The sequence below is a fragment of the Leptobacterium flavescens genome (assembly GCF_010671605.1).
GTDB lineage: Bacteria > Bacteroidota > Bacteroidia > Flavobacteriales > Flavobacteriaceae > Leptobacterium > Leptobacterium flavescens.
On record NZ_JAABOO010000003.1, the window covers coordinates 172,207 to 229,877 of the forward strand.

51 protein-coding genes (2 of these 51 only partly in view) are annotated in these 57,671 nt (G+C 42.0%); 23 read left to right on the forward strand and 28 right to left on the reverse strand.

Going from position 1 to position 57,671, the window contains the following annotated elements; all coding sequences use genetic code 11:
• Nucleotides 1-209, forward strand: the final stretch of a protein-coding gene (locus GWK08_RS13000) for a serine hydrolase domain-containing protein (protein ID WP_163607658.1). The gene continues 1,474 nt to the left of window position 1, outside the view; only the last 209 of its 1,683 coding nucleotides appear in the window; its start codon lies beyond the left edge, outside the window; its stop codon occupies nucleotides 207-209.
• 358 nt (nucleotides 210-567) lie between these two features.
• Complete coding sequence (locus tag GWK08_RS13005) at nucleotides 568-1,389, forward strand: hypothetical protein (protein WP_163607659.1); 822 nt, start codon at nucleotides 568-570, stop codon at nucleotides 1,387-1,389.
• 151 nt (nucleotides 1,390-1,540) lie between these two features.
• Here the strand turns inward: GWK08_RS13005 and GWK08_RS13010 are convergent, their stop codons facing one another.
• The 5 genes from GWK08_RS13010 to GWK08_RS13030 form a co-directional block, all read right to left on the reverse strand.
• Nucleotides 1,541-4,813, reverse strand: a complete 3,273-nt coding sequence (locus GWK08_RS13010; protein ID WP_163607660.1) for a VPS10 domain-containing protein — start codon at nucleotides 4,811-4,813, stop codon at nucleotides 1,541-1,543.
• 65 nt (nucleotides 4,814-4,878) lie between these two features.
• Nucleotides 4,879-5,757 carry a LamG domain-containing protein gene (locus tag GWK08_RS13015; protein ID WP_163607661.1) on the reverse strand — a complete coding sequence of 293 codons (879 nt, stop codon included), beginning with the start codon at nucleotides 5,755-5,757 and terminating at the stop codon, nucleotides 4,879-4,881.
• Nucleotides 5,758-6,441: 684 nt separating this feature from the next.
• On the reverse strand, nucleotides 6,442-7,377 hold the full coding sequence (locus GWK08_RS13020) for a DUF4097 family beta strand repeat-containing protein (RefSeq protein ID WP_163607662.1): 936 nt from the start codon (nucleotides 7,375-7,377) through the stop codon (nucleotides 6,442-6,444).
• 4 nt (nucleotides 7,378-7,381) lie between these two features.
• Complete coding sequence (locus GWK08_RS13025) at nucleotides 7,382-7,996, reverse strand: HEAT repeat domain-containing protein (protein WP_163607663.1); 615 nt, start codon at nucleotides 7,994-7,996, stop codon at nucleotides 7,382-7,384.
• The gene (locus GWK08_RS13030; protein ID WP_163607664.1) at nucleotides 7,993-8,529 is read right to left on the reverse strand and encodes an RNA polymerase sigma factor; all 537 of its coding nucleotides are present in this window, start codon (nucleotides 8,527-8,529) and stop codon (nucleotides 7,993-7,995) included. The genes GWK08_RS13025 and GWK08_RS13030 overlap by 4 nt, the downstream gene beginning before the upstream one ends.
• Nucleotides 8,530-8,998: 469 nt before the next feature.
• Here GWK08_RS13030 and GWK08_RS13035 point away from each other — a divergent pair, with 469 nt between their 5' ends.
• From GWK08_RS13035 to GWK08_RS13055, 5 genes are all read left to right on the forward strand, one after another.
• A complete protein-coding gene (locus GWK08_RS13035; protein ID WP_163607665.1) occupies nucleotides 8,999-10,132 on the forward strand; it encodes an AraC family transcriptional regulator in 1,134 nt (377 codons plus the stop codon).
• Between the two features lie 95 nt (nucleotides 10,133-10,227).
• Nucleotides 10,228-10,818: a YceI family protein gene (locus tag GWK08_RS13040; RefSeq protein WP_163607666.1), complete on the forward strand. Its 591-nt coding sequence runs from the start codon at nucleotides 10,228-10,230 to the stop codon at nucleotides 10,816-10,818.
• 125 nt (nucleotides 10,819-10,943) lie between these two features.
• Nucleotides 10,944-11,522 carry a Crp/Fnr family transcriptional regulator gene (locus GWK08_RS13045; protein ID WP_163607667.1) on the forward strand — a complete coding sequence of 193 codons (579 nt, stop codon included), beginning with the start codon at nucleotides 10,944-10,946 and terminating at the stop codon, nucleotides 11,520-11,522.
• A gap of 64 nt (nucleotides 11,523-11,586) precedes the next feature.
• Nucleotides 11,587-12,243, forward strand: a complete 657-nt coding sequence (locus GWK08_RS13050) for an HD domain-containing protein (RefSeq protein ID WP_163607668.1) — start codon at nucleotides 11,587-11,589, stop codon at nucleotides 12,241-12,243.
• Nucleotides 12,228-13,691 carry a 2OG-Fe(II) oxygenase gene (locus GWK08_RS13055; RefSeq protein WP_163607669.1) on the forward strand — a complete coding sequence of 488 codons (1,464 nt, stop codon included), beginning with the start codon at nucleotides 12,228-12,230 and terminating at the stop codon, nucleotides 13,689-13,691. Before GWK08_RS13050 ends, GWK08_RS13055 begins: the two co-directional genes overlap by 16 nt.
• Before the next feature lie 11 nt (nucleotides 13,692-13,702).
• On the opposite strand, the gene GWK08_RS13060 is transcribed toward GWK08_RS13055, so the two are convergent.
• Together GWK08_RS13060 and GWK08_RS13065 are read right to left on the reverse strand one after the other, a co-directional pair.
• Nucleotides 13,703-15,646 (reverse strand): alpha-amylase family protein, encoded by a 1,944-nt coding sequence (locus GWK08_RS13060; RefSeq protein ID WP_163607670.1) that lies wholly within the window; start codon nucleotides 15,644-15,646, stop codon nucleotides 13,703-13,705.
• Nucleotides 15,647-15,649: 3 nt separating this feature from the next.
• Complete coding sequence (locus GWK08_RS13065) at nucleotides 15,650-16,597, reverse strand: carbohydrate kinase family protein (RefSeq protein ID WP_163607671.1); 948 nt, start codon at nucleotides 16,595-16,597, stop codon at nucleotides 15,650-15,652.
• A gap of 336 nt (nucleotides 16,598-16,933) precedes the next feature.
• Here GWK08_RS13065 and GWK08_RS13070 point away from each other — a divergent pair, with 336 nt between their 5' ends.
• The 5 genes from GWK08_RS13070 to GWK08_RS13090 all read left to right on the forward strand — a co-directional run bounded on the left by GWK08_RS13070 (nucleotide 16,934) and on the right by GWK08_RS13090 (nucleotide 21,594).
• Entirely contained in the window at nucleotides 16,934-17,665 is a 732-nt protein-coding gene (locus tag GWK08_RS13070; protein WP_163608258.1) for a metallophosphoesterase family protein, read from the forward strand.
• Nucleotides 17,666-18,068: 403 nt separating this feature from the next.
• A complete protein-coding gene (locus GWK08_RS13075; protein ID WP_163607672.1) occupies nucleotides 18,069-18,629 on the forward strand; it encodes a TVP38/TMEM64 family protein in 561 nt (186 codons plus the stop codon).
• 5 nt (nucleotides 18,630-18,634) lie between these two features.
• Nucleotides 18,635-19,174 (forward strand): class I SAM-dependent methyltransferase, encoded by a 540-nt coding sequence (locus tag GWK08_RS13080; RefSeq protein WP_163607673.1) that lies wholly within the window; start codon nucleotides 18,635-18,637, stop codon nucleotides 19,172-19,174.
• A 113-nt stretch (nucleotides 19,175-19,287) separates the two neighbouring features.
• Nucleotides 19,288-20,427, forward strand: coding sequence for an SPFH domain-containing protein (locus GWK08_RS13085; RefSeq protein WP_163607674.1), 1,140 nt, complete (start codon nucleotides 19,288-19,290; stop codon nucleotides 20,425-20,427).
• A 78-nt stretch (nucleotides 20,428-20,505) separates the two neighbouring features.
• A complete protein-coding gene (locus GWK08_RS13090) occupies nucleotides 20,506-21,594 on the forward strand; it encodes a DNA helicase PriA (RefSeq protein ID WP_163607675.1) in 1,089 nt (362 codons plus the stop codon).
• A gap of 2 nt (nucleotides 21,595-21,596) precedes the next feature.
• Here GWK08_RS13090 and GWK08_RS13095 read toward each other — a convergent pair whose 3' ends face one another.
• Nucleotides 21,597-21,968 (reverse strand): carboxypeptidase-like regulatory domain-containing protein, encoded by a 372-nt coding sequence (locus tag GWK08_RS13095; protein ID WP_204336068.1) that lies wholly within the window; start codon nucleotides 21,966-21,968, stop codon nucleotides 21,597-21,599.
• Nucleotides 21,969-22,140: 172 nt separating this feature from the next.
• Between GWK08_RS13095 and GWK08_RS13100 the strand changes: the two genes are divergently transcribed.
• Together GWK08_RS13100 and GWK08_RS13105 are read left to right on the forward strand one after the other, a co-directional pair.
• Entirely contained in the window at nucleotides 22,141-22,656 is a 516-nt protein-coding gene (locus GWK08_RS13100) for an RNA polymerase sigma factor (protein WP_163607677.1), read from the forward strand.
• Between the two features lie 12 nt (nucleotides 22,657-22,668).
• A complete protein-coding gene (locus tag GWK08_RS13105; protein WP_163607678.1) occupies nucleotides 22,669-23,349 on the forward strand; it encodes a hypothetical protein in 681 nt (226 codons plus the stop codon).
• Here the strand turns inward: GWK08_RS13105 and GWK08_RS13110 are convergent.
• The 5 genes from GWK08_RS13110 to GWK08_RS13130 all read right to left on the reverse strand — a co-directional run bounded on the left by GWK08_RS13110 (nucleotide 23,346) and on the right by GWK08_RS13130 (nucleotide 28,569).
• The gene (locus GWK08_RS13110; protein WP_163607679.1) at nucleotides 23,346-23,612 is read right to left on the reverse strand and encodes a hypothetical protein; all 267 of its coding nucleotides are present in this window, start codon (nucleotides 23,610-23,612) and stop codon (nucleotides 23,346-23,348) included. The two genes, GWK08_RS13105 and GWK08_RS13110, sit on opposite strands and share 4 nt — an antisense overlap.
• Before the next feature lie 77 nt (nucleotides 23,613-23,689).
• Nucleotides 23,690-24,220, reverse strand: a complete 531-nt coding sequence (locus GWK08_RS13115; protein WP_163607680.1) for a hypothetical protein — start codon at nucleotides 24,218-24,220, stop codon at nucleotides 23,690-23,692.
• Nucleotides 24,221-24,336: 116 nt separating this feature from the next.
• Complete coding sequence (locus tag GWK08_RS13120) at nucleotides 24,337-25,734, reverse strand: RtcB family protein (RefSeq protein WP_163607681.1); 1,398 nt, start codon at nucleotides 25,732-25,734, stop codon at nucleotides 24,337-24,339.
• A 10-nt stretch (nucleotides 25,735-25,744) separates the two neighbouring features.
• Entirely contained in the window at nucleotides 25,745-27,031 is a 1,287-nt protein-coding gene (locus GWK08_RS13125) for a PcfJ domain-containing protein (RefSeq protein WP_163607682.1), read from the reverse strand.
• Between the two features lie 152 nt (nucleotides 27,032-27,183).
• Nucleotides 27,184-28,569: a PcfJ domain-containing protein gene (locus GWK08_RS13130; RefSeq protein ID WP_163607683.1), complete on the reverse strand. Its 1,386-nt coding sequence runs from the start codon at nucleotides 28,567-28,569 to the stop codon at nucleotides 27,184-27,186.
• A gap of 591 nt (nucleotides 28,570-29,160) precedes the next feature.
• Between GWK08_RS13130 and GWK08_RS13135 the strand changes: the two genes are divergently transcribed.
• On the forward strand, nucleotides 29,161-29,769 hold the full coding sequence (locus GWK08_RS13135; protein WP_163607684.1) for a hypothetical protein: 609 nt from the start codon (nucleotides 29,161-29,163) through the stop codon (nucleotides 29,767-29,769).
• Here GWK08_RS13135 and GWK08_RS13140 read toward each other — a convergent pair.
• Genes GWK08_RS13140 through GWK08_RS13150 form a run of 3 tightly spaced genes read right to left on the reverse strand, consistent with a single transcriptional unit; the run spans nucleotide 29,766 to nucleotide 33,791 of the window.
• Nucleotides 29,766-32,312: a TonB-dependent receptor domain-containing protein gene (locus GWK08_RS13140; protein ID WP_163607685.1), complete on the reverse strand. Its 2,547-nt coding sequence runs from the start codon at nucleotides 32,310-32,312 to the stop codon at nucleotides 29,766-29,768. The two genes, GWK08_RS13135 and GWK08_RS13140, sit on opposite strands and share 4 nt — an antisense overlap.
• Nucleotides 32,313-32,315: 3 nt before the next feature.
• Nucleotides 32,316-33,224, reverse strand: coding sequence for a FecR family protein (locus GWK08_RS13145; protein ID WP_163607686.1), 909 nt, complete (start codon nucleotides 33,222-33,224; stop codon nucleotides 32,316-32,318).
• 51 nt (nucleotides 33,225-33,275) lie between these two features.
• Nucleotides 33,276-33,791: an RNA polymerase sigma factor gene (locus tag GWK08_RS13150; RefSeq protein ID WP_163607687.1), complete on the reverse strand. Its 516-nt coding sequence runs from the start codon at nucleotides 33,789-33,791 to the stop codon at nucleotides 33,276-33,278.
• Between the two features lie 115 nt (nucleotides 33,792-33,906).
• Between GWK08_RS13150 and GWK08_RS13155 the strand changes: the two genes are divergently transcribed.
• Both GWK08_RS13155 and GWK08_RS13160 read left to right on the forward strand, forming a co-directional pair.
• Entirely contained in the window at nucleotides 33,907-34,908 is a 1,002-nt protein-coding gene (locus GWK08_RS13155; RefSeq protein WP_163607688.1) for a hypothetical protein, read from the forward strand.
• A gap of 100 nt (nucleotides 34,909-35,008) precedes the next feature.
• Nucleotides 35,009-35,443, forward strand: a complete 435-nt coding sequence (locus GWK08_RS13160) for a DUF6438 domain-containing protein (RefSeq protein ID WP_163607689.1) — start codon at nucleotides 35,009-35,011, stop codon at nucleotides 35,441-35,443.
• A gap of 141 nt (nucleotides 35,444-35,584) precedes the next feature.
• Here GWK08_RS13160 and GWK08_RS13165 read toward each other — a convergent pair whose 3' ends face one another.
• Nucleotides 35,585-36,895, reverse strand: coding sequence for a M20/M25/M40 family metallo-hydrolase (locus GWK08_RS13165; protein ID WP_163607690.1), 1,311 nt, complete (start codon nucleotides 36,893-36,895; stop codon nucleotides 35,585-35,587).
• Between the two features lie 180 nt (nucleotides 36,896-37,075).
• Here GWK08_RS13165 and GWK08_RS13170 point away from each other — a divergent pair, with 180 nt between their 5' ends.
• A complete protein-coding gene (locus GWK08_RS13170; RefSeq protein WP_163607691.1) occupies nucleotides 37,076-37,960 on the forward strand; it encodes a DUF302 domain-containing protein in 885 nt (294 codons plus the stop codon).
• Between the two features lie 128 nt (nucleotides 37,961-38,088).
• On the opposite strand, the gene amaB is transcribed toward GWK08_RS13170, so the two are convergent.
• From amaB to GWK08_RS13185, 3 genes are all read right to left on the reverse strand, one after another.
• Nucleotides 38,089-39,642, reverse strand: a complete 1,554-nt coding sequence (gene amaB, locus GWK08_RS13175) for an L-piperidine-6-carboxylate dehydrogenase (RefSeq protein ID WP_163607692.1) — start codon at nucleotides 39,640-39,642, stop codon at nucleotides 38,089-38,091.
• A gap of 111 nt (nucleotides 39,643-39,753) precedes the next feature.
• Nucleotides 39,754-40,290, reverse strand: a complete 537-nt coding sequence (locus GWK08_RS13180; protein ID WP_163607693.1) for a 3-hydroxyanthranilate 3,4-dioxygenase — start codon at nucleotides 40,288-40,290, stop codon at nucleotides 39,754-39,756.
• A gap of 79 nt (nucleotides 40,291-40,369) precedes the next feature.
• Nucleotides 40,370-40,855 (reverse strand): CAP domain-containing protein, encoded by a 486-nt coding sequence (locus GWK08_RS13185; protein WP_163607694.1) that lies wholly within the window; start codon nucleotides 40,853-40,855, stop codon nucleotides 40,370-40,372.
• A gap of 190 nt (nucleotides 40,856-41,045) precedes the next feature.
• On the opposite strand from GWK08_RS13185, the gene GWK08_RS13190 reads away from it, so the two are divergent.
• Together GWK08_RS13190 and GWK08_RS13195 are read left to right on the forward strand one after the other, a co-directional pair.
• Nucleotides 41,046-46,565, forward strand: a complete 5,520-nt coding sequence (locus tag GWK08_RS13190) for an alpha-2-macroglobulin family protein (RefSeq protein WP_163607695.1) — start codon at nucleotides 41,046-41,048, stop codon at nucleotides 46,563-46,565.
• A 317-nt stretch (nucleotides 46,566-46,882) separates the two neighbouring features.
• Nucleotides 46,883-47,200 (forward strand): antibiotic biosynthesis monooxygenase family protein, encoded by a 318-nt coding sequence (locus GWK08_RS13195; protein ID WP_163607696.1) that lies wholly within the window; start codon nucleotides 46,883-46,885, stop codon nucleotides 47,198-47,200.
• On the opposite strand, the gene GWK08_RS13200 is transcribed toward GWK08_RS13195, so the two are convergent.
• The gene (locus GWK08_RS13200; RefSeq protein ID WP_163607697.1) at nucleotides 47,187-48,200 is read right to left on the reverse strand and encodes a hypothetical protein; all 1,014 of its coding nucleotides are present in this window, start codon (nucleotides 48,198-48,200) and stop codon (nucleotides 47,187-47,189) included. The two genes, GWK08_RS13195 and GWK08_RS13200, sit on opposite strands and share 14 nt — an antisense overlap.
• A 153-nt stretch (nucleotides 48,201-48,353) precedes the next feature.
• On the opposite strand from GWK08_RS13200, the gene glpK reads away from it, so the two are divergent.
• Together glpK and GWK08_RS13210 are read left to right on the forward strand one after the other, a co-directional pair.
• Entirely contained in the window at nucleotides 48,354-49,844 is a 1,491-nt protein-coding gene (gene glpK, locus GWK08_RS13205; protein WP_163607698.1) for a glycerol kinase GlpK, read from the forward strand.
• Nucleotides 49,831-51,495: a glycerol-3-phosphate dehydrogenase/oxidase gene (locus GWK08_RS13210; RefSeq protein WP_163607699.1), complete on the forward strand. Its 1,665-nt coding sequence runs from the start codon at nucleotides 49,831-49,833 to the stop codon at nucleotides 51,493-51,495. The genes glpK and GWK08_RS13210 overlap by 14 nt, the downstream gene beginning before the upstream one ends.
• On the opposite strand, the gene GWK08_RS13215 is transcribed toward GWK08_RS13210, so the two are convergent.
• From GWK08_RS13215 to GWK08_RS13230, 4 genes are all read right to left on the reverse strand, one after another.
• Nucleotides 51,492-52,916, reverse strand: coding sequence for an alpha/beta fold hydrolase (locus tag GWK08_RS13215; RefSeq protein ID WP_163607700.1), 1,425 nt, complete (start codon nucleotides 52,914-52,916; stop codon nucleotides 51,492-51,494). The two genes, GWK08_RS13210 and GWK08_RS13215, sit on opposite strands and share 4 nt — an antisense overlap.
• A 60-nt stretch (nucleotides 52,917-52,976) precedes the next feature.
• Nucleotides 52,977-53,420 (reverse strand): DUF6265 family protein, encoded by a 444-nt coding sequence (locus GWK08_RS13220; RefSeq protein ID WP_163607701.1) that lies wholly within the window; start codon nucleotides 53,418-53,420, stop codon nucleotides 52,977-52,979.
• 73 nt (nucleotides 53,421-53,493) lie between these two features.
• Nucleotides 53,494-54,303 (reverse strand): helix-turn-helix domain-containing protein, encoded by an 810-nt coding sequence (locus tag GWK08_RS13225; protein WP_163607702.1) that lies wholly within the window; start codon nucleotides 54,301-54,303, stop codon nucleotides 53,494-53,496.
• On the reverse strand, nucleotides 54,303-55,301 hold the full coding sequence (locus GWK08_RS13230; RefSeq protein ID WP_163607703.1) for an NAD(P)H-dependent glycerol-3-phosphate dehydrogenase: 999 nt from the start codon (nucleotides 55,299-55,301) through the stop codon (nucleotides 54,303-54,305). Before GWK08_RS13230 ends, GWK08_RS13225 begins: the two co-directional genes overlap by 1 nt.
• A 128-nt stretch (nucleotides 55,302-55,429) precedes the next feature.
• On the opposite strand from GWK08_RS13230, the gene GWK08_RS13235 reads away from it, so the two are divergent.
• Nucleotides 55,430-56,365 carry a nicotinic acid mononucleotide adenyltransferase gene (locus GWK08_RS13235; RefSeq protein ID WP_163607704.1) on the forward strand — a complete coding sequence of 312 codons (936 nt, stop codon included), beginning with the start codon at nucleotides 55,430-55,432 and terminating at the stop codon, nucleotides 56,363-56,365.
• Between the two features lie 71 nt (nucleotides 56,366-56,436).
• Here GWK08_RS13235 and nadD read toward each other — a convergent pair whose 3' ends face one another.
• The 3 genes in view from nadD to GWK08_RS13250 are tightly spaced (each overlapping or abutting the next) and all read right to left on the reverse strand, a layout consistent with a single transcriptional unit that may run on beyond the window.
• The gene (nadD, locus tag GWK08_RS13240) at nucleotides 56,437-57,021 is read right to left on the reverse strand and encodes a nicotinate (nicotinamide) nucleotide adenylyltransferase (protein ID WP_163607705.1); all 585 of its coding nucleotides are present in this window, start codon (nucleotides 57,019-57,021) and stop codon (nucleotides 56,437-56,439) included.
• The gene (gene gmk, locus GWK08_RS13245; RefSeq protein WP_163607706.1) at nucleotides 57,018-57,608 is read right to left on the reverse strand and encodes a guanylate kinase; all 591 of its coding nucleotides are present in this window, start codon (nucleotides 57,606-57,608) and stop codon (nucleotides 57,018-57,020) included. Before gmk ends, nadD begins: the two co-directional genes overlap by 4 nt.
• Nucleotides 57,608-57,671, reverse strand: the 3' portion of a protein-coding gene (locus GWK08_RS13250; protein ID WP_163607707.1) for a YicC/YloC family endoribonuclease. 809 nt of this gene lie beyond the right edge of the window; the window shows 64 of its 873 coding nt (coding positions 810-873); its start codon lies beyond the right edge, outside the window; its stop codon occupies nucleotides 57,608-57,610. The genes gmk and GWK08_RS13250 overlap by 1 nt, the downstream gene beginning before the upstream one ends.

Below are 57,671 nucleotides of genomic sequence, written 5' to 3' on the forward strand. Positions count from 1 at the left end.
CGTACTCTCTTGTTGTGGAAAATGGGAAACTTATTATTAAGCACATTCGGTTAAGTGATATTGAACTAAAACCCATTAAAAAAGACCTTTTTATAAGCGATCACAATAAATACCGGCAAATCGAATTTGTAAGAGATAAAGCAAATAGAGTTACAGGATTTAAAGTCTATAACTTCAGGGTAAGAGGGCTTTGGTTTAAGAAGATGTAGATGGCTAATCGCCAGTATTAAGTACAAAGTATTGAGTAGTGAGTATAGAGAAGAGCGTCACTCTGTCTGCCGGCAGGTAGGTTCGAGCATCTCGACTGCGCTCGATACAGGCTCGTCGAGAAGTACGATTTACGATTTTAGATTTACGATTGTTGAATGTTAGATTCTCAATGTTCAATTTTCAAATCAACTCATCTCCAAATTATCAATTCCAACAACTAACAACTGGCAACCAACAACTGACAGCTAACCAGCATAACAAACACTTTATCTGCTAAAATCCTCACAACAAGGAAGATAATTGGATAAATCTTAAAAATGACCTAAATTATAGGAGCTAATCCAATATTTTTCAATCATGCTTAAAACCGGCAAACCAATTTTCCTGTTGTTACTCCTTTTTTGCCTGAATTTTAATTATTCTCAGAATGTGGAAGGAGTATATCTGGCGTTCTATGAACGTGGAGATGATCTGACCAAGGCCAAGCAAAGTGAGCTGCGAACCAAGTTTAAAAAGAAAGACGCAAGGTATGTCTATAGTTTTTTAAAGGTAGAGAATATGCTTTACAATATCCGGGATCAGGAAGTAAAAGTGCGTTTTAATTATTACAAGGAGGACGGGAGTTTATTCGGATCTCCGGAAAAAACATATAAGATCCCTAAAGACTGGAAGCGCGTTGACCTGTGGACAGGCTGGGGTTATGCCACGACCAACAGATGGCAGGCCGGAAGGTATACGGTGAAGGCCATGGTAGAAGGCAGGCAAATTGCCCAGGGTATGTTCTATATAGATAATACCAGTGAAAGCGGATACATAAGTAAGGTGAACCGGGTTCGTTTTTTTGAAGGTGGAGAAAAAGTCCCGGAAACAAAGAATTATGCAACCGCATTTTCAAAAAGCACTTCCAGATCTATTTATACGGAAGTGAATTTTCCGAATGCCTATTACAATGTCAAGGACTGGAAAACCGATATTACCCTTCGTTATTACAAACCTGATGGCTCTCTTTTCGGTTCTCCTAAAATTAACCGTGTAATCCCTAAAACCTGGAAGTCTGCAAATGTATGGAGAGGCTGGGGATGGACCAGCACCGGAAACTGGCCTTTGGGCAACTACAGGGTAGAAGTTTGGGACGGAGATACCATGTTAAGCAGCGGATACTTTACGATCAATAATTAGATGTGAGTAGTGAGATATCAGTCCCGATAACTATCGGGATGAGTACAAGGAAGATAACCACACAAAAAACCACCATTCTTTAAACAGAACGGTGGTTTTATATTTATAGGTAGTGGATTCCCATTTGCATGGGAATGACAGTATCGTTTAATTATTCAACTTCCACATAAGGTGCACCGGCATTTTTTAAGGCGGTTGCTACCTGCCTCATACTGTTTTTAGCAGCATCGAGTTTAGTTGACAAATTGTTTAACTGGTTATTAATGATCTCCAGGCTGCGTTTATGCGTAGCTGTAGGCCCGTAAGTAGATCGTTCTACTCCCCTGAAGATCGCGAACATCCTGTCGCCAACCGTAGGTCGGGTCTTTTCTCCTACCTGCTGCTTGGAAGTGTTGCCGTAAAGCTCCCTGCTGATATCCTGCAGGCTCTTATTAAGGTCGTATAACTGCTTATCAAGACCACCGGGATTTGTCTGAGCTCTTTCCAGTGCCTTTTGCATGGCAGCCACATTTTGCGTAGCTCTGTTCAGGCGAACATTTAATGCAGAACTTTTAGCGGTCGCTTCCTCATAGCTTCTCCAGAAATTAGCAGCTTCCTGAGGACTTGCTCCATCCAAAGCACCTTTTCTGAGAGGCACCACATTAAAGGAAACAGGCCCTGCCAGCTGACTTACCTGCCCGTCTACTTTTTTAGAAAGACTTACGCTGTATTTCCCGGGCGCTACCATAAATCCGCGAGCATCATTAGCAAGGTTACCGGCTGCAATTGCATCGGGAGCAGGGTATCTGAGATCCCAGGCCACACGATGAAACCCGGCTTTTACAGGTCCGCTGATCCTTCTTACCACTTTTCCGCCGGCATCGGTTATCGTAAGGATGATCTCCGGTTTACCCTGGCTGCGTTCTGCCTCCACTTCATCCCATCCGGGGAAAGGAATATTGGCATTTTTGAGTTTCTTTTCTTTTTCCTGTCGTATTTCTTTTTTGGTTTTCAGACCGTCTTTTAAATGATAGGTAAATACCGCACCAAAGTCCGGATTCGGAGCCACAAAATGAGAAGCTCCCTGATCGCCTTTTATTTCATCAAAACTAATATCGGGTCTTTGGATATACCACCAGGCATCACGGGTAGAGAACAGGCTGGCTTCTTTGTTCAGCTCTGCTTCCGTAACTTCTCTCAGAGCGCTGTAATCGTCGAGTACAAAAAAGCCTCTTCCGAAGGACGCCCCGATAAGATCGTTCTCTCTTCTCTGGATCTGGATATCTCTAAAGGAAATGGTAGGAACTCCACCTTTGAGTTTTATCCATTTACCTCCTCCGTCAATCGTAAAGTAGATCCCGAATTCGGTAGCCAGGAACAGCAGGCCTGGTTTTACATGATCCTGTACTAATCTCCATACCAGGGTGGTTTGCGGAAGATTACCACGGATGGACTGCCAACTGCGGCCACGATCTGTACTTTTAAGGATATATGGTTTAAAATCGCCGTATTTATGATTGTCCAGGGCTACATATACCGTATTGGCATCGTGCAGGTCTGCACGAATATCGTTTACAAATGCTGTAGCCGGTACTCCCGGAAGATTCCCTACATCTACCTTGCGCCAGTTAGCACCGCCGTCTTCGGTAACCTGAATGGTCCCGTCATCGGTTCCGACATAGATCAATCCTTCCTGTTTAGGCGATTCTGCCAGGGAAGTAATGGTGTTGTAATTAGACATGGCAAGGAAATCCCACGGAGCATCCCAGCTTTGTGTCCGTCCCATGATCGGAAGCTCAATACGCTCCTGATTTTTGGTCAGGTCGCCGGAAATAGCTTTCCATGAATCCCCTCGATTATCCGATCTCCACACTCTTTGAGAGGCGAAATAGATACGTTTGGGGTCATGTGGACTTACAAGAATAGGAGCATCCCAGTTAAAGCGCTCAAAATTCTCATTGGCTTCGGGCTGAGGTTGGATATCTATCACTTCTCCCGTGCTGAGGTCGATACGTGAAATATTTCCTTCCTGACGCTCTGCATACATAATATCGGGGTTCCCCGGTTCTGTTGCCGGCTGATGCCCGTCCCAGTTAAGTACGATCTTCCAGTCGGAGTTCTGTATCCCGTGCACATTATCGGTTCTCGAAGGACCTCCCTGGGTACTGTTATCCTGGGTACCTCCGTAAATATTGTAAAAAGGAGCACTGTCGTCTACTGCCATTTTATAGAACTGGGTTAACGGCAGGTTGTCTATAAAACGCCAGTTTTCAGTAAGGTCGAAACTTTCGTATAATCCTCCGTCCGTACCTACAAGAAGATAGTTGGGATCGTTCTTTTTAAAGGCGATAGCATGATTATCGGAATGTTTGCTTTCTTCTTTCATTCTGCGGAAAGTCTTCCCACCGTCATCGGAGATCTGCATACGCACATCTACAAGGTATAGACGCTCAAACTGATGAGGGGAAGCATAAAGCTCCTGATAATAATGAGGTCCGGTTGCTCCTGAAACGGCGTCTGATCTTTTTTCCCAGGTGGTCCCTCCATCCGCAGAGCGATAAACTCCTCCGGTTCTTCTGTCCAGCTCAATAGCTGCATATACGATATCCGGTTTCTGAGGAGAGATGGCCAGGCCTATTTTTCCCATTTGCGATTTCGGTAAACCATTGCTTAGTTTCTCCCAGCTGTTTCCTCCGTCGTCACTTCTGTGAATTCCCGATCCCGGGCCTCCACCCATATAGGCGGCAACTGTACGATGTCTTTGCCAGGTGGCTGCGTACAGCCTGTCCGGGTTTCTGGGGTCGATAAGAATGTCGGTTACTCCTACCCACTCATCATCGCCTAAGGTTTTTTTCCATGTCTTTCCACCGTCTTCCGATTTGTAGAGTCCGCGATCTCCGCCCTTGTTCCACAGAGGTCCCTGGGCAGCTACCCAGATAATATCGGAATTCTCCGGATGTACAATGATCTTGGAAATATGTTCGGATCTCTTAAGTCCCATATTCTTCCAGGTCTTTCCTCCGTCATCACTGCGATAAACCCCGTCACCGAAACCAATATGACGACCTCCGACATTTTCTCCGGTTCCGACCCAGATGGTATTGTAATTATTAGGATCGATGGTAACGCTACCTATCGAATACACTTTTTGACTATCGAAGATGGGCGTCCAGGTGGTTCCTGAGTTGACAGTTTTCCATACTCCTCCCGAACCTACGGCTACATACCAGATACTTTCGTTTTCGGGATGAATGGCAATATCTGCAATCCTCCCCGACATAAAAGCGGGGCCTATATTTCTTAGTTTTAATCCCGAAAAAGTAGTTTCGCTCAGAACACTTTTCTCAGCGTCTGCCGGCTTTTTACGGGAACGCTGAGCATAGGACTCGCTGCTGTACATAAGCAGGATACCTATGACAAGAAGACGTGAAATAAATTTTCTCATTTTGTTTTTGTGTTGGTTATTTTGAATGCCACATACGGGCTCTGCCCGGGTGACATATAAGTATCTTATTCAAGAATGCTGTGAACCCCGTTTTCCAGAGTGTAAAGCGTACTGATCTCTTTATCGGTCAGGCTTCGGTTAAAGATGGAAAGGTCATCCATGATCCCGATATATCCCAGTCCCAAATATATGTTAGACTGATCCAGCTCCCAGCTAAAGGGTGTTGCGATACCGGTTCGGGTTCCTTTTAACTCTCCGTTCATATAGAGGGATGCTTCCCCGTTTTCGGTATTCAGCCCTGAAAAATTGATCAGAATATGGGTCCATTCTCCTTTTCCGAAAGGCGGATTCTTAACTCCTGTAAGCCGATCGATAAAAATAGGATTCTCGTTGTCCGGACCTTCCGGATTCGGGTTCCATACATCTCTGTCACCGATAACTCCCAATCGGAAATCCCTCGGATTCTCCTTGGTGAAATCTACCCAGATAGCAGCATCGTTATAGCTAACATCGGTAATCTGAATAGGATCGCAATAACCCGGTTCCAGATCAGTTTCCGGATCAAGGCTTAGCCAGAAAGAGATAGCTCCGCTCCAGTTATCCTTGCTGTAGGCAATGTTATTTGTACTCGGGTAATAGATATTTCCCGGACTCCTTTCAGTAAATAAAAGTCCGTCTCCATAACGTCCTTTACCCTCAGTAATGCTGATATCGGGTTTGTGAAGACCTACTTTGGCAGAATCTCTCATTCTTCGGGAAGGAACCGTGTACATATGGGTGTCTCCCAGGGCAAAATCGGCATCTACTCCATTATCAAAAGAAGCATAGAGCGTAAGTGCCGCTTTAAGGTCGGCATTGGTCGTGTCCTTTTTACAGGAAACCAATGATATTGCAAGTATAAAGCTGAAAAACGCAAGGCGTTTTATGGTTGGTATTTTAAGCATGATGTTATAGTGTTTAATGATCTCTAAAAGAGCATTAAAGGTAAGGATTAATATATAAAATTTTTAGGGCGATTTGTGATATCCTGATTTGAGATTGAAGAATGCTGAGTTTAAAATTTTGAGGGTTTAATCATCAGTCGGATACACTTGTCACCCTGAGCGCAGTCGAAGGGAAAGGAGGATGTCTACCTTAAGTAGACGAGATGGTTCTTTACACCCCTCTTGTTTTCTCCCCTCCAGGGGAGAACAAAATCCTCAAAGGGACAATTTGTATAGCTTGAAAATCACCTCTCGGAACCCCTGTATTCAGGGCTTTTTTTAGAGTGGTTAAACAAATCGCCAAAAGTTGTTTAAGCTTTTTTCCTGAGTTGTTTAACTTCTCTTCTTAAACTGTTTAACCTTTTATTTTGAGATGAATAACAAATCTTAATGAGTTGAATAACATTTCTTTTTAAACTGAACAACAAGTCTCCGGGAGTTTATTTAACCCTTCCGTCTTTAACTGCGATATATATCTGAAATCGCAGATATAAAATCGTCAATCATATTCACCCCTCTTGTTTTCTCAATAAATAAAAAGAAAAAAACCCTCCAATCCGGCCGGGGCCTGAACAGAGGGGATTAATTGATTAAAGTTTACTTAATAATCCGGTTAGGGCTATGCTTTTGTTAAGTGTTGCTCTATTAATTCTTTCGGATGTATACATTTCCGAATCCGGCATCCAGTTTCATTTTGTTTTTACCGCCATTGAGCTCCAGCTTCATGTTTTTGGTTTTGTTGCCCAGAAGGTTTTCGGTAACGATCGTGAAATCCAGGTCGCTGTAAATATCGCTGGCAGAAACATCCAGGTCGAGACTCACCCTGCTGGGTAACTGGATATCTATATGCCCGTCATTGCTTATCAGGGAGTATAACCTGTTCGGCGTGGTTTTGTCAAAAACAGCTTTGATATTTCCTCCCACGGTATTTACCAGTACCGGTCCGCTAACATCTACCAGGGAAATGGAACCGTAAGATGATGAGATCTCTACTTCTCCTTTAAAATTACTCAGCTCCCAGGGTTTTGAAGAGACAAAGAAGATATTGGCATTGCTCTTTTTGCAATTACCGGTGTTCCACTCCAGTTTTACGGTATTAGGGATCTTTATCTGATATTTAGCCGATGCAGAAACCGTATACGTCAGGCCATTCGGATCTTTTTCCAGATCCTTGATGATCAGTTGACCGTTCTTTTCCTCTATGTCGAGATAAAGATTATCTGCCGGGTCGTTTGATGTTCCCAGTTTCTTTAAACCTTTTTTCAGGTTGTGTTCATTTACATTTCTGTATACGGTGCTCAAACGATACGAGATCGCTGAGTCTAAATCCTTTTTCACGAAATTGTTTTGAGATTGAGGTAGACTTTTAGCGCTACCCTGGACCAGTCTGTACAAAGAATTTCTGGCTCCGTTTACCTGAGTGATAACTACTTCGTTCCCGTCATAACCACTGATCTGGACATTAGAACTCATACATATTTTTACTACTCCGCTCTTAAAAGAGATCTTTTTTTCTTTATCCTGAGCATTTGTACCTGTTACAAGGCTTAGGAATACACATATTGCTATTAGCTTTTTCATTTTTTTAATTTTTAAGTTTATTCATTGCCAGGGTGGCATTTCCCTTCACCACGGGGAACGTTTGTTTGTCTTCAATAATCTGCTTCAAGGGTTCTTTTGCGCGCTCTTCCCTTAAAATGGTGAGTGTTTTTATTAATTTAAGCTGAACCAGGGGTTCCTTTTCTGTTTCCAGGGCCTTGATAAGTTCCAGTCTTACTTCCTCATTATTCGGAAATTTTATCAGGGCATCAATGGCCGCAATTTTCACATTGATATTATCGTCTTTATGCAGCAGTTCGATAAGTTTCTTTAAAAGCCGGTCGTCTTCTTTTTTATAGGCATCTTCATATTCGTATACGGCTTGCAAGCGTCCGCTGGCAGTTTCATCACTCATGGCGGTTAGCATATAATCTCTCTGTTGCTTTTCTCTTTCCAGCTTCTGATTGTAGAAGAATCCGAGAGAAACGAGCAAGGCAAAACCGGCGGCCATAGCCAGGTATTTTACAGGAAACTTCTTTTTCTTTTTTTCGGGATGCAGTTCTTTTTTAAGCATCTGCTCAAATACCGGAGTGGCTTCCGAAGGCATTTTTTTATCGTCAAATGCATTTTTATGATCCCTTATATACTTTTCCAAACTCATGACAGTATTGTATTTTTCAATTGCTGCTGCAACTGTTCTTTTCCTCTTTTATATTGATTGCGAACCGTGCTCTCATTCAAATTCAGTGCCTGCGCAATCTCTTTATGTGTATAATTCTCTATCAGGTAGAGTACCACTATGATCCGGTACTTTTCCTTTAGTCCGTCTATGGCTTTTTTAACACGTTCTACCGACCATTGCCGATCTGCATCATCATCTTTTTCATCGGTCTCTCCGTCGGCAACCTCCGTATCTTCCAGCCATTTTATTTTTTTCTTCGCTTTTAAAAGATCGAGAGAATGATTGATCACTATTCTCTTTAACCATGCCCCCAGGTTGGTGTCATAATCCAGTTTGTGGATATTTTTAAAAGCTTTTATAAAAGCATCGTGAACCGCATCCTGGGCATCGTGTTCATTTCTCAATATTCGCCAGCAGGCATTAAACATCATATCCTTATAGGATTCGTATACTTTTATTTGTGCCTGATAGCTGTTTTGCTTACACGCTTTTATGAGTTCCAGATGCTCCAAAAAATGTAATTTGATTCGTTGGTTTATTCTATTAACTGTGCTTTTTCACTTTTGTCTCAAAAATTACTATTAAAAAATGTAAAAAAGTTAAAATAAGGGGAATTTAGCCATTAGCCATTAGCCATTAGCCATTAGCGGTTAGCTTGGAATTTGGGATTTGGAATTTGAGTATTGGCTGTTAACTATTAGTATTGTCCCCTTGAGGGGACTTTAGGGGTGTTTAGCGGTTAGTTGTTTGTTGATGGTTGTCAGTTGTTGGATTTGATAATTTGGAGATGAATTGATTTGGAAATTCAACAATTGTAAATATAAAATCGTAGATCGTACTTCTCGACTGCGCTCGAAGTGACACACTTCTAAATACTCATTTATCTTTTTTATCTGTCATTTTGGCTTTTGGCTATTCACCGTTGGCTAAAAAGATATCCGATTTTATTTTCTAATTTAGAGGGAAACAAAAAATACAAGATTGAAACTAGATCTCTGGTCCATATTAATGATCGTTGCTATTGCGCATGGTGTTTTTGTGCTGCTGCTTTTCGTATTTAAAAAACAATTAAAGGGACATAACCTGTTTCTGTTGGGACTGATCCTTTTATTCGGCTGGTTTCAGCTGGAGTTTCTGGCCATAAGAAATGTATACAGTGTTAACTTTCCAGTTTTTTACGGTACCCGTTACGGATCCTGGTTTCTGGCCGGGCCCCTGGTGTATTTTTATATAAGATCGATCACCGATTCGGGATGGAAGTTCTCTTCCAGGGAACTACTTCACTTTCTCCCCTTTGTGGTTTTTGTTTGGATCATCCCCCTCCTGAGCGCCGATTCGTTAAGCAGGGGACAGGTACACTACGGGATGCTTTCGGTATTTGATTACCGGAAGAAGGTGGTTACTCCTTTTCAGTATCTGTATTCCACGGTTTTTGTTTTACAATTTATCCACCTGGCATTCTATCTCTTTCTGAATCACAGGTTGGTACGGAAGTATGCCGGACAGATCCGGGATGAGTATTCCAACCCCGATTCCAATGTGAGGTGGCTGCGGTGGTTCAATCTGATCATGGTGCTTATCCTGATCTTTGCCACGGTCTTTTTAAGCCTGCTTTTCTTTTCGGATATCTACAGAAGGCACCTCGATTATATTTATGTCCTGCCCATGGGAGTGCTTATCTACAGTATCGGCTTCTATTTTTCGGGACTGCAATGGAAAAAGACCTCGGAAGGAGAAAAGGAGAAATACGCAAAATCTTCCCTTCAACAGGATACGGTTAACCGCCATATCGGACAACTGAAGCAGCTTATGGTACTTGAAAAACCATACCTTAATAATGAGTTACGTTTAAAGGACCTGGCAGTATCTGTTAATTTAAGCCCGCATCATCTTTCTCAGCTTTTAAATCAGCATTTACATACCTCCTTTTTCGATTTTGTAAACAAATACAGAGTGGAGGAAGCCAAGGAGATCATCGAATCCCAACCGGATCTGACCATGCTACAGGTGGCTTTCGATTCGGGTTTTAACAATAAGACCTCCTTTGTGAATGCCTTCAGAAAATACGAAAAAACAACCCCCTCCGATTTTCGTATGGCCTGCCTTTCTTCTTAATTTTTATCTAAAAGAGAGCAATCCCTATAATGATTGTCGCCTTTTTTATGAGGTAGATGTATCCTTGTTTTCAAAACATACAAAACCTTATTGATATGAAAACAAGATTATTTTGCACCCTTTTGGCATTGATGTCCTTTTTTAGTTTTAAAACGGCTACCGATACTTACGAACTGGACAAAGGCCATACTTTTATAGAGTTCGGGGTAGAGCGTTTTATGGTGGGAGAAGTTTCCGGCCGTTTTAACGAGTTTAACGGGAATGTCAGTATAGAAGGAGATGATATTACTACCTTAAAAGCAGATATTACCATCCAGGCGGGTAGTCTTGATACCAATCACAAGACCAGGGACGGACATTTAAGAAGCAAGATCTGGCTGGATACCGAGCAATATCCGGAGATTAATTTTAAATCTACTTCGGTGAGTAAGGGCAGCGATGGTAAAGTAATGATGAGCGGCGATTTTACCATTCACGGAGTTACCAAAAATATCTCTTTCCCGGTAGAAATACTCGGGCCGTTCAAGGACCCTACACAAAATGTGACTATTGGGATCAGAACAGACTTTACCATAGACCGTTTTGATTACGGGATCAAATTCAACAAGAAAATGGATAATGGTTCTTTCTTTATCGGGAATGAAGTAAGGATCAAGGTAAGGGCACTTGCCGCAAGAAGATCGTAAGTTAATTTCTTACCCTCCGGAAGCCGCGTATATGATCTAATATATGCGGTTTTTTGTTAATGGAAAAGTATCTAAAGAGATTTTAAATTTCATTGATTAAATTTGGATTCAAACACAGGGTAATTTTGAATCAGTTTAGGGAATTTACCAGAAAGATAGTTGACTTTTCGGAAGAAGAATTTCATGCTCTTTATCAACTTATAGAGATTAAGAAGTATAAAAAAGGAGAGTTTTTTGCCACTCCATCCAAGGTGTGTCATCATGTAGGGTTTCTTTTGTCCGGAATTTTCAGAGTGTATCATCTGGGTCAGGATAAAGAAATAACCGATTACTTTAATACTACTGAACGAAACCCATTGATTTCATCTTTTTCCAGCTTTCTTACCCAAACACCGGGGAATGATTATGTAGAGGCAATCGAAGATTCTGAGATTATAATGATCTCCGGCTCCAATCTTCAGAAGTTATATGACAGATTTAAATCTTTCGAGAGGTTCGGGCGCATTTTGGCTGAAAAAAATTATGTGTTGGCCCTGGAACGAATAGAATCACTTCAATATCATTCTGCAACGCAACGTTATGAGTCTTTTCTGCAGTTATACCCTCAACTCATAAACCGGATCCCGAACTATTATATAGCATCTTACCTGGGGGTAACACCTGAATCTCTAAGCAGAATTAGAAAAAGTTTATCCAGCAATTAAATTCTTATCATAGATCAATGTGAGGCTTTCATGTCGATCATAGCTTTGACTCAAATTCAAAGTTATGGATCTGAAATTTCTAGAATACAAATGGTTTAATCTCACCTTAAGATTTTCTAAAGAGGAGAACATAAGAGAAAAATGGCTTTATGAGATCGTATCAAAACACAGTAGTTTTAACAGGGCATATCACAACCTTGAACATATAATAGAATTATGCTGTCTGATCGAGGATTTCGAAAAGCAGCTGGAGAATCCGGAAAGCCTTTATTTTGCGGCTTTTTTTCATGATATTGTTTACTTTCCGGGAAAAACCAATAATGAGATTAAAAGTGCGTTGCTAGCCAGAAAAGCAATGAATGAACTTTCAGTACCTGAAGACATAACGGATAAGGTGACTTCTATCATCCGGAATACCAAAGATCATTTTCACATAGGGAGCTCTGAAAGTAGAGACACTCTTTTTTTCCTGGACATGGATTTGTCTATTCTTGGTAGTCATTTCGATAAGTATGAGGAATACTATAGGCAAATACGAAAAGAGTTTATTTGTTTTCCTGAGAAAGTTTATAAGAATGGGAGGAAAAAGTTCTTAAGGTCATTATTAAAGCGAAACTTTATTTTCCATACTGAACCGTTCAGAAACAAATTCGAAAAACAGGCGAGGGAGAATATTTTATTAGAACTTAAAAATTATAGAAGGGTATGGATAAATGTATAGAACTTTTCTCAGTTGAAGGAAAAAAGTGCTTTGTAATTCGCCAGTTTTTATCAGAGAAAATGGTTAAGCAGTTCCTTATCGATAAAAACTTTTCAAAAGCCATCATGCATTACCCTTCTTATTATAGAAATAATGAGCGTTTCTTGGAAGACAATAGAAAACTATCTGAATATCTGTTTAAGAAATCCAGACAATTTTTGCCTAATGAAATAGTGGATAGAAACGATGGTTCGGTATGGAGAATTTCGGGAATAAATGAAAGAGTAAGATTTTGTAGATATTTACCGGGGCAGTTTTTTGGGAGGCATTTGGATGGGGTTTATCATGTATCTGATAAAATTAAATCCAAATTGACTTTTATGATCTATCTAAGTGATCCAAATAGTTATGAAGGAGGAGATACTATTTTTTATGCTTCCAGAAATGGTGATATACTTCATAGATTCAGGCCTGATAAAGGAGATTTAATTGTTTTCCATCATGATCTGTGGCATGAAGGAGAACGGGTGATCTCGGGAGAAAAATACATTTTAAGAAGCGATATTATATACGAAAAAGTTGGTGGGAAGGAAAAGGAAGTATCGGGGCGTTACGAACCTTGTCATTTGGGATATATTTGGAAGTTATTAAAATTTAATGATGATACAATTATATCTGCTGGTAGAGATAAATGTATTCGGGTTTGGGATGTGAATAGTGGATATTTAAAACAAAAAATTCAGCAGCATGAAAATTCAATCCTATGTATTGATAAAATTGACGAAAACCACATAATATCAGGAGCTCGTGATGGAACTATTAAAATATGGAAGAGGGTTAATAATAAATTTGAGCTTGACAAAACGATCACAACAGAAGCCCACACTGTTCTGGATTTGTTGAAAATTGATGAAAAAACTTTTGTCTGTACTACTTCCAATTTCGATATTCAATTATACAGTACAAAAGGAGAGTTAATTTATAAACTTGTAGGTCATAAGGACTGGGTGTGGAAGGTTATCAGAATTGATGAAAATACTTTAATTAGCTGCTCGCAGGATGGTAGTTTAAAAATGTGGGATTTAATGGCTTATAAAGAAATAGCAACGTTGAATGAAAACAAATCCCCTTTAACATCTGTTTTAAATATTGATGATAAAATATATGCAGGAGATCAATATGGGGTACTTAACATTTGGCAATTTGATAAAAAAGGTAAATGGAGTTATATACAATCGTATAAGGTACACGATGATGTGATCAGAGATCTTTTGTGTATTGAAAACTCAAAACTCATAACTGCTTCAGAGGACAATAAAATAAGGGTATGGTCATTACATAATATGGAATTGCTAAATGAGTTTAAGCATCAGGATTTTGTTCAATCTATCGTTTATGATAAAAAGAACAAGGTTGTCATTAGTGGCTCCTACGAGGGTAAAATGCAGGAATGGAAAATAGAGAATTAAGCATATAAGTTTTACTCCTTCCTTAACCATAAAAACTCATAGGCTTTTAGGATGAGCACCTCGTCTTTAAGGGTAGCTTTCCAGTCTTTTGCAAGGTCTGTATATCCGGCAGGGATATGAAATCCGATCTTTTGAAGCCAGGCTCCGTCTATGGTTTGGGGGTTGTCGTCAAAATTGCATAACATCAAAACATTGTCCTCGGACGGGGACCATCTCATAAAGGCAAAAATGTGTGGATTCGGACAGTCTTCCAGGCTGCAGTTATTGGAATCTGCAAAAACCGGCAGACTTTTTCTAACGGCAATAAGCCTCTGCAGGTTGAAAAATATATCGGCACTATGATCTTTTCCTTTTTTAAGCTGATTAACTGTTTCCCAATGAAGATAAGGCCGGTTTACCCAGCGGCTATCGTCCTTTTTGGCAGGATCTTCCAGGAAGGAATAATCGTTCAGGGTTCCGATCTCGTCTCCGGAATAGATCATCGGAATACCTCCGTAGGAAAGCAAAATACTGTGAAGAAGGTTAATTTTAGCCACTGCCTCTGCGATTCCGTTTTTGTCCTTTTTCTCCAGGGCGGTTTCCAGTCCTGCAAGGGAAGCCATACTTCCGGTGATCCGGGCATCTTCATTCTCCGGATTGTACATAAACTTAAGACCTTTGGCCGGCGACCAGTCCAGTTCCCGGCAGTAATATCGTATCAGGAATTTGCGATGCTCGGAAGCATCCCAGCCCACCCCGTAAATATGCTCATCCTCAAAACCAAGACCGATATCGTCATGGCAACGTGCATAATTGATCCAGGTACCGAACTCCGATTTTAACGGAACTTCAGACAGGCTTTTTCTGATCAGCCGGGTTTCCTTGGTGGCGATAGATTCCCAAAGGAGAGCCATAAGAGTTGCATTATAAGCGATCTCACATTCGTTGCCTTGCCCGAAGTATTTAACGATCTCTTTCGGGGCCACGATAGCTTCGGCCAAGTAGATCATCCCCGGAGCTACCACCTGAGTACACATCCTGAATAATTGAATCAGGCTATGGGCTTCCGGCAGGTTTTGGGAAGTGGTGTCGAGTTTTTTCCACAGGAATGCCAGGGCATCAAAACGAATAATATCTACTCCCATATTCCCAAGATCGATGAGGTTCTTGAACATAGAGAGAAATACTTCGGGATTTCTGTAATTCAGATCCCACTGATAGGAATTAAAAGTAGTCATTACCCATTGTTCAATACTTTCCTCATAGGTGAAGTTTCCCGGGGCCGTCTCCGGAAATATCTCCAGCATAGAGCGATCGAACAGGTTCGGCAGGGTACGATCGGGGAACATATAGTAATGATCCTGGTATTTTTTATCGCCCTTTTTAGCTTTTTTAGCCCATTCGTGCTCGTCTGAAGTGTGATTCACTACAAAATCTAGCATCAGAAACATTCCCTTTTTACGAAGATTGCGGGTTAGTTCCTTTAGCTCATCATTACTTCCAAATTTCCTGTCTACTTCCGTATAATGGCTTACGGCATAACCCCCGTCGTTTTCTCCTTTCGGCCGTTTCATCAGCGGCATCAGGTGAAGGAAATTAACTCCCAGCTCCTCAAAATAATCCAGTTTGGAGATCAGCCCTTTCAGATCGGAATTAAAATGATCTGTGTAAAGCTGCATCCCCACCATTTTTTCGCTTTGATACCAGCGGGGGTCCTTACTTCGTTTCAGGTCGGATCGTTTCAGATCGGCAGGTCGGAAAATAAACAATTCGTATAGCTGCATCAGAAGCTTATCGAAAACTTGCCGATGTTCGTCTTCGGGATAGAGACTAAAAAACAACTTCTTGATAAAGGGAAGGTTGGAGGCCAGTCTCATTTCAAACGGACCGGCTTCGGGAACATCATCCAGCCTGAATTTCCCGGCTGTTTTTGCCTGAAGCTCGAGAAGGGTCTTATGAATATCTGCCTGGTTCATTCCTTAATATGCGTTGAGTTGCTCGGGGCCCGGTAAGGCTGCAATGGCTCCATATTGAGTAGCTGTTATTGCTCCTGCAATATTGGCTTTCCGTACCATTTCGGAAAGGGCCTCTTTATCTTTTAATACGGTTTCAGGATCTTCTACTTCGGAGAGTTGCTTCAGCAGGCAACCTATAAAAGCATCTCCTGCTCCCGTAGTATCTACCGGATTTATCGCTATACTTTCTATTTGTTTCTGATAGTAGGATGTACTCAGTAAGGTGCCTTCTTTCCCCAGGGTAATGCATATGGCTTTTGCTCCCGTTTGATGCAATTCCCGGCAGGCATTTTCTATATTTTTCTTTCCCGATATAAGCTGGGCTTCTTCCAGGCTGAACTTGCACAGGTGGGCTTTCCCGATAAAGGGCAGGCATTTGTTTACAAATTCATCTTCCCGCTGTTTCCAGAGATCGCCCCGGAAGTTAGGATCAAAACAGATAAAAGCTTTGACTTTAAAAGCTTCCTGCAGGTATTGCGAATAAGCTTTCTCCAGTTCACCTCCCAATAAAGCGGTAGCCGCTCCGAAATGAAGGATCTGCCCCGGGAAAAGCGCTGCCAGTTTTGGGTCGAATACCAGTTCCTTATCGGCCCCTCTGCTAAAGACAAAATCCCTTTCGCCATCTTCTGCCAGGGATACGAATGCCAGGGTGGTAAACGTACTGCTTCGCTGTACAAAGGAAACCGAAACCCGGTGATCTTCCATGGTATTCATCAGGAAATTACCAAAGGGATCATCTCCCACGCAACCCACAAAATAACTCTGCCCGCCAAGTTTGGCTATGGCCGCAGCAACATTGGCCGGAGCACCTCCTGCCTTTTTGGTGAACTCCGTTGCCTTGCTTAGATCGCTTCCCTGCCGTTCCGCAACAAAATCGATAAGCATTTCCCCAATACAGTAAATGTTTTTCATCCTGTTATGAATATGAATTACTTAAAAGAAGGTATTGAAAAAGGAGGTCTGCCTGGCCCATCTCAGGTCTCACTATCTGATGGTAAAAAGCCTTGGCGGACGGTGCTTTTTATCAAAACCGGACTGCATTTTTACACACAGTTGGTTAAAGATACGATTTGCATCTAAATTCTGTAGAGAATGCCCGGAAAAATGAATATGGAAAGAAGAAGGAATATAAATTCAGTGCTTTTTATCAAAACTTTAGGGATTAAAACAGGGCATTTCAGTATTTTTGATATGTCGATAGTGGGGAGGTCGACTACAGGATTACTGAGATCAAGTCAACTTAAAGCAATGATAAAAAGAAAATTAGTCGTTGGTGATATTCACGGAGGATTAAAAGCATTAAAACAGGTTATGGAACGGGCGGGGGTCACTACCTCAGATAAGATGATCTTCCTGGGAGACTATGTAGATGGATGGAGTCAGTCGCCGGGAGTTGTTGAATATCTTATGGAACTGAATGAGACCCATGATTGTGTTTTTATTAAAGGCAATCACGACGACCTGTGTTATGAATGGTTAAAGGATGGATCTTCCAACAAGGAATGGCTCTTTCACGGAGGTTCGGCAACGGTGGCAGCTTATGAAAAGCAGCCGGAGGAGATACGAACCAAACATCTCGAATTTTTTGAAAGATTGCGGAATTACTATCTGGACGAAGAAAATAATCTGTATGTCCATGCCGGCTTTACCAGTATTCACGGTGTGACCAGGGAGTATTTCCCGGAAATGTTCTACTGGGACCGCTCTCTATGGGAAACGGCACTTTCCCTGGACCCGGAACTCGACAAAGAGGACCTGAGATATCCCAAGCGCTTACTTCATTATAAGGAGATATTTATAGGCCATACACCGACCATCAGACTAAATGAAACGACACCTATACATGCAGCCAATATATGGAATATAGATACAGGTGCCGCTTATAAGAGTCCGCTAACCCTGATGAATGTCGCTACCAAGGAATTCTGGCAGAGCGACCCGGTGAACGAACTCTATCCGGATGAAAACGGACGGAATTAGATAGCCGGACTGTTCCAGTTTTTAAAATTCACTTTTTGTATAGTTACCGGCCCTGTTTCGGGCGGAAAAATACTTATGGTCTCGGCCTGGAAACGCGCATTCATGGTCATTCCCCAGCTTATTTTGGCAGTGGTTTTGAATAAATGACAGGATGAGTCGGATAAGTCTACAAACGAACAACGAGTTTTTCAGGCTAAAAGACATTCGTCATAAAATTTTATACTTCCGGCCCTGTTTAATGCTCGTTTGTCAAAATAATTATGCAGATCGGATCCATCCCTTTAGTTTTGAGATCGAAAGTTGCTTTAAAAGGTATTGTAACCCAGGGACTTGTAATATAAATCTGTTAAATATTGTAACTAAATATAGTTTGTATCGTCAATTAGAAAACAACCAACCAATAGTGAACCAACTAATATTAAAATATGCAAGGCTGTTATGGATAGCAGCCATAGTAATCTGTATTGGCATATATCTGTATAACCCGTCTTCTTTTTCCAAGGAAGCCATTGCAGATTATATTTCAGGATATGAACATTATGGCTTACTGGTTTACCTGACTATCCATATTCTGAGGGGCTTTGTGCTTTTACCCAGTACACCTTTGATCTTTGCCGGAGTATTGCTATTTCCTTCAGAACCTTTACAGGTACTTACGATCTCCCTGATAGGGATCGGCAGCTCTTCCTTATTGATATATTTTTTCTCCGATAAGCTAGGATTTTCGGCAATTTTCTCGAAAAAGTCGAAAAAAATAGCATTAATTGAAGAAAAACTCAATGGAAAGTACGGTTTTGCATATATTATAGGCTGGGCATTTTTTCCTCTGGTACCTACAGATCTGATCTGTTATGTAGCCGGAGCGCTAAAAATAAAAGTATCTGTGTTTATTTTTTCCATATTATTGGGAGAATTAATACTTTGCGCCTTATATATTTACGGGGGTTCTTATTTAATTAATTAGTGACTATGTCAAAATTATTCACACTGAGTGCAGTAAAAAATCTAAAACAAACCGGTAGTCTTTTCAGAAGCTCCAGGTTTCTTGCAGAAAAACTAACACAAAGCCTTGATCCGGATAAAGAAATGGTGATCGTAGAACTAGGGGCCGGAGACGGGATCATTACCAAGCAGATCCTGAACAAAATGGGAATAGCTTCCCGACTGTACTCATATGAGATCAATGAGACCTTCCTTCCCATGTTAAATGATATTAATGACGACCGGCTTAATGTTTTAAACAAATGTGTTTCCGGGATTTCCACCGATTTTAAGGAAGATGAGGTAGATATGGTCATCTCGAGCCTGCCGCTTACGCTTATCGACTTTCCGTTTAAGAAACAATTAATGAGTGATGTTCGTCAGGTGCTTAAACCTGAGGGGCAATTTGTTCAGTATCAGTATTCCAAGAACGACATGAATTTCCTGAAGAACAGTTTTGCCGAATTTACAACCAATTTCTGCCTGCTCAATCTTCCGCCGGCATTTATCTATACCTGTATTAATTAAGGCCCGGACAAAACTTTTTTCATGCTTAATTCTTCATTAAAAATGAAAAATATCCCCGCATTCTGTAACTTATAATTACTAAATTGTACCTATAATTAAAACAAACATAAATTATGGGACTTTTTGACGAAATAAAGAAAAAACTCAGGAATGAATTTATAGATATCGTTGAGTGGCTGGACGACACCAACGACACCATTGTCCACAGATTTGAACGCTATCAGAATGAAATAAAGAACGAGGCAAAACTTATCGTCAGAGAAGGCCAGGTAGCGGTATTTATCAATGAAGGACAACTGGCCGATGTATTTAAACCGGGAACCTATACGCTCAATACACAGAACCTGCCTATCCTGGCTACCCTTAAAGGATGGAAATACGGATTTAACAGCCCGTTCAAAGCGGAAGTTTATTTTGTGAATACCCGTTTATTTACGGATGAAAAATGGGGAACAAAGAACCCGATCACTTTAAGTGACGAACGTTTTGGCCTGGTAGAGATCAGGGCTTTCGGAACCTATTCTTTCAGGATCTCCGATGCCGGGAAGTTCATTACGGATGTAGTGGGTACCGATGCCAATTTTACCAATTACGAAGTAAACGAACACTTAAAGAGCCTCATTGCAACCCGTTTTACGGATACGGTCGGAGAGGCTAATATTCCAATAGAATTATATGCCGCCAATACTACCGAACTATCGGAAACCTGCCAGGATGTTATGCAGCCCGAGTTCGGGCGTGTCGGAATAGAACTGGAACGTTTCTATATCGAGAACGTATCCATGCCGGAAGAACTTAAGAAGGAGATCTTTGAATACAGCAGACTGGATAAACTCGATATGGGCAAGCTGGCGCAATTTAAAGCTGCCAAAGCCATGGAGGCGGCAGCCAAAAATGAAGGAGGTACTGCCGGAGCAGGTATGGGAATGGGAATGGGATTTGTCCTGGCCCAGCAAATGGGAAATATGATGAACCCTATGGCCGGGCAACAAACGCAGGCGCAGGCTCCTCAGAACAATGCAGGAACCCCACCCGCCCTCCCCGTCCAAACTCAATACTATTATGCAGTAAACGGACAACAGGCAGGCCCGGTTACCATAGATGTCCTTAAGGATCTCTTTGCGAAACGTGCCATTAATAAAGATTCCCTGGTATGGAAACAGGGAATGGACAATTGGGCTGCGCTGAAAGATGTAGATGAATTGAAGTTTTTCCTAGGGGGCAGCACTCCGCCACCCCTGCCAAATGCGTAATCATTTATTTTTTATATGGAATGCAGAAGTATGGGAGAGGATCTCTCTCCCTGCTTTTGTAAAATGATCTGAATACAGATGCAGGAACAGGAGATCAAAAAATCAGAATTAAAAAAAGCCTGTGCCAATTGTGGTGCGGAGATGAAATACAAACCCGGATCGGATCAGATAAAATGCGATTACTGCGGGTATGAGGAGTTTATAGAACAAAGTAAGAACAGCTTTGAGGAACTGGAACTCAATCATTACCTGAACCTGGTCGGGAATAAAGCACATACCGATACCATCAGCCTCCTGCAATGTAAGAACTGCGGGGCCAATCAGCATGTAGAGGAAAATTACAAATCCCTGCATTGTGCCTACTGCAGTGAACCCCTTATCCTGGAGGATGTTCAGGAAGAAGGATGGATCCTTCCCGAGGCTTTGATCCCTTTTCAGTTCGATCAGAAGAAAGCAGGCCAGATCTTTAAGAACTGGGTGGGCAGAATATGGTTTGCTCCCAATAAACTCAAGAAGGCTGCTTTAAATCCGGAAGGTTTGCACGGCCTCTATGTTCCCTACTGGACTTTCGATTGCAATCTGTTTTCCACTTATCAGGGAATGAGGGGCGATTATTACTACGTGACCCAGCGGGTAAAAACATCTAAGGGATGGCAGACCCGGCAGGTTCGAAAAACACGATGGATCCCTGCTTCAGGACAGGTTAGCGGTTTTATAGACGATATCCTGATCAATGCTTCCGAAAAGAAAAGGAGGGAGATCCCGGCAAAGATCTCTCACTGGGATATCAAGGAGCTGATCCCCTTTAACCAGAAATACTTAGCCGGATTTATAACAGAAAAATACACCATCTCTCTTAAGGACGGGCATCATTTGTCATTTCAGAAGGCCAAGGATATTGCCCATAACTGGATACGCCGGGATATCGGGGGAGATACCCAGAGGATTACCTATACCGATATTAAACTCAGCGACGAGACCTTTAAACATATTCTGCTTCCGGTATATATCAGTGCCTATCGCTATAACAACAAGGAGTATCACTTTTATATAAACGGACAGACCGAACAGATATCCGGAAAGTACCCGATTTCCTTCTGGAAAGTATTCTTCCTGGTACTCTTCGTAATTCTTATCATTACGCTTATTGCCGTTTTTGCCAAATAAGCCTAGTTGGGCTGTAAATTAAAGGACAGCTCCTGAGGGACCACATGGCAGACATCTGCCGTTACATTAATGAATGTGCTTACAATGGTCTGGAAACCTTCTTTCTGTATGGTCAACGTATAATTTCCCGGTCTTTCTCCGGCTCCCAGATAGACTACAGGACCGGGTCCGGACTCCATAAGTGTCTCTTCGTATTCCCCGTCTATTGCCGTGATCGTAACACCTTCCAGGTCTTCTCCGGTCGATGCATCCTTTACTGTTACAACCAGACCGTAAACAAACTGGGCGGTGCAGACCAGATCATCATCATTGGAGCCGTCATTAAAGTCGCAGGAAACAAGTGCCAGGCATAGTAATAAAATAAGTTTTTTCATCATTGCTGTTTATTGGTTTAATTAAAAGATGCATTCTTTTTTAAAAAGTTGCGTAAAAAAGTAAAAGAGCGTGTGACTTTTTAATGTTTGCTGCGAATAATAAGATAGAAAGCGCTATTTGTTTGATCAGACACCAGGTTAAATTATGTAAATAGATAGTAACTTTATAATGATGAACAAACCCATAGATAAACCAGAGTTTCTCCGTACACTGAAGGCTCATGAAAAGATCCTTTTTAAAGTGTGTAATCTGTATTGCCGGAATCCTGAAGACCGTAAGGACCTGATGCAGGAGATCATAATTCAGCTGTGGACTTCATTTCACCGCTACGACAGCAAGTACCGTTTATCAACGTGGATGTACAGAGTATCGTTAAATGTGGCTATCTCTTATTATCGAAAAACAAAAAGACATGCTGACAATCATTTTTCATCTCTGTCTCATCTTATTGAAGTATTTGATACTGAAGATAATGAGCATTTAGAAGAGAACACCCGCTTATTGTACCGTTTTATACGGGAATTGAACGACCTGAACAGGGCACTCATTATGTTGTACCTGGACGATTACAGCTATAAGGAAATAGCAGAGATCATGGGGATAACGGTTACGAATGTATCCACCAAGATCAACAGGATCAAAAAACAGCTCAAGCAAAAATTTGAGCAAATGGAAAAATCAATTTAAAGAACGAACATCATGAATACCTCAGATTTAAAAGATATATGGAATAAATACGACGAAAAGCTCGAAGCCAACTGGGCACTGAACTACCGCATTTTAAAGGAAATTAAAATGGATAAGGTTCAGTCGGCAGTCAGGAAAATAAAAACGGGTGGCATTATCTGGATCGTTATCCAGCACCTTATCGGGATCTTTCTCATAAGTACCGCCATTACCCATTACGAGAGGCCACAGATCCTTATCCCAACCATCATGCTTGCCGTGCTTACCTATATTACAGCATTTTGGGGTTCGCACAATATGGGACTTATCCTGAAAGTAGATTATAATGAACCTGTTACCAGGATACAGGAGAATATCCAGAAACTTAAACTCAGTAAGTTAAAGAACTACCGCTTTATCTTTATTTTCAGTCACCTGTATTTCTGGCTGGGAGTTATTGTCCTGCTTAAGATAGATGTGCTTATTCTCTGGCAGAACTCTCCTTTGTTTGTTATTATTCAGTCTCTTTTTGTGCTGGCCTATTTTCCCTTTGCCTTATGGATCATCAGGAAATACAGCAGCAAAAAACCAAAATCCAGGTTCTGGAAAGCCCTGGAAAAGGATTCATTGCTTACCGAAGATTCCGTAGGGAAGAATATTAATGACGCCCTTGGGTTTCTTGAGGAGATAGAGGAGTTTAAAAAAGAGAATTAATATAAAAAGCCCTCACCTTGATCCTCTCCCAGGGGGAGAGGAAAGATATCATAAATAGAATGTTCATAACAAAAGACCCCTTCTCCCTCGGGGAGAAGGTCAGTCTGCTTACATGCAGACTGGGATGAGGGCCTGTACTTCCCGCCATTGCGAGGAGAGAAGCGACGAAGCAATCTTTCCGTAGCTTCCTGTAATTTAAAGATTGCAGCGCTCTGCTCATCTGCTGATGGCAGGCTCGCAATGACCCTTAGCATAGACACCATACTTCAGAACCTGGAATTTGGAGTTTGGAATTTGGTCCCGATAGCTATCGGGATTGGAATTTAAAAAAAGGCAGCACCTATTTCTTTTTAGTGCTGCCTTTTTTGGATCCGGACATTTTCTTTATCTGTTCCGTTTTGTCTTTTACCCGTCTGATCTGCAGGTCAATGTCGGAAGTTACATCGGCGTTCAAAGCCATTAATTTAGCTTCTTTATACACTTCGATGGCCGCATTATACAGCTCGTATTTTTCGTATAAAAGACCTTTCAAAGACCATAGAGATGCCCTGTCTATACCGGGTATTTCCATCCCGATACCGATTACTTTTTCAGCCTCTTCCAATAGGTTAAGCCTGATCAAAAATCCGGTATAACTGTAGTAAGTAGGCGTGTACTCATGATCCAGGTACAATGCCATCTCATAGTGATACCTCGCTTTTTTATAATCGGAAAGATGCTCCTCATAGATCCTTCCCAGCAAATAATGCGCTCCTGTATGCTCATTATTCGCACTGATCACGTATTGTAACTTTTCAATGCATTCCTCTACATTGTAGGGATAATTATCCAATGCCTGAATGTACAATACTTCATATGTATTAATTGACATTTTGTTTTCTTTTTTGGGCATTTCGGGAAGGCCAAAGCCCTCCCGCCGGGCTATCCGCTTTATCTTTTAATCCCAAGATTAAAAGGATATCGCTCCTATCCCTAATGCACTATTAATTATCCTTTATCCATTCTCACGATCTTCGGCTTGAACATTCCAACCACTTCTACCAGTTCGGTCTGGCCGGCCATCACCTTTCCGATGTCTTTATACGCCATCGGAGCTTCGTCCAATCCGCCACCCAGCAAGCTTACTCCGTGATCTTTAAGCACTTTTTTAAGCTCGCTTTTCGTAACCGATTGTTTGGCTTTTGTCCGGCTTAATGCCCGACCGGCTCCGTGAGAAGCCGAAAAGAGAGAATCCCTGTTTCCTTTTCCCCTCACAATATATCCGGGGGCGGTCATAGAACCGGGAATGATGCCCAGCACATTTTCCTGCGCCGGAGTAGCACCTTTGCGGTGTACGATCAGTTCCCTGCCGTCTATAAGCTCCTTCCATGCAAAATTGTGATGGTTTTCAACCTTTGCCAGCGGACGGGAACCCATGGCCCTGGAGATCCTTTTATGGATATCATCATGACAAGCCGAAGCGTAATCGCCGGCCAGGTTCATCGCTATCCAGTACTCCATTCCATCATGGGTATTCAGGTCCAGCCAGGCCAGGTGTTTGGCCTCTTTGGGCAGGGGAGTGTGCTTCATGGCCAGACGGGTATAATGCCTTGCAATATTGGCACCCAATCCCCTGGAACCACCATGTGATAAAACCCCCAGGTAAACCCCTTTCGGCAAACCGAATTCATTGGTTTCATCTGTGATCTCCACCGTTCCGAACTCCACGAAATGATTCCCTCCGCCTGAGCTTCCCAATTGCCGGTAAGCCTTGCTCTTCAACTGCTTTACCGTTGGAATACTCTTAAAAGCATCATGTTCAAATACCTCATGGTCGTTCGGACGTGCATGGACTTCTTTCCCGCCAAAACGGGTATGCTCCTTTAGGATATTTATAAATTTATCCTTTTGCCCTTCCAGGTAGGAAGGAGGAATATCGTACATGCTCAGGCACATCCTGCAGCCAATATCAACACCAACCCCATAAGGGATTACCGCGTTTTCGGTAGCCAGTACTCCGCCTATGGGCAGGCCGTAGCCCGAATGCCCGTCCGGCATCAGGGCACCCCCTTTGGCAACCGGCAATTTAAGCGCCGTAAATAATTGATGCTTGGCTTCATCGCTGATCTCCTCTTCCCCGAAGATCCTGTAAGGAACCCTGTGCGTATTCAGCTTTTGGGCCTCCGTTTTTACAGGAGAGATAAGCGCTTCCGCTATTTTGCCTAAAACAGCATCCTCTCTGTATTTTTCAGGATCTTTCAGCAGGGTTCTCAGCCTTTGGATCACCTTTTCCTTATTTTCTCTTTTGTAATGTCTCAGCATTACTTCTATGGCAATACCAATTGCCTTTCCCTGCGGATATCCTATTTTGATGAGGTCTTTACCTCTTAATTTTAGTTTTGCCATAATTGTTTCATTATAACCATTTCGAAATACCCAGCGCTTCCTGAGAAGCCCATTTTTCCATTATTTCAAAGGCTTTCGAATGGATTTTTCTGTTAAACTTTGCTTTTGCCTGTACAATGGTTCTGGTGTACAGATCTACTTCTATTGTTGCCAAAATTGCTTCGAAAGAAAGAACCTCTTTTTTTCTTAAAGTAAATATGGCTGATCTTTTTCCTCGACAGGAATTCGCATAAGTCAATACACAGTGATTCATCTTTCTTCCTTCGATCATAAGCTCTCGAGAATCAACAAGTTCATATATATAGAACGCTTTTGCATCTTCGTTTTTCCCTTCAGTGACTGAAAAAGAATTAATATTGCTTCTTTCCCATCTCAACACTTTCTTGAGTTTTGTATGACCATAAACTTCCTCATGCCAAGTATCAGATTGTCTGCTTAAGGAAGCTAGCGTTCTTCCTTTAATAGTATAATTCTCATTCTGATTTATCATGTGATTTAAATAATCAAATAATTCATCCAGTTTCTGATAATCAAACATATTCTGTCGGACAAAGAAACGTATCACCTGTTCCCAAAAAGACTCTTGCTCAAAGTCATTCCTGCTTAATCTGGAAAAAGCAATGTACTGAGCTAATCGCTCATTTCCTCCCATCGATAAGCATTGCGCTCTTCGTAAAGCCATTTCAACCGTATAGGAGGTAGGGGCTTTAAGAAATTCACAGGCAATTTTTTTAGTAAGACCAATTGGAATGCCGGATAAACTTCTAACACTAACTCCTCTAGAAATATCTATAAACCATTGCATATATTCGTAATTATCTTTACCCCAGACATAGTAAATGAATTCTGGAGGGTAATAAGTCACGAAACAATGATTCAATAAACTAATAATTTGTCGATCATCATTATGACTTTTCCGAATCCATTCTTCAAAAGGCCTGATAAACGAATGATGATGCCAGCTTATATTGAACAGAATTAAAATATTAGTTTTATCCATTAAAAGCTTAAAGCATTTTTGTTCGTACATATGAATAAGTATCTTTTTAAAAATGTTTCTTTTTTGAGCGTACTTATTCTTGCTTGCCTTTTTGAAGAAAGGAGCTATTAATTGAGCAATGAGATATTCTTTATAGTTGTTTGCATCACCATTTTTATACAAATCCTCTACAAGATCTACAAAAGGGACTTTTTTTCTCTTATTGTGTTTTTTTAAAGCCTCACTGATCTCTTTTTCTCTTTTTTTCTCCGCTAGTATTTTATCAAGTTTTTTATTATTTATTCTATGTGTTTTCATGACCTGATTTTTTATCCGGCCGAAAACACTAAGTGTTTACCACCGGTTGAACTGATATTCTTTTTTTCGTTTAAGCTTACTTTTACGTTTTATCATAATTGTTTTATTAATCATTTTGTTTAACCGGGAACGTATAAACATCCCCGGTATTCTTATCCCAATGTGAACAGTTTGAACAGAAAGCACAAGATCCAGAAAATAACTTTTGCCAGAACGACAAACTCATTCCCGTTCTCATTTCTGTTTACATTCCTGTTAGCAATGGCATACACAGGACCCTGACCCTCTGCATTCAGGTCGCATTCGGGAGAAATGCCCAGATAATTAGCCGACAACCATTTCCTGATCATTTTTTCGGCCTCTTTAGAGACATTCCTGTTGGCCTGAGCCTGGGCCTGGATGATCTCTCTGTTCAGCAGATCGATCTCCAGCGTAGCCAGAGTCTGCTCATAATTCCCGTTTACGAACTTTCGCAGAGAAAAGATAGCACTATCTCCGTTATAACAATCGCCGTCGTATTCTGCTACACAGTGGTCCATGTTTTGGCCTTCTTCTATAAGTTCTGCAGAAGACCTAAGCTCTACAGTTTTAAAAACGATCTGTTCATCATTTATCGTTTCTTCCTTATAAAAAGCCTGTATCCCACTCTGTTTCCAGATCAGACCTTTGTCCGGAGGAGCCTTTTTCCTCGCGTTGTAATGCCATTCATCCGACTGACGTATCAGCGCAGCCAGTGTTCTTCCCTTCATGGAAAAATTACGGTTTGCAGCTTTGGCATAACCGATATAATCCAGCAATTCCCTGAATTTAGAGAACGGGAAATTTTTCTGACCGGCAAAGAATACAACCACTGTCTTTGTAAAAACCTCGTCACCGAAGTCTCTTGACAAAGATGAATAAGCCATACAATCTGCCTGGGCAGCTCCCGCACCATATCCAAGTGCCTGCGCCCTCCTTATTGCTTGGTTTATATTAAAACCGGGCGGAGTATGCCTGAACTCGTGAGCCATCTTTTTGGTCAACTCTACAGGCAGAGCACTTAGCTTTTGAACACTTCTTCCCTGTGCAAGCTGTATATACCAGTACCTGTGCAGTATCCTTTCTCTGAAAAATGCAGTTTCCATAAAACGCGGTACTTCGTACTTTGCAAAACAGTATCTGATAAGAGAACTTAACTGTTCTTCCGGGATCAGACTTGTTTTACGCCACCCTTCAATATCGTTGTGGATGTAATTACCCAGTTTACTGATATTCAGCAGTACTTTTACATACTCGTACCTACTCAGGATAGCCGCACATTTCTCGGTATACAAGTGGATAAGAAGCCTGCGGAATGTATCCCTTTTTATCAGGTTTTCTTTGCTTGTTTGGGCAAAGAATTCATAAAGCATAGACTCTAAGCTTCCGCTATAACGTTGAGGCTTGTTGTCTTCACTGTATATCCTTTCCACCAGCTCGATATAACGGGCCGGTCGGGCTTCTTTTGTATATAGCTGTACATTGTTGTTCTTTATCTGTGTATTGTAAAGTGTTTTCATGACCATTTCTTTTAATCCGGCCGAAAACACTCTAAGTGCCTACCACCGGTTGAATTGATGTTCTTCCTTTTGTTCTAGCATGCTGTTTGTTTAAAATTTTAATCCATAAAAAAAGCCCGGTCTCCATTGAGAACCGGGCTTTAATACACCTTCCACCTCCTTTATCTAAAAAGTGGATGCGGTTCTGAATAATTGATATCTATGTATAATTCACTCCATCCCAAAAATGGAACTGGATCGATATTTCTATGTAATTTTCTTCCTACCATGACATAAAAAAACCCGGGTTGTTGACCCGGGTTATATATTTAAGATTGCTTTTCTATTTGTGTCTGTGGCATCTTACAAAACCTGGGCTGGGCGAGAGGGTAATGTCCCCTTCACTCATAACTTGATATTTTAGATTTGTAAAACGCATTTTTTGTTCTTTTGAATTTTGCGTTGCAAATATAAATTAATTTCTGAACCGGCAATAAGATAATTCTTAATTTAAAATGAGATTAAATAAGTATGTAGGAAAAGTGTAATGGGTCGGCTCTTTCTTCAACTAAAAGAAAATCAGAACAAAAGGAACCACCAGAAAATAATCATATGCGTTTATCACTCTTATCCCTGCTTTTAATCCTTAGCTTTTGCAATGCAGGTTTTTCACAGGAACAGGAAGGTCCGAAAGCCTTTATCAGCATTAGCGGAACTCTTGGAAGACACAGCGTAAATTTTAAGGATTTTGCCAAATCGCCGGGCTTTAGTTTCGGTTTCAGTATCAGTGCTGGGATCTATGCCGTAGACAATGGCGATTACCGCGGAGGCCTGGTCCTTACCCTGCTGGAAGGTGCTTCCCGCGATGAGAGACGAAGGCAGTTAAGTGAAGATTTCGAATTGCCGCATCCCGACTACGATAAACACATCATCTTTAAATTCGCCCAGTTCAGAAGCGCTAATATAGGCTGGTTCAGCGAGTGGGATGCTTCCGATAACGTAACCCTTTATCATCAGATCGGTTTCGGGATCTTCGGTTCCACCGAAAAGGATCAGTTACTCGATTTCGGAATGTCCAATCAACTGGGAACACTTCTGGGAGATGCAGAATCTTTCAGGGCCCGCCTGGGAATCAATCACGATACTACCTTTGGGACCGGGAATCCTAATTATGTGCAGAATAACCTGGGTTTCACCTTTGGAGGGTTCAGGGCATTCTAAAAACTAAGCCTCAAAACAAAATTGGGAGTAATACGTAGCGAATTCAGATCAACCTCGTTAATAACAGGCTCTCCATCTGCATTGAGAAAGGCGTCGAAACGCCTGCTGAGGACACTTTCCTGATCGTATACATTGAGTAATGAAAACCCTGTGGAGGCTTTTACACCCCTTCTTTTGGAAAGATAAAAATCATAGGTCATAGAAAAATCCAGTCTGTGATAGTCGGGCAGACGCCTGCTGTTAATGACCTCATTTACACGAAAGAAATTTCCGTTATCCTCTATTATTGTGGGTTCTTCCGTAAAGGGTATTCCTGTTCTGTAGTTCCATCCGAGAGAAAACTGAAACTGCTTCCAATTAAAGGTGGTGGCGATCTGAAGGGATTGCCTGATATCAAAATTCCCCGGAAAACGCCCCTCCTGGATATCGGGAAAACTGAATTCGGTCTTCCCCAATAAATAACCAAACCAGAACCTGAAATTCCGGTATTTCTTTTTGATAAGCAGATCTATTCCCTTGGTAATACTTTCCCCCTCGAAGAAAGCATTAACTACACTGGATCCAAAACCGTTGGTAAAACTGGTAATGCCCGTAATGTCTTTGTAATAAGCTTCCAGGTCAATATACCAGTCGTCTTTGGTAAAAAGAAAACCTGCACTTATCTGCCGGCTCTTCAGGATAGGAGTAAAATCGTTAGATAAAGACCATATCTGATTGCTCAGCCCTACCCCCGTATTCAGAAAATCGACGATCTGACTGATGGATTGATAACGGATCTCCCCGGAAGTCTTTAGTTTAAAATTGGGAAAGGTCTGTACCCCCAGATAAACTCTTGGTTCCAGGTTATAGAGACTCCGCAGGGACAAATGGGTTCCGCGAAGCCCTGCAACAAGATCTATGGTATTATTCATGAAGTGATATTCGGAGAAAAGAGCGTGAGTGTTGATGATCCCGTCAACATCAAAATTCAGATCGTCAAGGCCCAGATCCATCCTGTTAAGGAGATAAGACACTTCATTATTCTCAAACTGATATCCACTGGTTAGCCTGTGGTGTTTCCCCAGCTTGATATCTACCAGGAAATCAATTCCGAACTCATTAACCTGATTTGTTCTGTCATCCTCGGAAAACTGAGTGTCCTGTATACGTGAACTGGTCCCGAACTCAAGATCGTAAGAAGATTGCTTTATTTTCAGAACGTGATTTACATTTTTGCTCCAGTTGCGTTCCCATTGCAGATTTAAACCGGAATTATCTATATCCTGATTAATGGTATTCCTGACATCGAACTCGGGGATCGTCAGTTCGTTGTCCAGTTTGTTTTTTACAAAGACCGAAGTAAATGAAAGATGATCCTTGGGAGAAGGCCTGGCCAGGAGTTTAATAACTGCATCTGAGAAAAAGAAATCGGTACTTTGTTCTATTCCTTCACTTCGGATCTCCAGGTTCGTATTCTGAAAGACCTTTTTGGAAAGCTTGTTGAACGTAAAAGTGTTTATGATATCGGAGATCGACCTTCTTGCCGAAACTATCACCCCCAGAGATTTACCGATAGGGGTTTTGACCAGGAAATCGGCATGTGTCATATTAAACCCCACACCTCCACTAATAGAGTCGGGGATCTCGGAATCGGTTTGTATATCGATCACTCCGGAGATCCTGTTCCCGTAACGAGCCTTGGTCCCTCCTTTGTACACACTTATTTCATCGGCTACATAGGGGTTAAAAGCAGAGATCAACCCGAAAAAATGCCCGGTGTGGTAAATGGTAATCCCATCCAGCAAAATAAGATTCTGATCGGGTGTTCCTCCCCGGACATAGAGGCCGGAGGCGGTTTCATCCGGACTTTCGATCCCGGGTAATAACTGTACACTCTGGAGTACATCGGGCTCTGTTAGTCCCGGTAAAATACCCAATTGACCGGGCTGAATAACAACCGCTCCTTCTACCGATTGAAGAACACCTTTGGTGATATATTCCTTTAAGATGATCTCCGATAGCTTCTCATAGCTTTTGACGAGCCTGATCTCAGGACAATTCCTTCGGTTCAGGCTATGCACGGGTATTTTAACAGTCTCGTATCCTATATATTGTATCTGAAGGGTATCGGTAAGGACGAGTTGTTTTATTTCGAACACCCCGTCTTCATTGGAGACCGCTCCTTTTTTTTCGTTGACCGATACTACCGAAGCATGGCTCAGGTTTACTTTTTCATCGGTTACCAGCCGGCCGCAGATATTACTCCTTTTGGGTTTAAGGACAACATAGCGTTCGGTAACCACTTCAAAATTAATGTGGAGTGAATTCTCAAGATAACTCAGAACCTCGGTCAGGGATCGTTTCCGTTGCCGAAGCGTAACTTTTTTGTTCTTTACCAGTAGATCATTGAAGGAAAACCTGATATTGAAGTTGGCTTCCAGATTTTTAAGGACCTGTACCAGAGAAGTTTCTTTATAGCCAATAACAGCATGCTTTTCTTTTTCCTGAGAGAAAAGAAATGTACTTATTGCAAAGAATACAACAAAACAGAGCCGATACTTCATAAACTACTTAGAAAGAGATACAACATTATCTTTTCCAAATGTATAGTTTATTTCTAAAGGAGCAAAAACGGTTTCCAGTGCCACATCCCTGTTATCATGGCTAAAGCTTCCGGTAAACCGCTGCTGTACGTCTATAGACGAAATGTTAAAGTTTATATTGAATTGAGATTCCAGCTCTTCGAGTACCTGTATAAGCGGCGCACTCCTGAATGAACTCTCTTTGTGAAGCCAGTCGGGATGCCCCGAATTGAACTTCCAGTTCTCTACCGATTGATCTTTTACAGACCTGATAGCATCACCCTGACTAAGGATATTTTCTTCTCCTCTGAGGAGAACCGAAACCCTTCCTTCGAAACAACGGACTTCAAAAGAATTGTCTCTGTTCCTTACGTTGAATTTGGTTCCCAGAACACTTACTTTTCCACCGCTGCTCATCACCTCAAAATCACTGCCTTTTTCCACTTTAAAAAAGGCTTCACCTTTCAGCTTTACCTTTCTGTTCTTGTCCCAGCTCCAGCTGTTGTATTGTAGTGATGATTTTGAATTGAGTTTAACCTCCGATCCGTCCGGCAATTCAAATGCCAGTTGCTCTCCGAAGTCGGTAGAGTAGGTTTTAGAGCCTCCGAAAAAGTATACCGCTCCCAGTATCAGAACTACAGATGCTGCGGCATAAGCCCAGTTCGGAATAAGTTTTTTTACTTTTTGCTTTTTAGGAGTAGCCGATTTTTCTTTGAATGCTCCGTAAGATTTCAGGCGATCGAGTTCAGGCATACCAAAATGCTCCATGCCCGAAATGATCTTCTGATATTCCCGGTACTCCCTGCTTTTCTTGAAAGCAGCCATTTCCTCTTCGGTGAGATCGTTGTTGATCCATCGCCCTAAGAAGGAATCATCTGAGTATTTTTGGTCCATAAAATGCCTTTTTATTATATAATCCTTTTGTTTAAGTTTTCCCTACCCCCCTTAAATATCGGGGCCAATCGATTTTCTTAATTTTAATAAAGCTTTATGCATTCTTTTTTCTATCGCCTTTACGGAAACTCCAAGCATTTCCGCAATCTCATTATAGGTTTTTTTGTCTATCCTGTTCAGAAGAAAAACTTCTCTCTGCCCTTCCGGAAGATCTGCAATAGCTTTTTGCAGCTTGTCCAGGAACTCTTTTTCCAGCATTATAAATTCCGGAGATTCTGAAGTTTTTTCGGCACGGGGCCTTTGTTCATATTTTAAAACCACCTTTTTGTGGAGCATTGCTTTCAGGAAAATATTATTGGCAACTGTATACAGATACCCGCTTACCTTTCCCAATATTACTTTTTCGCAATTGTTCCACAACCTTACAAAAGCTTCCTGAGCATAATCTTCTGCTTCATCGAGATCACCACATTTATAGAACATAAAATTCCTAAGCGATTCTATGTGCTCTTTATAGGCTTTCTCAAAAACTTCTTCATCACAAAGCGAATGAGGTGTTGACGGCATAAAACTTTAAAATAATAGTAAAGAAACAAAAAATTAACGAAAAGGGTAGGGTATTTATTTGCTAAAGGATTGTATTAGTAAACAAACTATCTATAAGGACCCCAAAAGCAATTATATGAAAAACCTAACAAATTTCAGACTGCTACTCTTACTCTTTTTGAGTATTCTGGTACTGGAGTCCTGTTCGAGAGATAACGACGAAGACATTCTCACCAACGACCCGGAAGCCGTAGATAATAACGACGGAGATCAGAACGGAGAAGATGACAACCAGGGAGATGAAGATCCGGATCAACAGGGAGAAGCAGGAAGCATTACTCTTTATAGAGTGGATGGATTAAATATTGTTAAACAAAGAGATTTTGAAGTAAGCGGAAAGCTGAAAGAGCTACAGGATGACGTTGCGAAACATCAGGAAGTCTGGAACCTTGTAAAGAGACTGGTGCCGGAAAGTTACCTGAGAAAACTAAGTGAGTTTATGATCTTTGCCGGAGAAAATAACGGAACCGCAGGTTATGTTTTTAATACAAAACAGGATCTTTCGGAATGGCATATGGGTCTGGCCATAGACTTTGCTTACGAAGGCGGAAGCCTGAATGCCGACGGGCAGTTTGCGTATACCATAATTCACGAGTTTGCCCATGTGCTTACGCTCGATAATACCCAGGTAGATGCATCGGTAAGCCAGGAAGCATGTGCAAATTATTTTGTGGGAGAAGGATGTGCTAAACAACCGTCCTATATCAATAAACTATTCCAGAGTTTCTGGAGTGATATAGCTAAAGAACACGGAGAGATCGGTGAAGAAGATCAGGAAGGTGCGAGCAGATTTTACGAAAAGTACAAAGATCGTTTTGTTACCGCCTACGCTTCCACCAATCCTGCCGAAGATATTGCAGAAGTATTTACAAATTTTGTATTGCAAAATAACAAGCCCTCCGGAAATACGATAGCGGAGAGAAAGATATTGCTCATGTATGAGCACCCCGAACTGGTGGAATTCAGGAATTATATCAGGGAACAGCAGCAGTCGGGAAGAACATTTATCCGAATGAACGTTTGGGACAAGGCGATTACTATCGGAAAGCATAAAACTGGACATTGTTCTCACCTGTAATTATGCTATGAACCTATGTGTGTCTTTTCTTTTAAACACGCATAGGTTCTTTTTCCAAAGTAAAAATGAAAAGAGGTAAATGATGAATAAAATAAGCTTAATGAAAAAGTTAATTTGTATGTCACTAATTCTTCTATATGGATCCTGTGCCGCCCAGAAAGAAGTTCTTTTGGATAATCAAAATCTGAAGTTCGGACTTTCTAAAACGAGATGCCTCGGAAAGTGTCCGGTATACCATTTTAAGGTATATGAAAACGGTGATATGGTATATCACGGAATTGAGAATGTAGATAAAGAAGGGACACATATGCTGAAGCTGAGCAGTGCGGAAATGGAAGAATTAGAGCAGGCATTTACAAAAATAGGATTTAAAAGCCTGGAATTACCCAGGAAAGGGGTTATCAGGGATATGCCCTTTACGATACTGACTTTTGAAGGAAAGAAATTAAGATACCAGCCCGGAGGTTCTACCAAAGAGCTGAAAAATTTGGTTTTGAGGATTGAGGAAATGATTGTTGGGAAGATTGGAGTTTAGCTAAAAACTGCCCGAAAGGGCAGTTTTTTTATTTTTTTATTGAGATTGGAAAATTTAAAACCGACCGGAAAAGTCCGGATATAAAAGTGAAACAACCGACCAGAAAGATTAAAGAATTTTTTTTGGTTTACCGTGATTGAATTATGGGGTTAGGCCTGCCTCGAGGACCGTTAATAAAAGGGCAAGTTTAATGGCGGCCGCCCCGTTTTCATTTATCCACCACTCACCAAGAGAGTGCGCTCCTCCTCCTTTACCTCCACGTCCGATAGTAACTGCAGGAACACCTTGTGAAATAGGAATATTGGCATTGGTGGAACCCCTTGTAAGTTGTGTATTGGCTCCTATAAAATTTGAAACGGCAATAGCCCTTTGTACCAGCGGTACATCTGCCGGATGTTCTCCCGAAGGCCTGTCGCCTATCGGAATAAGCTCCAGGCTAACCTTATCCTTTACACCCGAATTATTGTATTCCGTCAGGGCCTTTTGCATGGAAGCCTTGAAAATATTATCAATTTGCTGTAAATGCTCTACACTAACCGATCTCATATCTACTTCCATCCAGGATTCAAAAGGAATTGCATTTACCGAAGTACCTCCGCCGATCCTCCCGATATTAAAACTGGTCTTTTCTCCCTTTGAAGTATATTCTGCAGCCTGTTCCCTGAATTCTGCAATAGCCATTCCCAGGGCATGATGCGGATTAGCCAGGCCGAAAGCACCCCATGAATGCCCGCCTTTTCCTTTAAAGACCGCTTTATAACGTTTGGAACCCAGAGCAGCATTGTTAACACGTCCTAAGCTCCCTCCGTCAATCGATATCCAGGAATCTATTTTGAGTTTGTTTTCCTTAAAAATATGTCGTACACCCCTGAGATCTCCCAGGCCTTCCTCACCGACTGTCCCTATAAAAAGAATATCTGCCCTGGTTTTTATCTTAGCCGCATTCATGGCCTTTAATATAGTAAGGACCATGGCCAGCCCTCTTGTATCATCGCCTATTCCCGGAGCGTAGAGGGTGTCTCCTTTCCGGCGGACCGTAACATCCGTACCTTCCGGAAAAACAGTATCCATATGAGCGTCCAGTGCTACCACTTTCCCTTCTCCGGAGCCTTTTCTCAAAGCAATGACATTGCCCTCTTCATCTATCCATGCCTTATCTACACCGGCCTCTTCCAGTAAAGACCTGAACTTTTCCGCACGTTTCTGTTCCTTAAATGGAGGTGCGGGGATCTCGGTTAGTGTGATGAGGGTTTCCTCGGTTTCCGGCTCCAGTTGGTCTATGACCTCCATGGCCTTCTTTATCTGGCTTTTCTTATTTAGTTTTTCCACTGCTTTGTTATAAGCCTTTTCGGCCTGAAGTGAGTTTTGACCTGTAAGTGCTGAATGCGTAAGGAGAGATAACAGAAGCATTATAAAGACGGGCTTCCTTAATACCGGCATTTTTAGTTTCATAATTGAGCTATAATGTTTTACAATCTGTACTTTGAAAAGTTAAAGCTACAACCTTTGTAGCATTCCCGAAAGAAAGCCTGGTTTTTTAACGATGTAATGTAGTGATTTGAAATAAATTCCGACTTAAAATAAATGCCGGGAAACTTTCCCCGGCAGATCAACAAAACAAAAATCAAGCAGATGAAAAAAGCTTTCATCATATCATTAGTGGCAATGCTATTTGCCTGTAAGACCGAAAAAGAAATGAACTTTACAGATCAGAATCAACTAATTACTGTACAGAAAGAACAGACCGTTCAGGAACTTGGAACCCAGTTAAGAACGCAAATTGAGGCTAAAGGATTTAAGATCATAGCCGATGTAGATCATGCGGCATCAGCAGAAAAAGTAGGACTGGAATTAAGGCCTACCCGACTTCTTGTTTTCGGAAACCCTCTGGGAGGAACAAAATTAATGCAACAGGATCAGTTAATGGGAATCGAGCTTCCCCTTAAGATATTGCTTTGGGAAGATGAGAATGCTAAGGTTAACCTGAGCTTTTACAACGGAAGTGTCCTGACCTTCCGTTACGGCCTGAACGAACCTCAGGCGGTCATAGAAAAAGTAAATGCCGCCCTTTCCGGATTTGCCGGTTTGACAGAGGAAGTAAATGTTCAAAGCCCGGAACTGAGTAAAGATAAGATCATCACCAAAAAGAGTAACCACAATGCCGATTCTACCTTTACGCGTTTAAAGGATATAGTAGCCTCCAAAGGCCTGAGTATTATGGCTGAGGTGCCTCACGATAAGGCAGCGGCAAAAGTAGATCTCGAATTAAGACCCACAAGACTCCTGATCTTCGGAAACCCTAAGGTTGGGACCCTGTTGATGCAAAGTGAGCAGAAACTTGGGATCGATCTGCCGCTTAAGGTATTGGTCCATGAAGATGAGAACGGAAACGTATTCGTTTCCTATTACAACGCTTCTTTTTTAAGCTCCAGATACGGGATAACAGATAAGGAAGAAGTGGTGAATAAAGTAAACGGAGCCCTGGACGGGATAACGAACGCCGTTATATCGGAATAAAGAAACTTACTGACTTTAGATAGAAGATCCGTTTTCGATAGCTATGAATTTTGCTGAGGGAACGGGTTTTTCATTAAAAACAAAGGCCGCTTTAAAAGCGGCCTTCATATTTGAAAATCAATATAGAATTACAAATCAAACTTAATACCCTGGGCTAATGGAAGCTCAGTTGTATAATTAATGGTATTCGTTTGACGTCTCATATATACTTTCCAGGCATCGGATCCGGATTCTCTTCCGCCTCCGGTTTCTTTTTCACCTCCGAAAGCACCACCTATTTCAGCTCCGGAAGTCCCGATATTTACGTTGGCAATTCCACAATCGGATCCTGCATGACTAAGGAATTTCTCAGCTTCACGCAGATTTGTGGTCATCACGGCAGAGGATAAGCCCTGTGCCACTCCGTTTTGAATCTCAATAGCATCTTCTATGTCTCCGCTGTATTTCAGCAAATAAAGCACAGGCGCAAAAGTTTCGTGTTGTACGATCTCAAAATGAGGTTCTGCTTCTGCAATTGCAGGTCGTACATAACATCCGCTTTCATAACCTTCTCCTTCCAGCACTTCACCTTCTACAATAATATTACCACCTTCGGCAACTACTTTTTCCAGTGCAGCTTTATACATTTCTACGGCATCCTTGTCGATAAGAGGCCCTACGTGGTTATTCTCATCCAGCGGATTTCCTATTCTCAATTGTCCGTATGCATCTACAACGGCATTTTTTACCTTATCGTAAACAGATTCGTGAATGATCAGTCTTCTGGTAGAAGTACAACGCTGACCCGCAGTTCCACAAGCACCGAAAACAGCTCCGATAACCGTCATTTTAATGTCGGCATCCGGAGTAATGATAATGGCATTGTTTCCTCCCAGTTCCAAAAGGGATTTCCCTAAACGCTCTCCAACAGTCCTGGCTACGATCTTCCCCATACGGGTAGAACCTGTGGCCGAGATTAACGGAATGCGCTTATCGGTGGTCATAAACTCTCCAACGGTATAATCTCCGTTGATAAGACATGAGATCCCTTCCGGTAAATTATTTTCTTTCAGGACTTCTGCAAAGATGTTCTGGCAAGCCACCCCGCAAAGCGGTGCTTTTTCAGAAGGCTTCCATACGCATACGTCTCCACAGATCCAGGCAAGGGCCGTGTTCCATGACCATACGGCTACGGGGAAATTAAATGCAGAAATGATCCCTACGATTCCCAATGGGTGATACTGCTCATACATACGGTGTCCCGGACGCTCTGAATGCATGGTCAAACCATGAAGCTGACGTGATAATCCAACTGCAAAATCGCAGATGTCTATCATCTCCTGAACTTCTCCCAGACCTTCCTGGAAAGATTTTCCCATTTCATAGGAAACCAGCTTTCCAAGAGGCTCCTTATATTCACGAAGGCGCTCCCCGAACTGACGTACGATCTCTCCTCTTTTAGGAGCAGGCATAACCCTCCAGCTCTTAAAAGCTGTCTGAGCAACTTCCATTACTTTTTCATAATCCTCTCTGGTACTCGTTTTTACCTTTCCAATCAGTTCTCCGTCTACAGGAGAGTAAGAAGCAATTTCCGAACCGTTGGAAAACCAGTTCTGACCGGTAGAAGTCCCTTCGTTAACATCGGAAATACCTAGTTGCTGAAGTGCTTCCTTTATACCGAAATCGGTAGCAGTATTTATCATTTTATAACTTTTTAAGCGTGTATTGTTAAATTTTTCGCGAATTTACTAATTAAAATTTTGTCTTCCCAGAATTTGCTCAAAACATAGGTTAAACCCGGAGAAAACAAACCCTTATTCGGAGATAAACCGATCATCGACAGGCATGACTGTTCCACAGTTATTACAGGTTCTCAGCGCTTCCGATCTATAGAAGTCGTTAAAATGAGGGAGAAAATCTTTTTCTATATCGTGTAACTCAAAATAAACGTCGTGCAGTTTGTTGTTACAGTTATCGCAATACCATAACAGGCCATCGGTAAAACCTCTTCCGGCTCGTTTACGCTCGATCACCAAACCGAGAGAACCTTCGGACCGTACAGGAGAATGCGGAACATTGGCCGGATGCAGATACATATCGCCCGCATGCAATTCCATTTCTTTTCGCTCTCCGTCTTCCTGAATAATAACTTTAATGCTGCCTTCCAACTGGTAGAACAACTCTTCCGTTTCATTATAATGATAGTCCTTACGGGCATTGGGCCCGGCCACGATCATTACAATATAGTCGTCTGCCTCTTTATACAGGTTTTTATTCCCAACCGGAGGTTTAAGAAGATCTCTGTTTTCCTCTATCCATCTGGTCAGGTTAAAAGGTGGAAGAATGGCCATAAACTTTCTTTTTTTAAAGAATAAAGGTAAAACTTTATTTTCTTGAAAAGAAGTTTAGACAAATAGATTTAACACCAATTTACAAGCGATAAAAAAGCTGGGTGAAATAATAATCTCCGTTGCTGTCTTTACGTGCACAAATTGCGGTATGTGTAAAGTTTCCTTCGATATTCTGCCGGTGTCCGGAACTGTTTAACCAGGCCTCTACAATCGCTTCGGCCGTAGGGTATCTGAAGGCTACATTTTCTGCAATGGTCTGGAAAGGGATCCTCTGATATAATTCATCCGCTCTTTGCGAAAAATTATCATGACTGATCCTTCCCTGGGAGATCATATAATTGGTATGCTCCAATGCAGCTTCGTAAGCGATGTCATTGTGCTCCAAAGTGCCTGATCCCTGGCTTCTTCTATGATTATTTACTAATTGAAGGATTTCTGCTTCAATGGCACTCAGATTAGTGTCATCTACATTAACCGGATCCGGTTCGTTATTGTCTGAATCACCTGTACAGGAGATAAATAGCAGCATAATGAATAGCATTGCTATAGGTTTTAAGATTTTCATGGGCTATCTTTTTAATTATAACAAAGATACGGATTCCTTTATTGTATTGAAAAGGGAGAAGTTATGAACAGAAAAAGAACTACAGAACCGGATTTATAAATATTGTGCAAAAACAGGACTCCATGCTCCGGTTTTTAACAAAATTGTTCTTAATTTTAGGTAGGAAATATTAATAAACAAACTCTCCGATATGCGTACCGTAAAACCACTTCTTCTGCTACTCCTTAGCGGACTTACCCTGCTTTCCTGTAAAAAAGGAAAAGATGAAGTCCAGGAACAAATAGACAACCTCTTTAAATACAGAGAATATATCTCAGATATCTCGCAGGGAATTATTTCGACCCATGAAGATGTACGTGTGGTGCTCAGGCAGCCCGTTGCCGACTGGAGTGATAACCAGGAGTTGAATGAACGCCTGTTTACGGTTTCTCCCAAAGTAAAGGGAAAAGTAGTGGCATTGAACAACCAGACCATTGCTTTTGTTCCCGAAGAGAAGTTCGAGCAGGATACCGAATACAACTTCAAGCTGAAACTGAATGCGTTTGTGGAAGGCATTCCTTCAGGCCTTAAAGAATTCTCCTTTAGGCTAAAAACACTAAAGCAGCAGTTTAATGTACTGACCGACAACCTGCAATCCTATAATAAAGACTGGCAGTATTTAAGAGGAACACTTCGTACCAGTGATATAATGAATATCAGTACCGCTAAACAGTTGGTAAAAGTAAAGCAGGACGGGAAGGAGTTGAATGTAAAATTTACGGAAGCTGCTAAAAAAGCAAATCAGTTCTTCTTTACGATAGACAGCATACAGCGATTAACAGATGATTCGGAGATCGATATTAGCTGGGACGGATCGGCGTTTAAAATTGACAGCAAGGGAGACGCTAAGATCCTTATCCCCGGGAAAAACAATTTTACGGTAACAGATATTGAGGTCTTTGACGGAGAGAGCCAGTACCTGGAAGTTAATTTTTCTGATCCCCTCAAGAAAAGCCAGAATTTTGACGGTCTGGTAAGCCTGGCAGATACGGAAAACTTAAAATTCAGTAGTGACGGAAATGTACTTAAAGTATATCCCGGGCGGGAAATGAAAGGAACAGCTTTGCTGGAAGTCTTTGAAGGGATAGAAAGTACAGAGGGCTACAAACTTAAAAAGAAGTTTTCACAGCAGGTGGCTTTTGAGCAGATCAAACCCCAGGTAAGGCTGTTGCAAAGCGGGACCATCCTGCCTTCTTCCAATAATCTGAAAATTAATTTTGAAGCGGTTAACCTTCGTAAAGTAGATGTTTCTGTTATTCGTCTTTTCGAGAACAACGTGCTTCAGTTCCTCCAGTATAACAACCTGAACGATCAGGGAAATCTGAGAACGGTGGCAAGGCCCATTGCCAGGAAGACTGTAGAATTGCAGAACAATCTTTCTGGAAGCAGTGGAAAATGGCGCGCCTATGCCCTCGATCTGAAAGAAATGATCAATCCGGAACCGGGAGCCATCTATCGTGTGGAGTTTAATTTCCGGCCTTCCTATAGCTCCTATAAATGTAATGCTACCAATTTTAAAGAAGAAGCCGAAGAGAATTACGATGAGGAGACGGAAAGCAGTTACTGGGATAGTTACGAGAACTACTACAGTAATAATTACTACTACGATTACGATTGGAATGAAAGGGATAATCCCTGCCACAGTTCCTATTACCGTAATAAAAAAGTAACTACCAATGTGCTCGCATCAGACCTGGGGCTAACGGTCAAGAAAGGATTGAACCGCTCTTATTTTGTAAGCGTGAACGACCTGGTATCTACCCAGCCGGTGCAGGGCGCCAGGGTTACTTTCTACAATTTTCAGCAACAGGAGATCGGAAGTGTTCAGACAGATACCGACGGAACTTCCATTTTTGACAGTGATAACGCCGCATTTTTTGCAGTGGCATCCCATAACAATCAAAAGACCTATATCCGTTTAAATGACGGAAATGCACTTTCGGTCAGTAAGTTCGATGTGTCGGGAGCAAGGCTACAGAAAGGCATCAAAGGATTTATCTATGGAGAAAGAGGTGTCTGGAGGCCTGGAGATACTCTTTTTCTGTCGTTTATGCTAAACGATAAGGCCAACAATCTACCTGCAGGTCACCCTGTAAAACTGGAATTGAGTGATCCCTACGGGAAAGTCACCCATAGAGAAGTAAAGACGGCCGGACTGAATAATTTTTATCAGTTTACCTTAAAGACCGACGATAATGCACCTACCGGAAACTGGACTGCCAGGGTTTCCGTGGGAGGGGCCAGATTTACCAAATCCCTTAAAATAGAGACTATAAAACCGAATCGCCTTAAGATCAAAGCCGATTTTGACAGTGAGATCCTGTCTTCGGAAAAACCGGTAAGAGGACAACTGGAAGTGGCCTGGTTGCACGGCGCCATAGCTAAGAACCTCAAAGCCGATATTCAGGGGAAATTCAGATCACAGAAAACCAGTTTTAAACAATTCCCGGGCTATATATTTGACGATCCTTCCAGGAAATTCGGTACGGAAGAACAAACCGTATTTGAAGGGAGTATTAACGATCAGGGAAAAGCCGATTTCAGTTTAAGGCCTCAGCTGACCAAAAAAGCTCCGGGGATGCTGAAAGCCTCCTTCATTACCAAAGTATATGAGAACGGAGGGGATTTTAGTACGGATGTATTCTCCAAAACCTATTCGCCTTACGATACTTATATCGGGCTTAATGTCCCTAAAGGTGATAAAACCCGGGGGATGCTTCTGACCGATACAAAACACAAATTCGAAATAGTTTCCGTAGATGAAGAAGGAAATCCCAAGGCAGCGGAAAACCTCAAAGTAACCATTCACAAAGTGAGGTGGAGATGGTGGTGGGACACTTCAGAAGATAACCTTTCTTCTTATAGCGGAAGCAACTTCCGGGAGCGGGTCCTTGAAAAGACCATCAGCACGAATGCAGCCGGAAAAGCTGAATTTGATTTCGAACTGAAATATCCGGAATGGGGACGCTATCTGGTAAGGGTGGAGGACCCTGACGGAGGACATGCCACCGGAAAAGCCATCTATATTGACTGGCCGGGATGGGCCGGGAAGTCCAGAAAGAATGACCCTTCTGCCGCTACCATGTTGGTTTTCTCTACGGATAAGGAGAATTATAATGTTGGGGAGAAAGCCATTGTAACTTTCCCGAGTAGCGGAGAAGGCAGAGCGCTGGTTACCGTAGAGAACGGAAGTGAGGTCCTGGAGTCGATATGGGTAACCCCATCCGAAGGAGAAACAAAATTCGAACTGCCCATAACCGCATTATACACGCCCAATGTCTATATCCATATAAGCTTGTTGCAGCCTCATGCATCTACAGCCAATGACCTGCCCGTTCGTTTATACGGAGTAGTTCCTATTGGAGTGGAAGATCCTGCAACCAGGCTGGAGCCGCAGATAAAAATGCCGGATGTCCTCAGGCCTGAAGAAACTATAACCCTTAATGTAACGGAAAAACAGGGCAAGGCGATGACCTATTCCATAGCGGTAGTAGATGAAGGCCTGCTGGATCTGACCAGATTTAAAACCCCGAGTCCATGGAACAGTTTCTATGCTCGCGAAGCCCTCGGTGTAAAAACCTGGGATATTTATGACGATGTGATCGGTGCTTTTGGAGGGAGAATAGATCAGGTCTTTGCTATCGGAGGTGATGACGAAGCAGCAGGGGCAAAGAATAAGAAAGCAAACAGATTCAAGCCGATGGTCGTATATCTGGGACCTTTTAATCTGGCCAAAAGCGAATCGAAGTCGCATGAGATCAGGATCCCGAAATACATCGGGTCGGTACGTACCATGGTAATAGCAGGAGATGCAACTACCGGAGCTTATGGAAATGCCGAAAAAACAACGCCGGTCAGAAAGCCTCTTATGGTACTGGCTTCCCTGCCTAGAAAGATCACTCCCGGCGAAAAAGTAACTCTTCCCGTTACGGTCTTTGCTATGGAAAAGAGAGTAAAGAACGTAAGGGTAAGTATAAAGGAAGATAAAGCATTCAAAGTGGTGGGAGATGCCACTCAGCAGTTGAGCTTTAGTGATCCGGATGAAAAAATGGCCTATTTTGAACTGGATATAGCCGACTTTAGCGGGATCGGAAAAGTAAAGGTGGAAGCTGTAGGCAACGGAGAAACTGCATCCTACGAAGTAGAGATAGATGTGGTTAATCCCAATCCGCAGACAACTACTTCCCAGGATCTTGTTCTGGAACCGGGGGGAAGTCAGAGCATAGAGTTGCAGACATTTGGAATAAGCGGAAGTAATTCTGCCCTGGTAGAATTGTCATCCCTGCCTCCAATGGATTTTAACGGGAGACTTAAATATCTCATCAGATATCCGCACGGATGTGTGGAACAAACAACTTCAGGAGCCTTTCCTCAACTCTTTCTCGGCGATATTTTTGACCTGAATCCGAAGCAAAAGAAACGGGTCCAGCAAAATATAGAAAGTGCTATTCGCAGGCTTGGGAACTATCAGTTGCCGAATGGCGGCTTTGCCTACTGGCAGGGGCAAAACTATGCCAACGACTGGGGAAGCAGTTTTGCCGGTCATTTTTTACTGGAAGCAGAGAAAAAAGGATATGTCCTGCCCATCAGTTTTAAGAGTGGCTGGATCAACTATCAGCAACAGGCAGCAAAGCAGTGGAGAAAAACCTCCCGAAGCTCAGACCTGGCACAGGCATACAGATTATACACCCTTGCCCTTGCCGGGAATCCCGATCTGTCCTCTATGAACAGGTTACGGGAAAGTTCGGGGCTCAGTAATGAAGCAAAACATCGCCTTGCGGCAGCTTATGCTTTGATCGGGCAAAAATCGGCGGCAAAGAATATTTTCAATACCACAAATATTGATTTCCAACCGGTAAAATACGATTACTACACCTATGGATCTACAGACAGGAACCGGGCTATGGGGCTGGAAACACTGATCCTTCTGGATGCCAAAAGTGAGGCCAGGGAACTGGCAGAAACCATTGCCAAAAACCTGAGCGGGAAACGCTGGATGAGCACACAAAGTACCTCCTACAGTTTAATGGCCATGGCAAAATTTGCTTCTTATATCGGAGGAAAAGGTATGACAACTACACTCGAGCTTAACGGGAAACAGGAAAGAGTAAGCTCGTCCAGAACGCTGGCCCAAAGGGAGCTGGAAGTGAAAGACGGGACAAATACTATAAAGTTGAGTAACCAGGGGGATAATACGGTGTTTGTCCGTATACTGAACTCAGGGATACTTCCGGTAGGTCAGGAACAGACAGAGCAACGGAACCTTACCGCTCAGATCAAGTTTAAAGGCAGGGACGGGAGCAGTATAGACCCTTCCAGGATCCTGCAGGGAACAGATTTTATTACTGAGGTAAGTATCACCAATAAAAAAGGAGAAGATATTAAAGACATGGCTTTGATGGAGATATTCCCCAGCGGATGGGAAATTGTAAATACTCGCTTTACAGATTTCGGAAGCTTTGCACCTAATAAAGTAACCCATACGGATCTGAGGGACGACAGAGCGAATTTTTATTTCGACCTGAAAAAATATGAGACAAAGACCTTCAGGGTATTGCTCAATGCATCCTATTTAGGAAGGTATTATCTGCCCGGACTCCAGTGTGAAGCTATGTATGACAATGACTTTATGGTACGTACCAAAGGGCAGTGGGTGGAAGTGGTGCAATAACCGCTCTGCCTTCGGGAAGGCCCTCCTTTTCCTTCTCCTGTCATCCTGAGCGCAGTCGAAGGAAAAGGAGATTGATGATTTTAGATTTACGAATGTTAAATGATTGAATATTATATAAAATTGCCCCCTTGAGGGGACTTCAGGGGTGTAAAGAACCACCCCGCCAACCTTTAGGTCGGCACCCCTCCTTATCAAGGAGGGGAATTTTAAAGCGCAACAATTAAAAGAATACCTTAGAAAATGGGTAAAGTACGCTTCAAATTATAACTTTGAGGAACTCTGGGAGATCAGAGAAAAACACATCAAAAAACTCAATCATGAATAAACCCTATTACGCTGTTATTTTTACAAACCTCCGTACGGAAGGAGATAATGGATATGCCGAAACTGCAGATAAAATGGAAGAACTGGCCAGAACACAACCGGGGTTTCTGGATTTTGAAAGCGCAAGAAGCGGATTGGGAATAGCAATAAGTTACTGGGAGAGCCTGGAGGCTATTGCCAACTGGAAAAAGAACAGTGAACATCTCATGGCTCAGCAAAAAGGTATAAAAAACTGGTACAGCTGGTACAAGGTTCGAATCTGCCTGGTAGAAAGAGAGTACGATTTCACCAAAAAGACTACAGCTCTTTAAGCTCCTTTATTCTGGAAATAAATTGCTCGCGCTTATCCACCTGAAGTAAGAGAATATCGTATTCGCTGCTTAAGCCGTATATTTTTTCCATCTTATGAGGTCTGGATAAATAAATAACAGTGTTGTGAGGTTCCAGCTTTCCAAGAGTTGCTAATTTGCTTATCTTCCTGTTCTCATCTTCTATATCCCTTGATGTGGCTTCTATCTTTTCAATAGCATCGATGTCTATGATCGTATCTCCGAAAAGCCCGTTCTTTAAATGTATCTTGCTTTTCTTTATTTCAGAATGCCTCTTTAAAATGGCTTTGACATGCCCCAAAAACTGAAGGCCGCCGTAAATACTCAACACCAGAAGAATAAAAGCTACCACCGGACTCCACTTCATCAGCAGAACGTGTACTACATAGGTCTCTATCCCTATTACAGCCAGAATACCTATCAGCATGGCGATCGATCCGTTTTCCTTATAATGGGTAAAGGAGTTCTCGCTTTTGCTTCGCTTTCCCCAGAGAAAAAATGCGTAATAAAGCATGGCGTAATCTGTAGCCATTATACGTGCAAGTTTAGGTTTTTCAAGCACTTTTTCAATACTCTCCCTGATGGCAATATAACTGTCTTTTTTGCGCTCGGGATGAGACATAAAGATCCTGGCGATCCGATAAAAATTATAAGCTATAAAACCTAATACAGCTATTAACACCAACGGAAACACATAGGTTTTAATCAGGTTCAGATGATAATGCTGCTCTTCCGGTAGTAAAACGGTACTCAGAAGGATCCCAAAGGTAAAAAAGGGAACAGCCGTGATTTTCGGGATCTTCTTCTTGCGTATCAGTAGCAGATAGAGCACAGGAGCAAATAAAGTAAGATCGTAAGTAATACCTATCGCCAGTTCCGGATAGGTTTTGATCAGAGAGCTAAGGCTTAAAAAAACAGAAGAAAGGATGACTGCCAGGGGGAGCCCCAGGCTCAGGACGAGGTTTTTATTGCTAATGGTCATTTCTATTTGATTTAGCTACCTATAAGTAGCTCAAAACCCTGATTTGTTACAGTTTTTATCCGGAAATTACCGGAGGAACTACCTCCCAAAATATTTGTCATCCTATTTATAAAAGTGTATTTTTAGAACAAACTCTTATTCCTGTATTCCGCCATGAAAGACCAATATATTATTTCCTTAGACCAGGGAACTACCAGCTCCAGAGCACTCTTAATAAACAGTAAAGGAAAGATCGTCGGAATTGAACAGGAAGAGTTCGAACAGATCTTCCCCGAACCGGGTTGGGTAGAACATGATCCTACAGAAATATTAAGGACACAACTGGAAGTCCTGGACCGGCTTCTTCAAAAGAATAAAGTGACCCCATCCGAAATAAAAGCTATAGGTATTACCAACCAGCGGGAAACTACAGTGGTTTGGGACCGGCATAGCGGAAAACCGGTGTACAATGCCATAGTATGGCAGGATACACGCACTTCTGCTATTTGTGAAGACCTGAAAAACAGAGGACTTTCAGAGCATATCAGGAATAGGACGGGCCTGGTCATCGATTCGTATTTTTCAGCTACCAAGATCAAATGGATCCTGGATCATGTAGAGAGTGCCAGGGAAAAAGCAGAGAAGGGAGACCTACTTTTTGGGACCGTAGACAGCTGGCTGATATGGAATATGACCAAAGGAAAAATTCACGCTACCGACTATAGTAATGCTTCGCGAACCATGTTATTTGATATCGTAAAATTACGATGGGATGACAGAATTGCTGAAGAACTTAGAATACCTGTAAAAATGCTCCCCGAAGTAAGACCTTCGATCGCAGATTTTGGAAGCTTCGATATACAAGGAGAAAAGATCCCTGTTTGGGGGGTAGCAGGAGATCAGCAGGCAGCACTGTTCGGGCAGGGATGCTTTAAAAAAGGCACCGCAAAAAACACCTATGGTACCGGATGTTTTATGTTGATGAATACCGGGGAGGATCCTCAGTTTTCAGACCACGGACTTCTTACCACCATTGCCTGGGGAATAAACGGAAAAGTGTATTATGCCCTGGAGGGAAGTGTGTTTATAGCCGGAGCGGCTATACAGTGGCTGAGAGATGGACTTCAGATCATTGAATCCGTTGAAGAATCGGAGGAACTGGCAAAAAAGGTAACCGGAGAAAATCCGGTATATGTGGTCCCTGCATTTGCAGGACTGGGAGCTCCCTATTGGGATATGTATGCACGCGGGGCTATTTTTGGACTTACCAGAGATACCGGAAAGAACCATATAGCCAGGGCCACCCTGGAATCACTGGCCTATCAGACCAAAGATATTATCAGAGCCATGCAAAACGATTCCGGAACCAAATTAATGAACCTTCGGGTAGACGGAGGTGCCTGTGCCAATAATTTCCTGATGCAGTTCCAGGCCGATATCCTGAATACCGAAGTACTCCGGCCGGAGAATATAGAATCTACCGCCATGGGAGCCGCATTTATGGCAGGGATTGGAGTTGGGATGTGGACCCAGGAGAGCGTCAGTAGTAATAAGAAGATGGAACGCATATTTACTCCTGTCCTCAGAAAAGCCAAAAGAAAAGAATTGTATAAAGGCTGGAAAAAAGCTGTTAAAAGAACAAAAAACTGGTATGAAGAGAGTTGAATTCTCCAATCTTAAAAGAGAACGATATGTCGAAAAACTAAGGAGTGAAGTTTTTGACCTTGTAGTTATCGGAGGAGGGATTACCGGAGCCGGTATCCTGCTGGACGCTGCTTCCCGCGGACTAAAAGTCGCACTCGTCGAAAAGAACGATTTTGCCTCCGGAACCAGTAGTAAATCTACCAAACTCATACACGGAGGCCTCCGCTACTTAAAGCAATTCGATTTCTGGCTGGTAAAGGAAGTGGGATCTGAACGGGCTATCGTTCACAAATTGGCACCGCATCTGGTTATCCCGGAAAAAATGCTGCTTCCGCTTATTGAGCATGGTTCCTATGGAAAATGGTTAACCTCCATAGGACTTAAAGTATACGATATCCTGGCTCAGGTGGAAGGCGAAGATCAACGCAGAATGCTGGAGAAAAAAGAGGCCATGGATCTTGAGCCCCTGCTCCCGGAAGAGATCCTTAAAGGAGCCGGATACTATGCGGAATACAGAACCGATGATGCCCGTCTTACGCTCGAAAATATCAAAACAGCCCTGCAGTATGATGCCACTCCTGTAAATTATACGAAGGTCTGTGACTTCCTTTATCAGAATGAAACGGTAAGAGGGGTTAAGGTAGAGGATGAGGTAAGCGGAGAGGAATACGAAATACGCTCTAAATATGTAATAAACGCTTCAGGCCCCTGGGTAGATGAATTAAGGGAAGTAAACAAATCAAAAAAAGGAAAGCGTCTGCACCTGACCAAAGGAGTCCACCTGGTCTTTCCATATGAAAAGCTCCCTGTAAAGCATTCGGTTTATTTCGATGTTCCCGACGGGCGGATGATATTTGCCATTCCCAGAGGAAAGATCACCTATGTGGGAACTACTGATACCAATTATGAGGATGATAAAGACAGGATCTCCGTAAACCTGGCAGATGCCATTTATCTGATCTCAGCAGTTAACAATATGTTCCCGGAAGTGAACCTGGAAATGGAAGACATTATTTCCAGCTGGGCCGGACTTCGGCCCCTTATTCACGAAGAGGGAAAATCGGCATCGGAATTGTCCCGTAAGGATGAGATCTTTACCTCAGATAGTGGCCTTTTCAGCATTGCGGGAGGGAAACTCACGGGTTACCGGAAAATGGCCGAGAGAGTGGTGAACAGGGTATGCCGGAAGTATGAAGAGGACTATGAACGGGAATTCAAAAAGAACTTTACGGATGAGATCCCCCTATGTGGCGGCCCCTTTCTCGATTATAATGAAGTGAAATCATATATAGAAGAGGTCTTTGCCCGGATCAAAGACGACGGATTTACTCATTATGACGCCTGGTATCTGGTATCTAATTACGGTAGGCAGACCGAATGGATCCTGGAAAAATACAGGACTTTTAACGAAGGCGATACCTATGCAAAAATGATCCGTGCCGAACTAGGTTTTAGTCTGCAATATGAGATGGTACAAAGCCCGATGGACTTCCTTATCCGGAGAACGGGAAGGTTGTACTTCGATATCGGAAGTATTGGCAAATTACTGGAGGTGGTCCTTGCAGAATTTGCTGATGTTTTTGCATTGGATGAGGAAAAGATCGATCTGTACAGAAGTCTTATGCTAAATCTTGTAGAGCAGCATTCCGACTTCGGTTTCGACAGGATCTAAAACCACGGAATGGAAAAACTCTGCGATGCACAGGAGAGGTCCGGACTTGTTGCCGGATTGTCCAGGAATTCCCTGCATATTCTAAAGAAACACGGGTTAAACAAACTGTGACTGTCTGTCGGGAATTCTACAAAAAAGGAATTTTTCACACTCTTGGCGGCTTGCCTGGCATTACTGGTAGGTGTTACTGGATCAAAACGCCCGTTGGCAAATAAGGTTGGAATATCAGATATTACGGGAGCATTTTCAATATCCCCGGCCCTGTGAGGATGCCATTTTTCAAGGATCTTTGCATCGTAATTAAAATAAGAAGGCCCCGTAATAAAATCGGGATTGTTCTTCAGATCTTCTTCCAGATCCCTGGCTCCGTTAAAGGGCAATTCCTCATAGGCGTTTACCGAAAGATACATGGCAAAATTAATAAGATTGGTGGTGGCAACCGTTCTTTGCAGTGCCTGTGTCAAAGTTCTTTCGTCTCCTGAGTTAACTGCTTCCACAAAAGCAGGTACCAAACCGATGGTAGATCTGCTGTAAAGCAGCTGATGCGTTAGCAGGAGCATATCCTGAGAATTCAGGTGGAAATCTTTCCCCTGGTACTCAAAAACAACTGCTTTCTTATCTAAAGCATTCACCGTTTCGAAAAAGCGTTTTTTCAGATCGGGATATTTCTCATTACAGTCCGGGTCATTCTCACAGGCCTCAAAGGTTTTGGAAAGGGAGGCGTTGAAATTAGAGATAAAGTTGCTGTAGAGATCGGATTCGGGAGCAAAGACCCCAAATAATACCGACGAACGTACTTTCTCCGGAAAATCTCTCATATAGGTAAGCCCGAGGCGGGTACCGTAGGATCCTCCGAACAGGTTCCACTGCCGGTAACCCAGTTCTTTACGGAGATCTTCAAAATCTGCTGCATTTTCCCTGCTGTTATAAGCAGAAAGATCAAAATCTTTCTCCGAGATCTCCTGCCTACATTTCTTTAATCGCTTTTTTACTTCTTCATACTCTTCTTTCGAATTGAGATCCATAGATAAAACATCGATCAGTTCATTTCCCATATCAGCACATACTGCATTGGAAAGTCCGGTACCACGCTGATCCATCAGCACGATATCCCGGTCATTTCTCAGCGGATGATTCTCCCAGAAAGCCGCCATAAAAAGGGTAGAGCCACCGGGACCACCTTGCAGATAAACGATCGGATCGGGTTTGGGATTCTCGCTTTTTGCCTTCAGGACAATATAGGCCAGTTTTATCTTTTTATCACTGTTGGACTCCCGGCTTTCCGGAACTTCAAGAAAGCCGTATTCGGTATCCGTATAATCCGCAAGCCTGCTGAGGCTGGCTTCCGCAGAAGCAATTTTTTCTGCTTTATTACAGGAATAGATCAAAAGGAGCAGACCGATGAGAAGTAATTTTTTCATTTTTAGCTTGTTTGTTTAGAGGAGATGGTTTAAGCTAAAAATAGGGAATTTAATTCTTAATTATTGTTTAATCATCGTTAAAATAAAGCCTTTGTCGTTCTCTCCCAGTACTTTTACCTGAAGTTTGTTATCGCCTATTTGGGTATAAATGATCTTTTTCGGAAAATCGTGCTCCGGGTTTTCAAAAGCGAAGACTTCCTTTATTTCCCGGTTGAGTTTAAAGTCGATCCCCTTACCCTGATTCTGATTTAAAACGGTGGCGGTGTAGATAATATCCTTCTTGTCTTTTCTGATCTGAAGGCGCTCTGTGGTGATCTCTTTCCCGTCCCTGATACGATAGGACCTGCCTGTTAAACCGTCCTTACCGTCTGCTTTCCACTCCTCATAAGTTTCCTTGTTCTCTACTTTCCAGGTACCTTCAAGAAAACGGAGTTTATTGTCCTGTGCACAGGATTGTACAGTGAACAGGGCCATTAAAAACAAAAGGGGATAAACTTTTTTCATCTGTTTAAATTTATTTGGTTCTGTTCTCAAAAATAAAAGCTGTCCGGCAAAATGTATTGTAAAAAAACGCCACTCAGTTTTTTGGCGGGGAGAGAAAGAAATTTGCCATGGTTTTTTCATCAAAACCGTAATCAGATGGGTTTTTCCCGCTAAACTCTTTAAAATTCTTTATAAAATGAGATTGGTCGTAATATCCGCATTGATATACGATATCCGACCATTTGGAATCTTCCTCTACACTTCTGAAGATATTGGAGAACCTGATGATCCTGATATAGAACTTGGGCGACAGCCCGACAGCCATCTTAAAATTGCGTTCCAGGCTTCGCATAGATACGGAAGTATATTCCTGCAGGTCATCTACACTAATTACCCCCTGGGAATCTATGATCTTTGATACCACCGTACGGACCGGGTTTTCCTTTATCTCTTTTTGTTCCAGATAAGCGGTGAACCAGTTTTCGGCAGCACTCACTTTTTCCTCAAAACCTGCAGAGGAACAGGCTATTTGTTTTAAAGGTGATAAAGTTTGAAGGAGTTCTCCCTTAAGCGGAACTACTTTGTCTGTAAGCAGGTCCATTTGCAGATCGAAGAGTTCTCTCGGGGCAGTGGGCTGCATCTTAATTCCGAACATTCCTGTTTTTCCGGTATTCTCGAGAAAGAAATGATTCCTGATCTGTCCGGCAAGGAGTTCCTTTTCCTGAAGTTCCCATTGCCCACTTATGTTTACCCTGTAAGGATCGGCATAGTGAAAGATGAGTTCGGGATAACCGTCGGGAATTATTTTTTCTTTTCCGCTTTGGGAGCTATCATCATTTAAGGACCAAAAGCTCCTGATAAAAGGGGAGAGTGAAGCAGATGGTTCTTTCAGATGGTAATCCATTAATCCAGGCGATCCGTTAGTTTTTTAAATACCTTCTTGGCTTCCTTTCCATTGTAGAGGATCTCGTATACCGCGTCTATGATGGGCGTATTTCTGCTTTTGAATTTTTCGTTGATAAGGCGGGCACTTTTAGCCGCATAATAACCTTCGGCCACCATATTCATTTCCATCATGGCGCTTTTTACCGTATAGCCTTTACCTATCATATTACCGAACATACGGTTCCGGCTGAAAACCGAATAACCCGTTACCAGCAGGTCGCCCAGATAGGCAGAGTTGTTGATATTTCTCTTCATACGGTGAATGCGCTTTATAAAGCGTTTCATCTCCCGAATGGCATTACTCATCAAAACACTCTGGAAATTATCCCCATATCCCATACCATGAGCAATCCCGGCTGCAATAGCGTAGATATTCTTAAGCATGGCGGCATATTCCGTTCCGATAATATCGTCGGAGATCTTGGTCTTTATATAGTCGCTGCTCACACATTTGGCCACGAGCTTTGCCTTTTTTTCGTCGGCGCAGGCAATGGTAAGATAGGAAAGTCGCTCCAGGGCTACCTCCTCTGCGTGACAAGGCCCTGTGATGACCCCTATATTTTCAAAAGGAATATCGTATTCTTTGTGGAAATGCTCCCCGACGATCAGCCCCGTTTCGGGAACAATACCCTTAATGGCCGAAAAGACGATCTTGTCTTTTAAAGAAACATTTATCTTTTCGAGCTCCTTGGATAAAAATGCCGATGGAATGGCAAAAATAAGATAGTCTGCTTCGGAGATGATTTCATTGATGTCATTGCTGATCTTTAACTGCTCTGTATGAAATTCTACAGAACTCAGATAGTTGGGATTATGTTTGGCGTTCAGCAAATGTTCCTTTGCATAAACACTTCGCATATACCACCCGATCTCATCCAGATTTTCAGTTAACATTTTGACAATTGCAGTTGCCCAGCTTCCTCCTCCTAAAACTGCAAACTTTGGTGACTTGTCCATAAAGTATTAATTCTGGTGCCAAAAATAAATAAAAAAACAACCATCTTGTTAAATGCTGATTATCAATAGGTTAAAAATTTTGGCATATTAATTGGTTAGGCCTAATTGTAACCTTAAAAGACAAGCCTATGAAAGCTGTAAAACTACTATTTGGATTTTTATTTTTGTTTGTGATGACGGTTTCCTGCGATACTCAGGTAATCATTGAAGATGATATTATTATCGAAGAACCTGTCTTTTCGTTAAACCAATTACTGACCTCTTATGATCTTTGGTATGTAAATATTAATGAGACCACAGGAAACGGGGAAGTACCTTTTTTACAGAAGGCGTTTACAGTGTCTTTCAGGTCAGGAGTATTATATGCCAACAACAATCTTGTGGGTATTGGAGATAAAGGAAACGGACTCGGAATAGATATTGGAGATTACGATACCTATGGCGAATTTCTCGAGGTTTCCCATGATGCCGACGGTTATATGGAACTGGAGGTTTTTCCTCTGAGTGCCAACAGAATCAGAATGTATCACAGGCCGTCCAATACTTCCTATTACCTGACAGGTTATTACAGGCACAATTTTGATTACGACCTGGTGTTCTATGACAATATCACTTATTTTTTACAGGAGTATGAAGTATGGGAAAAGACATATACAAGCCAGGAAGGAGCGATTAATAAGTTTGATGCTGAGAATTTTTTACAATTTTTAACAGGTGATGATACCATTTTTAGGTCCTCAACAGACAAAAATGGCACGGGAATTGATAATATATTTTGGGATTATGAAGGTGTTTATAGTGTGCAAAATGTGAAGGGTGATTTGTACGTAAAAACTTTAACATTAGATTATGACTTTTTGAATAATGATTACTTTGAGCTCACCGTTATTAATGATAATACTATAGAATTATTTCACCCGAATTCTGGCACGGTTTATGAGTTTAAAGGTAGAGGGTACATAGAGTTCCTGAGAGGAACAAATGAAGCAAAGAAGCGAGAGAAAAAAGTACTTCCTACGATGAGCATAGAAAGAAAGAGTGAAAGAAAAAGTATTACAATATAGTTGATTTTTTTGGTTGGTTATTTAGTTTGGAAACCGCTCTCTGGTAGCAATACTTGAGGGCGGTTTCTTTTTTACCTGTAAAAATTCATCTCGTCTACGTACTTCCACACTGCTTCCGGAAGTAACGGCCGGATGTTTTTCTTTTCTTTGATAGCGTTCCTGATAAAGGTGGATGAGATCTCCATAACCGGAGCATCAACCGGATGTATTCTTTCATGCCCTTCGAATTCGTCAGGGATCTGCCCTTTGGATACTCTCGGATAAACATAGATATGATGGTTCTTAAGGATCACCTCGTAGTTCTTCCATTTGTGGAAGCTCTTGAGGTTGTCCTCGCCCATAATAAGCGCAAATTCGTGCAGAGGATACTTCTCCTGAATATAGGCCAGGGTATTTACCGTGTAGTTGGGTTGAGGAAGCTTAAACTCGATATCGGTAGGCTTTAGCCTGGGGTAATCTTTTGTTGCTTCATAAACCATCTGATAGCGGTGATGATTATCCAGAAGAGAGCTCTTTTTCTTAAAGGGATTATGAGGGGTAATGACCAGCCATATCTCATCCAGGTCACTGAATTCCGCCATATGATTGGCAATGGCAAGATGCCCGCTGTGAACAGGGTTAAAAGTACCGAAGTATAACCCTATCTTTTTTCTCATTTTTCTTCTGCTTTATTAAGGCCGATAAAATTTGCTACCAATTCATAGGCTTCTGCCTTGGCAGTATCCAGATCAATATTGTTGATGACCGTATCGAACTGAGGAGCCGTAGCCAGTTCTACTGAAGCTTTAGCTACCCTCATATTGATCTTGTCCTCACTCTCTGTTTTTCTTTTCTTCAGGCGTATCTTCAGCTCGTCTACACTTGGAGGCTTTACAAAGACCGCCAGGGTTTGATCGGGGAATTTCTTTTTAATTCTCAGACCGCCTACCACATCAATATCGAAGATAACGTGTTTTCCCTTAGCCCAGATACGCTCGATCTCGGTCTTAAGAGTTCCGTAAAAATTATCCCTGTACACTTCTTCCCATTCCAGAAAATCACCGTTCTTAATATGGTTTTTAAAATCTTTCAGGGAAATAAAGTAATAATGCTGCCCGTCTACCTCTTCACCTCTCGGTGCTCTGGAAGTGGCCGAGATAGAAAATTCCAGGTTTAGTTCCGGGTATTGTAAAAGATGCCTTACTATAGTGGTTTTACCCGATCCGGAGGGAGCGGAAAAAATAATAAGCTTTCCCTGCTTCATTAGAGTACGTTTAAGAGTTGTTCTTTTATTTTTTCCAGTTCATCTTTCATTTGCACCACTACT

Bases quoted from the DNA above. Each gene is read 5' to 3' on its own strand.
- GWK08_RS13005 (WP_163607659.1), top strand. From the start codon at position 568: ATGCTTAAAACCGGCAAACCAATTTTCCTGTTGTTACTCCTTTTTTGC.
- GWK08_RS13010 (WP_163607660.1), bottom strand. From the start codon at position 4,813: ATGAGAAAATTTATTTCACGTCTTCTTGTCATAGGTATCCTGCTTATG.
- GWK08_RS13015 (WP_163607661.1), bottom strand. From the start codon at position 5,757: ATGCTTAAAATACCAACCATAAAACGCCTTGCGTTTTTCAGCTTTATA.
- GWK08_RS13020 (WP_163607662.1), bottom strand. From the start codon at position 7,377: ATGAAAAAGCTAATAGCAATATGTGTATTCCTAAGCCTTGTAACAGGT.
- GWK08_RS13025 (WP_163607663.1), bottom strand. From the start codon at position 7,996: ATGAGTTTGGAAAAGTATATAAGGGATCATAAAAATGCATTTGACGAT.
- GWK08_RS13040 (WP_163607666.1), top strand. From the start codon at position 10,228: ATGAAAACAAGATTATTTTGCACCCTTTTGGCATTGATGTCCTTTTTT.
- GWK08_RS13050 (WP_163607668.1), top strand. From the start codon at position 11,587: ATGGATCTGAAATTTCTAGAATACAAATGGTTTAATCTCACCTTAAGA.
- GWK08_RS13055 (WP_163607669.1), top strand. From the start codon at position 12,228: ATGGATAAATGTATAGAACTTTTCTCAGTTGAAGGAAAAAAGTGCTTT.
- GWK08_RS13060 (WP_163607670.1), bottom strand. From the start codon at position 15,646: ATGAACCAGGCAGATATTCATAAGACCCTTCTCGAGCTTCAGGCAAAA.
- GWK08_RS13065 (WP_163607671.1), bottom strand. From the start codon at position 16,597: ATGAAAAACATTTACTGTATTGGGGAAATGCTTATCGATTTTGTTGCG.
- GWK08_RS13070 (WP_163608258.1), top strand. From the start codon at position 16,934: ATGATAAAAAGAAAATTAGTCGTTGGTGATATTCACGGAGGATTAAAA.
- GWK08_RS13080 (WP_163607673.1), top strand. From the start codon at position 18,635: ATGTCAAAATTATTCACACTGAGTGCAGTAAAAAATCTAAAACAAACC.
- GWK08_RS13085 (WP_163607674.1), top strand. From the start codon at position 19,288: ATGGGACTTTTTGACGAAATAAAGAAAAAACTCAGGAATGAATTTATA.
- GWK08_RS13090 (WP_163607675.1), top strand. From the start codon at position 20,506: ATGCAGGAACAGGAGATCAAAAAATCAGAATTAAAAAAAGCCTGTGCC.
- GWK08_RS13095 (WP_204336068.1), bottom strand. From the start codon at position 21,968: ATGAAAAAACTTATTTTATTACTATGCCTGGCACTTGTTTCCTGCGAC.
- GWK08_RS13100 (WP_163607677.1), top strand. From the start codon at position 22,141: ATGAACAAACCCATAGATAAACCAGAGTTTCTCCGTACACTGAAGGCT.
- GWK08_RS13105 (WP_163607678.1), top strand. From the start codon at position 22,669: ATGAATACCTCAGATTTAAAAGATATATGGAATAAATACGACGAAAAG.
- GWK08_RS13110 (WP_163607679.1), bottom strand. From the start codon at position 23,612: ATGGTGTCTATGCTAAGGGTCATTGCGAGCCTGCCATCAGCAGATGAG.
- GWK08_RS13115 (WP_163607680.1), bottom strand. From the start codon at position 24,220: ATGTCAATTAATACATATGAAGTATTGTACATTCAGGCATTGGATAAT.
- GWK08_RS13120 (WP_163607681.1), bottom strand. From the start codon at position 25,734: ATGGCAAAACTAAAATTAAGAGGTAAAGACCTCATCAAAATAGGATAT.
- GWK08_RS13125 (WP_163607682.1), bottom strand. From the start codon at position 27,031: ATGAAAACACATAGAATAAATAATAAAAAACTTGATAAAATACTAGCG.
- GWK08_RS13130 (WP_163607683.1), bottom strand. From the start codon at position 28,569: ATGAAAACACTTTACAATACACAGATAAAGAACAACAATGTACAGCTA.
- GWK08_RS13135 (WP_163607684.1), top strand. From the start codon at position 29,161: ATGCGTTTATCACTCTTATCCCTGCTTTTAATCCTTAGCTTTTGCAAT.
- GWK08_RS13140 (WP_163607685.1), bottom strand. From the start codon at position 32,312: ATGAAGTATCGGCTCTGTTTTGTTGTATTCTTTGCAATAAGTACATTT.
- GWK08_RS13145 (WP_163607686.1), bottom strand. From the start codon at position 33,224: ATGGACCAAAAATACTCAGATGATTCCTTCTTAGGGCGATGGATCAAC.
- GWK08_RS13150 (WP_163607687.1), bottom strand. From the start codon at position 33,791: ATGCCGTCAACACCTCATTCGCTTTGTGATGAAGAAGTTTTTGAGAAA.
- GWK08_RS13155 (WP_163607688.1), top strand. From the start codon at position 33,907: ATGAAAAACCTAACAAATTTCAGACTGCTACTCTTACTCTTTTTGAGT.
- GWK08_RS13160 (WP_163607689.1), top strand. From the start codon at position 35,009: ATGAAAAAGTTAATTTGTATGTCACTAATTCTTCTATATGGATCCTGT.
- GWK08_RS13165 (WP_163607690.1), bottom strand. From the start codon at position 36,895: ATGAAACTAAAAATGCCGGTATTAAGGAAGCCCGTCTTTATAATGCTT.
- GWK08_RS13170 (WP_163607691.1), top strand. From the start codon at position 37,076: ATGAAAAAAGCTTTCATCATATCATTAGTGGCAATGCTATTTGCCTGT.
- amaB (WP_163607692.1), bottom strand. From the start codon at position 39,642: ATGATAAATACTGCTACCGATTTCGGTATAAAGGAAGCACTTCAGCAA.
- GWK08_RS13180 (WP_163607693.1), bottom strand. From the start codon at position 40,290: ATGGCCATTCTTCCACCTTTTAACCTGACCAGATGGATAGAGGAAAAC.
- GWK08_RS13185 (WP_163607694.1), bottom strand. From the start codon at position 40,855: ATGAAAATCTTAAAACCTATAGCAATGCTATTCATTATGCTGCTATTT.
- GWK08_RS13190 (WP_163607695.1), top strand. From the start codon at position 41,046: ATGCGTACCGTAAAACCACTTCTTCTGCTACTCCTTAGCGGACTTACC.
- GWK08_RS13195 (WP_163607696.1), top strand. From the start codon at position 46,883: ATGAATAAACCCTATTACGCTGTTATTTTTACAAACCTCCGTACGGAA.
- GWK08_RS13200 (WP_163607697.1), bottom strand. From the start codon at position 48,200: ATGACCATTAGCAATAAAAACCTCGTCCTGAGCCTGGGGCTCCCCCTG.
- glpK (WP_163607698.1), top strand. From the start codon at position 48,354: ATGAAAGACCAATATATTATTTCCTTAGACCAGGGAACTACCAGCTCC.
- GWK08_RS13210 (WP_163607699.1), top strand. From the start codon at position 49,831: ATGAAGAGAGTTGAATTCTCCAATCTTAAAAGAGAACGATATGTCGAA.
- GWK08_RS13215 (WP_163607700.1), bottom strand. From the start codon at position 52,916: ATGAAAAAATTACTTCTCATCGGTCTGCTCCTTTTGATCTATTCCTGT.
- GWK08_RS13220 (WP_163607701.1), bottom strand. From the start codon at position 53,420: ATGAAAAAAGTTTATCCCCTTTTGTTTTTAATGGCCCTGTTCACTGTA.
- GWK08_RS13225 (WP_163607702.1), bottom strand. From the start codon at position 54,303: ATGGATTACCATCTGAAAGAACCATCTGCTTCACTCTCCCCTTTTATC.
- GWK08_RS13230 (WP_163607703.1), bottom strand. From the start codon at position 55,301: ATGGACAAGTCACCAAAGTTTGCAGTTTTAGGAGGAGGAAGCTGGGCA.
- GWK08_RS13235 (WP_163607704.1), top strand. From the start codon at position 55,430: ATGAAAGCTGTAAAACTACTATTTGGATTTTTATTTTTGTTTGTGATG.
- nadD (WP_163607705.1), bottom strand. From the start codon at position 57,021: ATGAGAAAAAAGATAGGGTTATACTTCGGTACTTTTAACCCTGTTCAC.
- gmk (WP_163607706.1), bottom strand. From the start codon at position 57,608: ATGAAGCAGGGAAAGCTTATTATTTTTTCCGCTCCCTCCGGATCGGGT.